This window comes from Citrobacter sp. Igbk 14, assembly GCF_028069825.1.
In the GTDB taxonomy this organism is placed as follows: domain Bacteria; phylum Pseudomonadota; class Gammaproteobacteria; order Enterobacterales; family Enterobacteriaceae; genus Citrobacter.
In genome coordinates this window covers 1-57,671 of the sequence record NZ_JANEWM010000018.1, presented here as the reverse complement: position 1 = coordinate 57,671, position 57,671 = coordinate 1, and the positions used below count along the sequence as shown (strand labels likewise).

At 51.9% G+C, this 57,671-nt stretch carries 51 protein-coding genes, 1 tRNA gene and 4 pseudogenes (1 of these 56 running past the window's edge); 23 read left to right on the top strand and 33 right to left on the bottom strand.

The features are described from left to right. Positions 1–1,170 carry the 3' portion of an acetyl-CoA hydrolase/transferase family protein gene (locus NNN64_RS09440; protein ID WP_271441210.1) on the top strand. 297 nt of this gene lie to the left of the window's left edge, so 1,170 of the gene's 1,467 nt are visible here — the last part of the coding sequence; the start codon falls outside the window, past its left edge; the stop codon is at positions 1,168–1,170. Here the strand turns inward: NNN64_RS09440 and srsR are convergent. The 9 genes from srsR to tkt all read right to left on the bottom strand — a co-directional run bounded on the left by srsR (position 1,167) and on the right by tkt (position 15,116). Beyond that, positions 1,167–2,063 carry a LysR family transcriptional regulator SrsR gene (gene srsR / locus NNN64_RS09435; RefSeq protein ID WP_271441209.1) on the bottom strand — a complete coding sequence of 299 codons (897 nt, stop codon included), beginning with the start codon at positions 2,061–2,063 and terminating at the stop codon, positions 1,167–1,169. The genes NNN64_RS09440 and srsR overlap by 4 nt on opposite strands. 121 nt (positions 2,064–2,184) lie before the next feature. Beyond that, the gene (locus NNN64_RS09430; protein ID WP_271441208.1) at positions 2,185–2,931 is read right to left on the bottom strand and encodes an oxidative stress defense protein; all 747 of its coding nucleotides are present in this window, start codon (positions 2,929–2,931) and stop codon (positions 2,185–2,187) included. Positions 2,932–3,021: 90 nt separating this feature from the next. Beyond that, positions 3,022–3,657, bottom strand: coding sequence for an arginine exporter ArgO (gene argO, locus NNN64_RS09425; protein WP_032940461.1), 636 nt, complete (start codon positions 3,655–3,657; stop codon positions 3,022–3,024). Positions 3,658–3,866: 209 nt separating this feature from the next. After that, positions 3,867–4,727 (bottom strand): small-conductance mechanosensitive channel MscS, encoded by an 861-nt coding sequence (locus tag NNN64_RS09420; RefSeq protein WP_137382635.1) that lies wholly within the window; start codon positions 4,725–4,727, stop codon positions 3,867–3,869. A 191-nt stretch (positions 4,728–4,918) separates the two neighbouring features. Further along, entirely contained in the window at positions 4,919–5,998 is a 1,080-nt protein-coding gene (gene fbaA / locus NNN64_RS09415) for a class II fructose-bisphosphate aldolase (protein ID WP_003027029.1), read from the bottom strand. Between the two features lie 97 nt (positions 5,999–6,095). Beyond that, entirely contained in the window at positions 6,096–7,259 is a 1,164-nt protein-coding gene (gene pgk / locus NNN64_RS09410; protein ID WP_003027032.1) for a phosphoglycerate kinase, read from the bottom strand. A 48-nt stretch (positions 7,260–7,307) separates the two neighbouring features. Continuing rightward, complete coding sequence (gene epd, locus NNN64_RS09405) at positions 7,308–8,327, bottom strand: erythrose-4-phosphate dehydrogenase (RefSeq protein WP_271441207.1); 1,020 nt, start codon at positions 8,325–8,327, stop codon at positions 7,308–7,310. A gap of 301 nt (positions 8,328–8,628) precedes the next feature. Further along, positions 8,629–12,822 carry an Ig-like domain-containing protein gene (locus NNN64_RS09400; RefSeq protein WP_271441206.1) on the bottom strand — a complete coding sequence of 1,398 codons (4,194 nt, stop codon included), beginning with the start codon at positions 12,820–12,822 and terminating at the stop codon, positions 8,629–8,631. Between the two features lie 302 nt (positions 12,823–13,124). Next, the gene (gene tkt, locus NNN64_RS09395) at positions 13,125–15,116 is read right to left on the bottom strand and encodes a transketolase (RefSeq protein ID WP_271441205.1); all 1,992 of its coding nucleotides are present in this window, start codon (positions 15,114–15,116) and stop codon (positions 13,125–13,127) included. Between the two features lie 279 nt (positions 15,117–15,395). On the opposite strand from tkt, the gene NNN64_RS09390 reads away from it, so the two are divergent. Continuing rightward, complete coding sequence (locus NNN64_RS09390; RefSeq protein ID WP_271441204.1) at positions 15,396–16,154, top strand: M48 family metallopeptidase; 759 nt, start codon at positions 15,396–15,398, stop codon at positions 16,152–16,154. Positions 16,155–16,340: 186 nt separating this feature from the next. Here the strand turns inward: NNN64_RS09390 and speB are convergent, their stop codons facing one another. From speB to NNN64_RS09370, 4 genes are all read right to left on the bottom strand, one after another. Next, entirely contained in the window at positions 16,341–17,261 is a 921-nt protein-coding gene (gene speB / locus NNN64_RS09385) for an agmatinase (RefSeq protein WP_271441203.1), read from the bottom strand. 237 nt (positions 17,262–17,498) lie between these two features. After that, positions 17,499–19,475, bottom strand: coding sequence for a biosynthetic arginine decarboxylase (gene speA / locus NNN64_RS09380; RefSeq protein ID WP_137382625.1), 1,977 nt, complete (start codon positions 19,473–19,475; stop codon positions 17,499–17,501). A gap of 8 nt (positions 19,476–19,483) precedes the next feature. Then, positions 19,484–19,615, bottom strand: a complete 132-nt coding sequence (gene yqgB, locus NNN64_RS09375; protein ID WP_137382624.1) for an acid stress response protein YqgB — start codon at positions 19,613–19,615, stop codon at positions 19,484–19,486. Positions 19,616–19,706: 91 nt separating this feature from the next. Continuing rightward, the gene (locus tag NNN64_RS09370; RefSeq protein WP_271441202.1) at positions 19,707–19,844 is read right to left on the bottom strand and encodes a hypothetical protein; all 138 of its coding nucleotides are present in this window, start codon (positions 19,842–19,844) and stop codon (positions 19,707–19,709) included. 541 nt (positions 19,845–20,385) lie between these two features. On the opposite strand from NNN64_RS09370, the gene metK reads away from it, so the two are divergent. The 8 genes from metK (at position 20,386) to ruvX (ending at position 27,643) form a co-directional block, all read left to right on the top strand. After that, positions 20,386–21,540: a methionine adenosyltransferase gene (gene metK, locus NNN64_RS09365; protein WP_005123306.1), complete on the top strand. Its 1,155-nt coding sequence runs from the start codon at positions 20,386–20,388 to the stop codon at positions 21,538–21,540. Between the two features lie 402 nt (positions 21,541–21,942). After that, positions 21,943–23,337 carry a galactose/proton symporter gene (gene galP, locus NNN64_RS09360; protein ID WP_137382622.1) on the top strand — a complete coding sequence of 465 codons (1,395 nt, stop codon included), beginning with the start codon at positions 21,943–21,945 and terminating at the stop codon, positions 23,335–23,337. Between the two features lie 77 nt (positions 23,338–23,414). Then, positions 23,415–23,912: a SprT family zinc-dependent metalloprotease gene (locus NNN64_RS09355; RefSeq protein WP_271441201.1), complete on the top strand. Its 498-nt coding sequence runs from the start codon at positions 23,415–23,417 to the stop codon at positions 23,910–23,912. A 94-nt stretch (positions 23,913–24,006) separates the two neighbouring features. Continuing rightward, positions 24,007–24,714: a deoxyribonuclease I gene (endA, locus tag NNN64_RS09350; protein ID WP_271441200.1), complete on the top strand. Its 708-nt coding sequence runs from the start codon at positions 24,007–24,009 to the stop codon at positions 24,712–24,714. A 74-nt stretch (positions 24,715–24,788) separates the two neighbouring features. Continuing rightward, a complete protein-coding gene (rsmE, locus tag NNN64_RS09345; RefSeq protein ID WP_271441199.1) occupies positions 24,789–25,520 on the top strand; it encodes a 16S rRNA (uracil(1498)-N(3))-methyltransferase in 732 nt (243 codons plus the stop codon). A 19-nt stretch (positions 25,521–25,539) separates the two neighbouring features. Beyond that, a complete protein-coding gene (gene gshB, locus NNN64_RS09340; protein WP_271441198.1) occupies positions 25,540–26,487 on the top strand; it encodes a glutathione synthase in 948 nt (315 codons plus the stop codon). 176 nt (positions 26,488–26,663) lie between these two features. Then, positions 26,664–27,227, top strand: coding sequence for a YqgE/AlgH family protein (locus NNN64_RS09335; RefSeq protein WP_170974365.1), 564 nt, complete (start codon positions 26,664–26,666; stop codon positions 27,225–27,227). Then, positions 27,227–27,643, top strand: coding sequence for a Holliday junction resolvase RuvX (gene ruvX, locus NNN64_RS09330; protein ID WP_137382616.1), 417 nt, complete (start codon positions 27,227–27,229; stop codon positions 27,641–27,643). Before NNN64_RS09335 ends, ruvX begins: the two co-directional genes overlap by 1 nt. Here ruvX and NNN64_RS09325 read toward each other — a convergent pair. After that, a complete protein-coding gene (locus NNN64_RS09325) occupies positions 27,640–28,620 on the bottom strand; it encodes a type IV pilus twitching motility protein PilT (RefSeq protein WP_271441197.1) in 981 nt (326 codons plus the stop codon). The two genes, ruvX and NNN64_RS09325, sit on opposite strands and share 4 nt — an antisense overlap. A 17-nt stretch (positions 28,621–28,637) precedes the next feature. On the opposite strand from NNN64_RS09325, the gene NNN64_RS09320 reads away from it, so the two are divergent. The 5 genes from NNN64_RS09320 to hemW are packed head-to-tail and all read left to right on the top strand — an operon-like array spanning position 28,638 to position 31,944. Next, positions 28,638–29,342: a YggS family pyridoxal phosphate-dependent enzyme gene (locus NNN64_RS09320; protein ID WP_271441196.1), complete on the top strand. Its 705-nt coding sequence runs from the start codon at positions 28,638–28,640 to the stop codon at positions 29,340–29,342. An 18-nt stretch (positions 29,343–29,360) separates the two neighbouring features. Beyond that, positions 29,361–29,927, top strand: a complete 567-nt coding sequence (locus NNN64_RS09315) for a YggT family protein (protein WP_003825417.1) — start codon at positions 29,361–29,363, stop codon at positions 29,925–29,927. After that, a complete protein-coding gene (gene yggU, locus NNN64_RS09310; protein ID WP_271441195.1) occupies positions 29,924–30,214 on the top strand; it encodes a DUF167 family protein YggU in 291 nt (96 codons plus the stop codon). The genes NNN64_RS09315 and yggU overlap by 4 nt, the downstream gene beginning before the upstream one ends. 7 nt (positions 30,215–30,221) lie before the next feature. Further along, positions 30,222–30,815 (top strand): XTP/dITP diphosphatase, encoded by a 594-nt coding sequence (locus NNN64_RS09305; RefSeq protein WP_271441194.1) that lies wholly within the window; start codon positions 30,222–30,224, stop codon positions 30,813–30,815. After that, on the top strand, positions 30,808–31,944 hold the full coding sequence (gene hemW / locus NNN64_RS09300; RefSeq protein WP_271441193.1) for a radical SAM family heme chaperone HemW: 1,137 nt from the start codon (positions 30,808–30,810) through the stop codon (positions 31,942–31,944). The genes NNN64_RS09305 and hemW overlap by 8 nt, the downstream gene beginning before the upstream one ends. Before the next feature lie 118 nt (positions 31,945–32,062). On the opposite strand, the gene ansB is transcribed toward hemW, so the two are convergent. The 4 genes from ansB to trmB form a co-directional block, all read right to left on the bottom strand. Continuing rightward, complete coding sequence (ansB, locus tag NNN64_RS09295) at positions 32,063–33,109, bottom strand: L-asparaginase 2 (RefSeq protein WP_040232083.1); 1,047 nt, start codon at positions 33,107–33,109, stop codon at positions 32,063–32,065. A 189-nt stretch (positions 33,110–33,298) separates the two neighbouring features. Beyond that, a complete protein-coding gene (locus NNN64_RS09290) occupies positions 33,299–34,018 on the bottom strand; it encodes a DUF2884 domain-containing protein (protein WP_271441192.1) in 720 nt (239 codons plus the stop codon). A 49-nt stretch (positions 34,019–34,067) separates the two neighbouring features. Next, on the bottom strand, positions 34,068–34,394 hold the full coding sequence (locus NNN64_RS09285) for a YggL family protein (protein WP_198905818.1): 327 nt from the start codon (positions 34,392–34,394) through the stop codon (positions 34,068–34,070). Next, the gene (gene trmB / locus NNN64_RS09280) at positions 34,394–35,113 is read right to left on the bottom strand and encodes a tRNA (guanosine(46)-N7)-methyltransferase TrmB (RefSeq protein ID WP_271441191.1); all 720 of its coding nucleotides are present in this window, start codon (positions 35,111–35,113) and stop codon (positions 34,394–34,396) included. Before trmB ends, NNN64_RS09285 begins: the two co-directional genes overlap by 1 nt. 160 nt (positions 35,114–35,273) lie before the next feature. Between trmB and mutY the strand changes: the two genes are divergently transcribed. The 4 genes from mutY (at position 35,274) to NNN64_RS09260 (ending at position 39,263) form a co-directional block, all read left to right on the top strand. Then, positions 35,274–36,326: an A/G-specific adenine glycosylase gene (mutY, locus tag NNN64_RS09275; RefSeq protein WP_271441190.1), complete on the top strand. Its 1,053-nt coding sequence runs from the start codon at positions 35,274–35,276 to the stop codon at positions 36,324–36,326. Between the two features lie 28 nt (positions 36,327–36,354). Beyond that, positions 36,355–36,624 (top strand): oxidative damage protection protein, encoded by a 270-nt coding sequence (locus NNN64_RS09270; RefSeq protein WP_003027126.1) that lies wholly within the window; start codon positions 36,355–36,357, stop codon positions 36,622–36,624. Between the two features lie 86 nt (positions 36,625–36,710). Further along, the gene (gene mltC / locus NNN64_RS09265) at positions 36,711–37,796 is read left to right on the top strand and encodes a membrane-bound lytic murein transglycosylase MltC (RefSeq protein WP_137382608.1); all 1,086 of its coding nucleotides are present in this window, start codon (positions 36,711–36,713) and stop codon (positions 37,794–37,796) included. Between the two features lie 210 nt (positions 37,797–38,006). Next, positions 38,007–39,263, top strand: coding sequence for a nucleoside permease (locus NNN64_RS09260; protein WP_137382607.1), 1,257 nt, complete (start codon positions 38,007–38,009; stop codon positions 39,261–39,263). Between the two features lie 57 nt (positions 39,264–39,320). Here the strand turns inward: NNN64_RS09260 and NNN64_RS09255 are convergent, their stop codons facing one another. Beyond that, positions 39,321–41,456 (bottom strand): ornithine decarboxylase, encoded by a 2,136-nt coding sequence (locus NNN64_RS09255; RefSeq protein WP_271441189.1) that lies wholly within the window; start codon positions 41,454–41,456, stop codon positions 39,321–39,323. Positions 41,457–41,914: 458 nt separating this feature from the next. Here NNN64_RS09255 and NNN64_RS09250 point away from each other — a divergent pair, with 458 nt between their 5' ends. Beyond that, the gene (locus tag NNN64_RS09250; RefSeq protein WP_271441188.1) at positions 41,915–42,622 is read left to right on the top strand and encodes a DUF554 domain-containing protein; all 708 of its coding nucleotides are present in this window, start codon (positions 41,915–41,917) and stop codon (positions 42,620–42,622) included. 105 nt (positions 42,623–42,727) lie between these two features. Next, positions 42,728–42,803, top strand: a tRNA-Phe gene (locus NNN64_RS09245). An 81-nt stretch (positions 42,804–42,884) separates the two neighbouring features. Here the strand turns inward: NNN64_RS09245 and NNN64_RS09240 are convergent. The 3 genes and pseudogenes from NNN64_RS09240 to NNN64_RS09230 form a co-directional block, all read right to left on the bottom strand. Then, entirely contained in the window at positions 42,885–43,091 is a 207-nt protein-coding gene (locus NNN64_RS09240) for a helix-turn-helix domain-containing protein (RefSeq protein WP_038633780.1), read from the bottom strand. Then, positions 43,088–43,363, bottom strand: a pseudogene (locus NNN64_RS09235) (hypothetical protein); the annotation flags it as partial. The pseudogene NNN64_RS09235 and the gene NNN64_RS09240, both read right to left, overlap by 4 nt. Continuing rightward, the gene (locus NNN64_RS09230) at positions 43,357–43,530 is read right to left on the bottom strand and encodes a hypothetical protein (protein ID WP_271441187.1); all 174 of its coding nucleotides are present in this window, start codon (positions 43,528–43,530) and stop codon (positions 43,357–43,359) included. The pseudogene NNN64_RS09235 and the gene NNN64_RS09230, both read right to left, overlap by 7 nt. A 263-nt stretch (positions 43,531–43,793) precedes the next feature. Here NNN64_RS09230 and NNN64_RS09225 point away from each other — a divergent pair, with 263 nt between their 5' ends. Together NNN64_RS09225 and NNN64_RS09220 are read left to right on the top strand one after the other, a co-directional pair. Beyond that, positions 43,794–44,576, top strand: coding sequence for a type IV toxin-antitoxin system AbiEi family antitoxin domain-containing protein (locus NNN64_RS09225; RefSeq protein ID WP_271441186.1), 783 nt, complete (start codon positions 43,794–43,796; stop codon positions 44,574–44,576). Next, positions 44,563–45,492: a nucleotidyl transferase AbiEii/AbiGii toxin family protein gene (locus tag NNN64_RS09220; protein WP_204526220.1), complete on the top strand. Its 930-nt coding sequence runs from the start codon at positions 44,563–44,565 to the stop codon at positions 45,490–45,492. The genes NNN64_RS09225 and NNN64_RS09220 overlap by 14 nt, the downstream gene beginning before the upstream one ends. A 224-nt stretch (positions 45,493–45,716) precedes the next feature. On the opposite strand, the gene NNN64_RS09215 is transcribed toward NNN64_RS09220, so the two are convergent. The 11 genes and pseudogenes from NNN64_RS09215 to tssB all read right to left on the bottom strand — a co-directional run bounded on the left by NNN64_RS09215 (position 45,717) and on the right by tssB (position 57,565). Next, a complete protein-coding gene (locus NNN64_RS09215; protein WP_271441185.1) occupies positions 45,717–46,874 on the bottom strand; it encodes a DUF3322 domain-containing protein in 1,158 nt (385 codons plus the stop codon). A gap of 1 nt (position 46,875) precedes the next feature. Further along, positions 46,876–48,222, bottom strand: coding sequence for an SbcC/MukB-like Walker B domain-containing protein (locus NNN64_RS23220; RefSeq protein WP_333908961.1), 1,347 nt, complete (start codon positions 48,220–48,222; stop codon positions 46,876–46,878). Positions 48,223–49,959: 1,737 nt separating this feature from the next. Next, a pseudogene (locus NNN64_RS23215) lies at positions 49,960–50,163 on the bottom strand (ATP-binding protein); the annotation flags it as partial. Beyond that, the gene (locus tag NNN64_RS09205) at positions 50,160–50,909 is read right to left on the bottom strand and encodes a DUF4194 domain-containing protein (RefSeq protein ID WP_271441183.1); all 750 of its coding nucleotides are present in this window, start codon (positions 50,907–50,909) and stop codon (positions 50,160–50,162) included. The pseudogene NNN64_RS23215 and the gene NNN64_RS09205, both read right to left, overlap by 4 nt. Positions 50,910–50,914: 5 nt before the next feature. Continuing rightward, positions 50,915–52,411 carry a DUF3375 domain-containing protein gene (locus NNN64_RS09200; protein WP_271441182.1) on the bottom strand — a complete coding sequence of 499 codons (1,497 nt, stop codon included), beginning with the start codon at positions 52,409–52,411 and terminating at the stop codon, positions 50,915–50,917. Positions 52,412–52,987: 576 nt separating this feature from the next. Beyond that, entirely contained in the window at positions 52,988–54,349 is a 1,362-nt protein-coding gene (locus NNN64_RS09195; protein ID WP_271441181.1) for a VasL domain-containing protein, read from the bottom strand. A gap of 130 nt (positions 54,350–54,479) precedes the next feature. After that, positions 54,480–54,968: a hypothetical protein gene (locus NNN64_RS09190; RefSeq protein ID WP_271441180.1), complete on the bottom strand. Its 489-nt coding sequence runs from the start codon at positions 54,966–54,968 to the stop codon at positions 54,480–54,482. A gap of 41 nt (positions 54,969–55,009) precedes the next feature. Then, positions 55,010–55,462 (bottom strand): type VI secretion system baseplate subunit TssE, encoded by a 453-nt coding sequence (tssE, locus tag NNN64_RS09185; RefSeq protein WP_271441179.1) that lies wholly within the window; start codon positions 55,460–55,462, stop codon positions 55,010–55,012. Continuing rightward, a pseudogene (locus NNN64_RS09180) lies at positions 55,455–55,598 on the bottom strand (type VI secretion system lipoprotein TssJ); the annotation flags it as partial. The pseudogene NNN64_RS09180 and the gene tssE, both read right to left, overlap by 8 nt. Continuing rightward, a pseudogene (gene tssC / locus NNN64_RS09175) lies at positions 55,594–57,036 on the bottom strand (type VI secretion system contractile sheath large subunit); the annotation flags it as partial. The pseudogenes NNN64_RS09180 and tssC, both read right to left, overlap by 5 nt. Before the next feature lie 31 nt (positions 57,037–57,067). Further along, the gene (gene tssB, locus NNN64_RS09170) at positions 57,068–57,565 is read right to left on the bottom strand and encodes a type VI secretion system contractile sheath small subunit (protein ID WP_271441178.1); all 498 of its coding nucleotides are present in this window, start codon (positions 57,563–57,565) and stop codon (positions 57,068–57,070) included. Positions 57,566–57,671 lie beyond the last annotated feature (106 nt).

Sequence of the window (57,671 nt, the reverse complement as noted above, 5' to 3'; positions counted from 1 at the left end):
GATCTCCATCTGAGTGAGGTTGCGCAGATGGTCAATTACGGCTTTTTTGGCGAGATCGATATTGCCGTTATTGAAGCTTCAGCCATCGCGCCAGATGGACGGATTTGGCTCACAAGCGGGATAGGCAATGCGCCAACCTGGCTGCTGCGGGCAAAAAAAGTGGTAATCGAACTGAACCACTACCATAACCCGCGCGTAGCAGAGCTTGCCGACATTGTTATTCCAGGCGCACCACCACGGCGGAACAGCGTGCCCATTTTTCATACCATGGATCGTGTCGGGACACAGTGCGTGCAGATAGACCCGAAAAAGGTCGTTGCGATAGTGGATACCGAACTGCCAGATGCCGGTAATGCGTCAGATAAAACCAACCCGGTCAGCCAACAAATAGCCGATAATGTGGTCACCTTTCTGCTGGCAGAAATGGCGCACAAGCGAATTCCACCTGAGTTTTTGCCCCTTCAGAGTGGCGTTGGCAATATCAATAACGCAGTGATGGCGCGACTGGGTGAGAACCCGGATATCCCGCCCTTTATGATGTATTCAGAGGTGTTGCAGGAATCGGTGGTGCATCTGCTGGAAACAGGGAAAGTAACCGGCGCCAGCGCCTCAAGCCTGACGATTTCCGCCCCATCGCTGCAGAAAATCTACGACAACATGGATTTCTTCACCAGCAGGATAGTGTTACGCCCGCAGGAGATCTCCAACAATCCGGAGATCATCCGTCGTCTGGGGGTTATTGCGCTTAATGTCGGCCTGGAGTTTGATATTTATGGTCATGCTAACTCCACGCATGTCGCGGGGGTCAATCTGATGAACGGTATTGGCGGCAGCGGCGATTTCGAACGTAACGCCTATCTGTCGATCTTTATGGCTCCGTCGATCGCCAAAGGCGGGAAAATATCCACTATTGTGCCGATGTGCAGCCATGTCGATCACAGCGAGCATAGTGTGAAAGTGATCATCACTGAACAGGGTATTGCCGATCTGCGCGGGTTATCTCCTCTGCAACGGGCACATACCATCATCGACAACTGTGCTCATCCCCTGTACCGGGACTACCTGCACCACTATCTGGAAAAAGCGCCCGGCGGGCATATTCATCACGATCTCAGTCATGCCTTTGATCTGCATCGCAATCTTATCGAGACCGGTTCCATGCTGGGTTAAGTTGCCGTACCGTCACGATCCTCAGCAATATGCTGCAGCATTGTGGCGGTGTAGCGATGGTTTTTCAGCGAATACAGAAACTCCTGCATATACATGGGACTGCCGGGCGCATCGAAATATTTCAGCGTCGACGGGTTCACCAGCCGCCAGGCGAAGTGAGGGATCACCGTCAAAAACTGCCCCCGCTCCACGGCGCTAATCTTGGCCATAAAGCTGTACGGGCGATAGATAATCGTCGGGTTGATCCCACAGGGATGCATGTAAGCATCCAGCATCGCCTCAAAGTTGGCGCGATTCTGGAAGCGCATCTGCAACCAGGGCAGCTCACGCAGCAAATCCTGTGGTTGTTTTTCTTCGTAACGCCGGGATACCAGAAACCCCAGGCGTAACGGCGGTAATTCACTTACTGCCAGATTATCCAGCTCTTGCACCCGGGGAGACACATGTTGCGGCGAGATAATAAAATCAAGTTGTCGGTCGAACAGATTATCAATCACCCCATTTTCACTAAACTCGACAGCCTGGGCGCTGATACCATCGTACTTATCGCCAAGGCTAATCAGCTGGTCAAAAATAATGGTTGGGTAGGTGTTGTCGATGCCGATGACGATTTCCCGCGAGCGACGAGAGGCATTATGGATTTCGTTATCAATAGCAGATAGCCGCTGATAGACGGGAAATAATTTCTGATACAGCTCCTGACCGGCTTTGTTCAGACTGATGTTGTTATCTTTACGGGTAAACAGCGTATAGCCGATTTGATCTTCCAGTGCAGCAATGCTTTTGCCAAACGGCGATGCGGTCATGTGTATTTTTTCTGCCGCTCTGGCGATGTTATTCGTTTGCGCCAGCAGAATAAAATTGCGCATCTTTTTCGAGATAAAAATATCCATAGTCACCTCATAAAATCACTACGGCATATCCTCATCAAGACAAAAAAAAGACTCGCGACGCGGTCGCATTTTTACAGTTGTTCACAGAAAAAACCCGGCGGATAAGCCGGGTCTGAAAAGATTACTGCGTTTTGGCAGGCGCTGCTGCTGGCTGACCCGCTGCGGGTTCGATTTGGAAGACCACATCAACCTGATCGTCAAACTGAATGACCGGCTGTTCGTAGGTTTCCTGAGCCGATGCAGCAGGTGCCGCGTCTGCCTTCATCATCCGTACCATTGGGCTCGGCTGATAATTGGAAACGTGGTAGCGCACACTGTACACCGGGCCAAGTTTGCTATTGAAGCCCGCAGCCAGCTGTTCAGCCTGATGAATGGCATCATCAATTGCGGCTTTACGCGCCTTGTCTTTGTAGGTATCTGGCTGAGCCACACCCAGCGATACCGAGCGGATCTCATTCAGACCCGCTTTCAGCGCGCCATCCAACAGGGCGTTCAGCTTATCCAACTGACGCAGCGTAACCTCAACAGTACGTACCGCACGGTAGCCTTTCAGTACGCTTTTACCATTCTGGTAGTCGTAGTCCGGCTGTGTACGCAGATTGGCGGCGCTAATATCTTTCTTCGCTATCTGGTTTTGCTCAAGGAAGGAAAGATACTGCGCCACACGCTCGTCGGCTTGCTTTTTCGCAGATGCTGCATCCTTCGCCGCTACGTTCACTTCAATTGCCAGAGTGGCAATATCAGGTGTCGCATCGACGCTTGCCGTTCCGGAAGTCACGATGTGCGGCCCATTGGGCAATTCGTTTGCCTGTACCGATAGTGCGCTGAATCCGACTAATGCCGCCAGGGCGATGACTTTGAACTTCACTGTCGTTCCTCCATGTTACATATACCCCTAAACTCAGGGCGCATGCAGGCAAGCTTAGCCGATCTCGCCACGTTGTCCATCAGACAACACTTAGTTGAACAGCGCATGAACGTGCGCAACACCTTCTTTTGCCAGCTGAAAAGCAATAAACCACATCACTAATCCTACCAGCGTGTTGATAATGCGCTGGGCTTTAGCAGTACGCAGACGCGGGGCCAGCCAGGCTGCCAGCAGTGCCAGACCAAAGAACCACAGGAACGACGCGCTGACGGTTCCCAGTGCAAACCAGCGCTTAGGTTCCACATCCAGTTGGCCGCCGAGGCTGCCCAGTACCACAAAAGTATCCAAATAGACATGTGGGTTTAGCCAGGTTACCGCTAGCATGGTGGCGATGATTTTCCAGCGGCCCTGCTTCATCACCTCGGCACTGGCCAGCTCCAGGTTGCTGCTCATCGCCGTTTTTAACGCACCAAAGCCATACCAGAGTAAAAACGCCACCCCGCCCCAGGTCACCAGCGCCATCAACCACGGCGACTGCATCAACAAGGCACTCCCCCCAAAGATACCGGCACAGATCAGCACTAAGTCGCTGATGGCGCAGAGTAAGGCAATCATAATGTGATACTGGCGACGAATCCCCTGATTCATCACAAAAGCGTTCTGCGGTCCAAGTGGAAGGATCATGGCTGCGCCAAGCGCAAGACCTTGAAAATAATAAGATATCACGTTTTTTATCCCGAGCTATTTCTCTTAAGCGCAGACTATAGCGCGGGAAAATCATTAGCGGAAATTGATAATATTAATCAGGGATAAGAGGAATTAATACCTAGGGAGAAAATGCCGGATGGCGGCTTGTGCCTGATCCGGCCTACAGTATAGAAATCTGAGTAGGCCGGATAAGCGAAGCGCCATCCGGCACCGTAGTACGGAAAAGATTACTCGGCCGCGCGCTCTTTCACGCGCTTAAAATTCACATCCATCTGCGGATATGGGAAGCTGATACCGTTGGCATCGAACTCACGTTTAATACGCTCCAGCACATCCCAGTAGACACTTTGCAGGTCGCCGCTGTTACTCCAGACGCGTACAACGAAATTAATCGAAGAAGCGCCCAGCTCATTCAGGCGCACCGTCATTTCTCGATCTTTCAGGATACGCTCGTCAGACTGGATAATATCGGTAAGGATTTTCTTCACCTGATCGATATCGGAATCGTAGGCTACACCGATAATAAATTCGTTACGGCGAACCGGTTCACGAGAGAAGTTAATGATGTTCCCGGCGATGATTTTGCCGTTTGGGATCACAACAATCTTGCCATCCACGGTACGCATGGTAGTGGAGAATATCTGCACGTTAAGCACGGTTCCGGCTACGCCGCCGAGGTCAACATACTCACTCGCACGGAACGGGCGGAACATCACCAGTAGTACGCCAGCGGCAAGGTTCGACAACGAACCTTGTAATGCCAGACCAACGGCTAAACCTGCCGCACCGAGAACGGCAATCACCGAAGCCGTCTGCACCCCAACGCGACCCAGAGCGGCAATCAGCGTGAACGCAATGATCCCATAGCGCACCAGCGCAGAGAGGAAGTCGGCTACGGTCGCATCAATCTTACGCGCCACCATCAGGCGGTTAACCGTGTTCGATACGATACGCGCCACAATCATACCGATAATAACAATGGCGATGGCCGCAACGATGTTGACGGCATAGCTCAACAGCAGTTCCTGGTTGCGGACCAGCCAGGTGCCCGCACCGTTTATGCTGTCGACAACATTCAAATCTTCCATTTACTATTCCTTTTTTGCTTACCCAAACGGGAGAAATAAAGCCACCCCACCGGGGCGGGCAACCTGACAAGGGTAAACAATAAACCCGAATTTTGCCAAACAGATCACAGAATTCTCTGTCAGCAGCACATTGAAATGGCAATAAAAAAGGCCCGCATTTGCGGGCCTCATGTCACGTAGAACGGCGTAAATTACAGAACGTCAACCGCGTTCAGTTCTTTGAAAGCCTGTTCCAGACGGGTGATCATGGTTGCCTGACCAGCACGCAGCCATACGCGCGGATCGTAGTATTTCTTGTTCGGCTGATCTTCGCCTTTCGGGTTGCCCAGCTGACCCTGCAGGTAAGCTTCGTTGGCTTTGTAGTAGTTCAGAACGCCTTCCCAGGTAGCCCATTGGGTATCGGTATCGATGTTCATTTTCACTACACCGTAGCTTACGGAGTCTTTGATTTCCTGAGCAGTAGAACCGGAACCGCCGTGGAACACGAAGTTCAGGCTGTTGTGCGGCAGGTTATGTTTCTTAGAAACATAGTCCTGAGAATCGCGCAGGATGGTCGGAGTCAGAACCACGTTGCCTGGCTTGTACACACCGTGTACGTTACCGAAGGAAGCAGCGATGGTGAAACGCGGGCTGATTTTGCTCAGCTCGGTGTACGCATAATCAACGTCTTCCGGCTGGGTGTACAGGGCAGAAGCGTCCATGTGGCTGTTGTCCACGCCGTCTTCTTCACCACCGGTGCAACCCAGTTCGATTTCCAGAGTCATGCCCATTTTGGACATACGCGCCAGATATTTGGAGCAGATTTCGATGTTCTCTTCCAGAGACTCTTCAGACAGGTCGATCATGTGAGAAGAGAACAGCGGTTTGCCCGTTGCAGCAAAGTGTTTTTCACCCGCGTCCAGCAGACCGTCGATCCACGGCAGCAGTTTCTTCGCGCAGTGGTCAGTGTGCAGGATAACCGGAACACCGTAGTGTTCAGCCATCTGGTGAACGTGATGTGCGCCAGAGATAGCACCCAGGATTGCAGCGCCCTGAGGAACGTCGGACTTCACGCCTTTACCCGCGATGAAAGAAGCACCACCGTTGGAGAACTGTACGATTACCGGCGCTTTAACTTTTGCAGCGGTTTCCAGAACGGCGTTAATGGAGTCGGTACCAACGCAGTTAACAGCTGGCAGAGCAAAGTTGTTTTCTTTAGCTACCTGGAAAACTTTCTGAACGTCGTCGCCAGTGATGACGCCCGGTTTTACGAAATCAAAAATTTTAGACATGTTACGTAGTCCTGTATCTGTATCTTCGACCGTTGAAGAAGGTTCGCGAGCGTTTAAGCGCGCTGAAAAACAGGCGGGTCACCCCGCCTGAACTGAATTACTTCTTAGCGCGCTCTTCGAGCATCGCTACTGCTGGCAGGACTTTGCCTTCCACGAATTCGAGGAATGCGCCGCCGCCAGTAGAGATGTAGGAGATTTTGTCAGCAATGCCGAACAGGTCGATTGCTGCCAGGGTGTCACCGCCGCCTGCGATAGAGAACGCTTCGCTGTCTGCAATGGCGTTAGCAACAATTTCAGTACCTTTGCGGAAGTTCGGGAATTCAAACACACCAACCGGGCCGTTCCACAGAATGGTTTTCGCATTTTTCAGGATGTCAGCCAGTTGCTGTGCAGAAGCATCGCCGATATCCAGAATCTGCTCGTCTTCTTTCACATCGCTAACGGATTTCAGCGTAGCCGGTGCAGTTTCAGAGAATTCAGTCGCTACGCGAACGTCAGTCGGAACCGGGATGTCACAAGTGGTCAGCAGACGCTTAGCTTCATCAACCAGGTCAGCTTCGTACAGAGATTTACCCACGTTGTGGCCTTGAGCGGCAACGAAGGTGTTCGCGATACCACCGCCTACGATCAGCTGGTCGGCGATTTTAGACAGGGAGTCCAGAACAGTCAGTTTGGTAGAAACTTTAGAGCCACCAACAATAGCCACCATCGGACGAGCCGGTTCTTTCAGTGCTTTACCCAGTGCATCCAGCTCAGCAGCCAGCAGCGGACCCGCACACGCTACATCAGCGAATTTACCGATACCGTGAGTGGAAGCCTGTGCACGGTGAGCCGTGCCGAAAGCGTCCATGACGAATACGTCGCACAGTGCAGCATATTTTTTGGACAGCGCTTCGTCGTCTTTCTTCTCGCCTTTGTTGAAGCGAACGTTTTCCAGAACAACCAGTTCACCGGCAGCGACTTCAACGCCGTCCAGGTAATCTTTTACCAGGCGAACCGGAGCAGACAGTTTGTCTTTCAGGTAGTTAACAACCGGCAGCAGAGAGAATTCTTCGTTGTACTCGCCTTCGGTAGGACGACCCAGGTGGGAAGTTACCATCACTTTTGCACCCTGCTTCAGTGCCAGCTCGATGGTTGGCAGAGAGGCACGAATACGCGCATCGCTGGTTACTTTCCCTTCTTTAACTGGTACGTTCAGATCCGCACGGATAAAAACACGTTTACCAGCAAGATCCAGATCGGTCATCTTAATTACAGACATGGTGAATCCTCTCGTTGATTCTTAAAGTTTTGCAAGCGCTCACGCGCCTTACCTGAAACCAATAGCAGCCATCGCTAACGTTGTGTCGAGCATACGGTTAGCAAAGCCCCATTCATTATCGCACCAGACCAGGGTCTTGATCAGGTGAGCGCCACTCACGCGCGTTTGCGTACCATCAACGATGGCACTGTGCGGGTCGTGGTTAAAATCTACAGAGACCAACGGTAATTCCGTATAGTCAACTATACCATGAAATGCACCTTGTGCTGCTTTTTGCAGCAACTGGTTGACTTCACTGGCTTTTACCGGTTTTTTCACCGTCACGCTTAAGTCGATCGCCGTCACATTAATGGTCGGTACACGTACCGCAATCGCTTCAAAACGATCGTTAAATTGCGGAAAAATTCGTGTGATACCTGCCGCCAGTTTGGTATCAACCGGGATGATCGACTGACTAGCCGCTCGCGTGCGGCGCAGGTCAGGATGATAAGCATCAATAACCTGCTGATCGTGCATAGCGGAGTGGATCGTCGTGACGGTACCAGACTCGATGCCGTAAGCATCATCCAGCAATTTAATGACGGGAATTATACAATTCGTGGTGCAGGAGGCGTTGGAGACGATCCGGTGCTCAGCGCGCAGTTGATCCTGGTTAACGCCAAACACAACGGTTGCGTCGATGTCGTGACTGCCAGGATGTGAAAAGAGCACTTTTTTAGCACCAGCGGCAATGTGCGCCTCGCCGTGTTCGCGGTTGCCGAAAACACCTGTGCAGTCCAGCACAACGTCGACGCCCAATTCACGCCACGGAAGCGCATCAAGGGTTCGTTCATGCAGAATGCGAATCGCGTCATCGCCAACGATGAGCTGGTCACGTTCCTGACGAACATCCCAGGCAAAACGCCCATGGCTGGTGTCATATTTCAACAAATGCGCCATGCCTGCGGCATCCGCCAGTTCGTTGATAGCCACCACGGTGATTTCCGCCCGACGCCCGGATTCATACAAAGCACGAACCACGTTACGTCCGATGCGACCGAAACCATTAATCGCTACGCGTACGGTCATAGGTCTCCTGCAAGGATTTCTCAGAAACGATGTGGCTGACAGAGTAATGCAGCAAACCGCTCAGGGAAACCTTACCTGTCGCAAACTGCGACTAATTGATTAATTGTCGAACATTTAATCGACTGAAACGCTTCAGCTAGAATAAGCGAAACAAGGAATAAAAGGAATGATTGTCCAGCAACAGAACACAATTATCTGACTTGCGTCACATTTTATCTGGAATATCTACGACGAATTTTTCAGTTAACAAGAATAGCGATGAAACACGGTATCCCCGCAGCATCGCTGCGGGGAAAAGAGATTAGAGAATCGTCAGAGTGGTCGTCACCGTATAACTGAGCGCCCACGAAGAGTGCCAGTCCTTCCCATCGAAGGTGATGACGCCATGATACTTCCCGGCAGGCAAGGCGGCATTATTACCATAGGACGGATCATAGGTTATCTTCGGGGCATTACCTGGATACTGACATCCCGATGCGCTGTTAAACTCAAACGCGGTACACTGATTCGTGACCTGCCCGCGGAAGGCGACCGTTTGAGAAACGCCGTTTTCATCCGTTAACTGCGCCGTCAGCTCCGAATATCCCCCATAATTCATCGACCATATCAACTCGGTCGGCCCTGTCGTGTTACCCGTGACAATGAATCCGAGATTTTTCAAATTGGCGATGGTTTCCCCTTTATAAGAACTGGGTTGCGCGCCATTAGCAATATTCCAGGACTCATCGATCGTCCCCATAAACATCACCGAGTTATCCGACAAGCTACTCCCGTTGGTGCTGGCAATAACCGTGGGTTTACCGAACTCGGACCCGGACAGCTTCACCGTCGCTTCGCCATCGTGGTTTGTCACGCTGGTTTGCGCCGACAGTGAGTTCATATCGGTACTCCATGCCACGACGGCCGCCTCAACCGGGTTTCCGTTCTCGTCCTGTATTGTCGCGGTATAGACCACCGGTTCAGTGTTTGCCGCCACATGATCGAGATTCGCCGCCAGTTTCACCACTTTGGCGGTTTTGGCATCGCCGATGAAATTCACGGCGTTGGCGCTATATTGCATCGCCGGTGACGCAATCGACGCGGTAACAATCGTCTCGCCGGATTTTATTGATGTTGCGCGGATCGTCGCCTCGCCGTTTTCTGCCGTCAGGCTACTCGTCGACGAGAAAGCGAGATAACTTTGATCTGCGCTCCAGTCTACCGTAAGGCCATTCAAAGCGTTGTCATTGGCATCAGAGACCACCGCGGTCCACGTCACCGCGCTAACGCCGTCGGCTACGGCTTCATTTTTATCCGCGGCGACCGTCGTAATTTTCGCCGTAGCGGCATTACCGATAACCTGCAACACCTTCGTGTGAGTATTTCCTTCCAGGGCCGCCGTCACCGTAATGTCGCCGGCTTTCAGACTCGAGAAGGTCGTCGTTGCCTGCCCATTTTCATCGGTTACCGCAGATGACGCCGTGAACGCGCTGTTAGCTTCACTGCTACTCCAATGGATGGTGACACCTGAAACCGCATGTTGATTCACGTCCACCACGGTGGCGGTCAATACCACGCTATCTTTATCAGCCACGATCGCCGTCTCTTTATCCGCTTCCAGCTGGGTTATCTCCGCGGTTGTTTTGTCCGCGGTAAAACTCAGATCCGATAGCGATTGTGAGCTCTCGTTGATGCTTGCCGTTACACGATAAGTATTGACCTCCGCCGAGGTAAGACGCGCCTGCGCCACCCCTTCGCTGTTTGTTTTGCTGCTTTGCGCTGAGAGCGTTCCGCTGACAGGCGTAACGGACCATGTGACGTCGGCATCAGGTAGCACATTGTCGTGCGCATCCATCACCGTGGCGCTTAATTGAATGGCGTCGGTATTATTCGCCAGCGCCGTCTGATTATTGCCAGATAACGCAACGATCTTCGCGGTCGCCGCATCGGCAATAAAGTTGACGCTTTCCGCCTGTTTTGCCGTACTTTCACTCGTCTGCGCGGTAATAACAACCGCTCCGGCCTTCAAAGAAGCGACGCTAATGGTCGATTTGCCATCTTCGCCAGCCAGGGTTTGACTCTCGCTTAAGGTGGCATCCTGACTATCGGCGGACCAATTAATCACGGCCCCCTGAACTGGGTTGCCCTGGAGATCGGTAATCGTCGCCTCGTAGATAATGGCGTCGCGACCATTGGCCGTCGCCTGTTGTTTATCGGATTGCAACACGCTCACCTTCTGCGTACTGGTGTCGGCGACAAAGGTGATCGCTTCGCTTTCTATTGCATTCCCGCCAGTAACCCCAGCCGATACCGTGACGGCCCCGATTTTCATCGATTTAAGCTGGAACGTCGCCTCTCCCTGATTGTTGGTGACGGAAGTTGCCGTTCCGGCAGTACTGCCGTTACTTTTGAACACCGTCCAGTTTACGGTTATGCCATCCAATGGATGGTTGTAGTTATCGAACACTTTCGCCGTTAGGGTGCTGGTATCCTCATTATTAGCGATGACCTGTGTTTTTTCTGGCTCAACGGAAACCACGCGGGCCGACGCGCTATCCGCAGTAAAGTTAAGCGTTTCAGACTGTAGGGATTCCGCTTGAGCGCGTTGAGCGGTAATAACGGTACTAATAACATCGACGCTGGTCACCGCGACCTGCGCCTGCCCCTGGTCGTTTGTCGTCGATTGTGCGACGGAAAGCTGCGCTTTACGGTTATCCGCGCTCCAGTTTATCGGCTCGTTTTGTACCGGCGCCCCTGACGAATCCAGTACGGTTGCCGTGAGCATCACCGCGGTACTACCATCCGCCAGTGCGCTCCCCGTAGATGCCTCAAGCGTGGAGAGTCGCGCCAATGTTTCTGTCTTTTCTTCAACAAGTTTCGCGCTCGCCAGCTTCACGGCACCGTCAATTAACGGTTGAATGGTGAGCGTATCAGGTATCGTCCCCGAGGTAAGCGAAGCGCTATACACGCCAGGAGAGATCTCGTCGAAATCAGCTAGCGTTGGTTTTTTCGCGTCAGGACGGGTTGTCGTGTCCGCTGCCGTTGAAATGAGCGTGGCACTCAAACGGGATGCCAGACCTGTGGCGTTTTCAGCGGTTTGCGTCTTAAGCGATATCGTGACCGTTGCGGTACTGGCCCCATCGGCCGGAATTGTCGTCGGCGATACGCTTGTGGATGACTGCAGCGTATTGATATCAATACCTTTGACGTTCACCGTCATTTCACTGGTATTAGAGGCGTTGCCATTTTTATCCCACGCCTGCCCTGTCAGCGTATAACTGTTAGATCCGCTGCTTTGCCAGGCGGGGAGTGTCAGAACGACCTGATCCGTAGCGGCGCCATGAGTAATTTTTCCGCCGCTATTGAGGAACGATGCAGCCTGCCAGTCAATATGATCCAGGGCATACTTGGTTTTCACCTTTGCCGTGACCGTTTGTTTAGATTGTTCTTCGCCTTCCAATTGCGGCGGCAGAGAAAGGGTGATCAAATCCTGTTTGCGGTATTCCAGAACAATATTATTGTTACGATCAACCAGATCTTTACGTCCCCCTACCAACGAGCGGCGTTGCGCAACCATCGCCGGGTCCAATTGCGCACGTAGCGGCACGCCTGGCGTCCAGCTCAGCGCGAAATTAATCTGAGTATCGTTTTCTCCGCTTTTGCCAAATTTTTGATTGACGCCCACCGTCACCAGAGGGACTGGGGTATAGTTCAAACCAAACGTCATGGCATGAGGGTTTTTCTGGCGGTCATTTTCATCATCGCCAAACAGGCCGACGCTGTCGCCATAATACTGTTCATAAATAATATTAGCCCCGAGCTGTGGGTACGCGGGGAGATATCCGGTCGCACGAATATCAAAACCATTAGCTACCCGCTCGTCATAATCCGTATAGCGGCGTGAAGACATCCAATCACTCAGGCGAAAATAGCCATTGGCGGAAAGTTTAATATAATCCCAGCCTAATTCCGCGCCAATGCCCAATCGCTGATGCTGATTACCGGAAAGTTGTCTATCATAAAAAACGTTCGAACCTACCATCCATGTTTCCGTAAAATAACGGTAGCCTAAGCCGGTATTCATAATGTTACGGTCATCATGGCGTCTCCCGCCTAATTGAGTAAACAGGAGATTATTTTTTTGGTCATATAACGGGAGTAATAGTTCCAGCTCCGAGTCATTTAATGTGAAATGCTCATCGGTGCTCACGCTCACTCTGGCCGTACCAAACTGATTTAACCACTGCTGCGCTTCGGCAGATGCCATACCTGTCGCCGTGGAGGTCAGCGAATTAACGACTGAATCCGCTGCATTTTCAGAGGCAAGCACCGTTCCGGCCTGAACAACCGTCTGCGCGATACGATCGTCCGCCTGCTCTGCGCTTTTAACTCGCGAGCTATTTTCCGCTTTTGCATTCGCGAAAGATATCGGTGATAGATATAAAAGAAATGAGGGAGGGAAGAGCTGCAATATTATCTGCAGCACAGCCAGAGCTTTACGCATTTTAACGTGCATATCTACATTCCATATAGAAAGGCCTAAAATGCGGAAGAATAGTTCTGAAAATTTACCCTGACAATCCACCACGCGGATGCCAGCAATATTGTTTTCTGCCTTAACGTGAAAACAATAAACGGAATAAATACATAATATAAAAAATGCCGGGAGCGGCGCTTACCCTGCGCCATTTCAATATAAATTATGAATAATTCTTAAGAAAAGCCTAAAATATTATTTTTTCTAAATCATCTTTTAGAAAAATTGATATGAATATAAAAAAAGGTCGCCGAAGCGACCCTTTTACGCTGTGTTTGCGATTACAGCAGTTCTTTTGCTTTCGCGACGACGTTGTCGACGGTAAAGCCGAACTCTTCAAACAGCAGCTCTGCCGGAGCAGATTCACCGAAGGTGGTCATCCCGACGATTGCGCCATTCAGGCCCACGTATTTAAACCAGTAGTCAGCGATACCGGCTTCAATTGCCACACGCGCAGAGACCGCTTTCGGCAGTACGGATTCGCGGTAAGCGGCATCCTGCTTGTCGAACGCGTCGGTAGACGGCATGGAGACCACGCGCGCTTTCACGCCTTCAGCGGTCAGTTTGTCCCATGCCGCCACCGCCAGCTCAACTTCAGAACCGGTCGCGATGAAGATCAGTTCCGGCTGACCAGCGCAATCTTTCAGCACATAGCCGCCGCGGGCGATGTTAGCCAACTGTTCTGCAGTACGTTCCTGCTGCGCCAGGTTCTGACGGGAGAGGATCAGCGCGGTCGGGCCGTCCTGACGCTCAACACCGTATTTCCACGCCACAGCGGATTCAACCTGGTCACACGGACGCCATGTGCTCATGTTCGGGGTCACGCGCAGAGAAGCGACCTGCTCTACCGGCTGGTGAGTCGGGCCATCTTCGCCCAGACCGATGGAGTCGTGGGTGTAGACCATGACCTGACGCTGTTTCATCAGCGCAGCCATACGCACCGCGTTACGGGCATATTCCACGAACATCAGGAAGGTGGAGGTGTACGGCAGGAAACCACCGTGCAAAGAGATACCGTTGGCGATAGCGGTCATACCGAATTCACGTACACCGTAATGGATGTAGTTACCGGCAGCATCTTCGTTAATCGCTTTAGAGCCAGACCAGATAGTCAGGTTTGATGGCGCCAGGTCGGCAGAGCCACCAAGGAATTCAGGCAGCAACGGACCAAACGCTTCAATCGCGTTCTGGGATGCTTTACGGCTGGCGATTTTGGACGGGTTCGCCTGCAGTTTAGCAATGAATTCGTTCGCTTTTGCGTCGAAATCAGACGGCATTTCGCCTTTCATACGACGGGTGAATTCAGCGGCTTCCTGCGGGAAGGCTTTTGCATAAGCAGCGAACTTCTCGTTCCATGCTGCTTCTTTCGCCTGACCGGCTTCTTTCGCATCCCACTGCGCGTAAATATCAGACGGGATTTCAAACGGCGCGTATTTCCAGCCAAGCTGTTCGCGGGTCAGCGCGATCTCAGCATCGCCCAGCGGCGCACCGTGAGAGTCATGGGTGCCAGCTTTGTTCGGGGAACCGAAACCGATGATGGTTTTGCACATCAGCAGGGACGGTTTATCGGTGACCGCACGGGCTTCTTCAACGGCGCGCTTAATCGCGTCAGCATCGTGACCATCAACGCCACGAACCACATGCCAGCCGTAAGCTTCAAAACGCTTCGCGGTGTCATCGGTGAACCAGCCTTCAACGTGACCATCGATGGAGATACCGTTGTCATCGTAGAACGCCACCAGTTTGCCCAGCTTCAGCGTACCAGCCAGGGAGCATACCTCGTGAGAGATACCTTCCATCATGCAGCCGTCACCCATGAAAGCGTAGGTGAAGTGGTCAACGATGTCGTGACCTGGACGGTTAAACTGCGCCGCCAGTGTTTTTTCAGCAATAGCCATACCCACTGCATTCGCAATACCCTGACCCAAAGGACCTGTCGTGGTTTCCACACCTGCGGTGTAACCCACTTCCGGGTGACCCGGAGTTTTGGAGTGCAGCTGACGGAAGTTCTGCAGCTCGGACATCGGCAGGTCATAGCCGGTGAGGTGCAGCAGGCTATAAATCAGCATGGAGCCGTGGCCGTTTGACAGCACAAAGCGGTCACGGTCAGCCCAGGACGGGTTAGTCGGGTTGTGGTTCAGGAAATCACGCCACAGGACTTCGGCAATGTCAGCCATACCCATCGGGGCACCCGGGTGACCGGATTTGGCTTTCTGTACTGCGTCCATGCTCAGCGCACGAATAGCATTGGCAAGCTCTTTACGTGAGGACATTTTGACTCCAGATCGGATAATGAAGGCCGTGCCCTTAACGACTTGACGACAGAGCGTTTTGGGCTACGCCGGAAAAAAGTGCCAACAATGTAACCCAAGCCGCGTGTCATGTACATGGAGCATCCTTTTACTGTTTCAGAAATCTCTGGATCATGCGCGCATGTTGCGCAATCTACTCGCCCGCTTATTGTTCTTTTCTTTATACTTAGACTGAGCGTCGGTTTACCTGCAAACGACGCAATTTTTAGAATAATCCTGACTTTGTGCGGAAGAGAAAACATGAAAATTCGCGCTTTACTGCTTGCTATGAGCATGGCGACGGCATTGACCGGTTGCCAGAATATGGACTCCAATGGACTGCTTTCTTCTGGCGCAGAGGCGTTTCAGGCCTACAGCCTGAGCGATGCTCAGGTAAAAGCGCTCAGCGATCAGGCCTGTAAGGATATGGACAGCAAAGCTACCATAGCCCCAACTGGCAGCGAATATGCGACGCGTCTTAGCAAAATCGCCACTGCACTTGGCGACAGCATTAACGGTCAGCCAGTGAACTACAAAGTCTATATGGCGAAAGATGTGAATGCCTTTGCCATGGCAAACGGCTGTATCCGCGTGTACAGCGGCCTGATGGATATGATGACGGATAACGAAGTTGAAGCAGTCATCGGCCACGAAATGGGCCACGTTGCGCTGGGTCACGTGAAAAAAGGTATGCAGGTTGCGCTAGGCACCAACGCCGTGCGTGCTGCAGCGGCATCTGCGGGCGGCATCGTCGGCAGCCTGTCGCAATCACAACTGGGCGATCTTGGTGAGAAACTGGTGAATTCACAGTTCTCTCAACGCCAGGAATCCGAAGCAGATGATTACTCGTATGATTTGTTGCGCAAGCGCGGCATCAACCCGGCGGGTTTAGCCACCAGCTTTGAGAAACTGGCAAAACTGGAGGCAGGACGTCAAAGCTCAATGTTTGACGATCACCCGGCATCCGCAGAACGTGCGCAGCATATTCGCGATCGCATGAGCGCGGACGGAATTAAGTAATCTTCAAACAGTGCCGGATGGCGGCGTGAATGCCTTATCCGGCCTACAGATTTCATCCCATTATCGGACGTAATTGGCGAAGTCAGTTTGGGCCCGGCCAGCGCACAGCCACCGGAGCGTACACGTAGTACGTGAGGATGGCGAGCACTGCCCGGACCCAAAATGACGAGTAAAATAGTCCGACTATTATTCGCCTTTCTTCGCCGCCTGAATATACAGCATTTCCAGCGCTAACGTTGCCGCGGCCAGCGCGGTGATCTCTGACTGATCGTAAGCAGGCGCGACTTCTACAACGTCCATGCCGACGATGTTCAGATCTTTCATACCACGTACCAGTTTGATTGCACGATCGGAGGTCAGGCCGCCGATCACTGGCGTACCGGTACCTGGTGCAAACGCAGGATCCAGGCAGTCGATATCAAAAGTCAGGTATACCGGCATATCGCCAACTACCTGCTTAACCTGCGCAATGATGTCATCCACACTGCGATCGTTCACCTGGCAGGCATCCAGTACGGTAAAGCCGTTGTCTTTATCAAATTCAGTACGAATGCCAATCTGCACAGAGTGATTTGGATCGATCAGACCTTCGTTCGGCGCAGTGTAGAACATCGTACCATGGTCAAATTCACAGCCGTTGGCGTAGGTGTCGGTATGCGCATCAAAGTGCACCAGCGCCATTTTGCCAAAGTGCTTCGCGTGAGCGCGCAGCAGCGGTAGCGTGACGAAGTGGTCACCACCAAAAGAGAGCATGCGCTTACCAGCAGAAAGCAGCTTCTCAGCATGCGCCTGCAGCTTTTCACTCATTTCACGGGCATCGCCAAACGCGTAAACCAGATCGCCGCAGTCCACGACGTTCAAACGTTCGCGCATATCGAAATTCCACGGGAAACGGTTGTGTTCCCAGGCCAGGTTAGTGGAAACCTGACGGATCGCCGCCGGACCATGACGCCCGCCCGCACGACCAGATGTTGCCATATCAAATGGTACGCCGGTGATTACCCAGTCGGCATCACTGTCGTATGGCATGAAGTTCATCGGCAGACGCAAAAAACCAAAGGCGTTAGAAACCAGGGAGTTGTCGTATTGATGACCTAAGGTGCTCATGTACTGACCTCTTATAAAATCGGTGAAAAAAAATCCCCTCCGCGTCGTTAAGCCCGACGAGGAAGGGATTGATTTACGTGACTACTTGTATGGGCGAATTATCGCCGTTAATTTGTACAGATTCAAGTGAGCGCCGTAAATGCCGCCCTCTCTGAATCTGACTGCCGGATGGCGATTTCGCCTTATCCGGCCTACTTTCGTAGCTCCGGTAAGCGCAACACCACTGAGCATTTACCGTTACTCGTCTTCGAGATAGGTATATCCGTACAGCCCTGCTTCGAACTCTTCGAGGAACTGCTGCTGCAACTCCGCATCCAGATCGGTGTTTTTCACCTGATCACGGAACTGCGTCAGCAGAGTATTCGGGTCCAACTGCACATACTGCAGCATGTCTGCCACAGTATCGCCCTCGTCAGACAACTCAACTTCGACACTGCCATCAGGGAAGACAAACACGTCAACCGCTTCGGTATCACCGAACAGGTTGTGCATGTTACCGAGGATCTCCTGATAAGCCCCCACCATAAAGAAGCCCAGCATCGGCGGGTTCTCCGGATCGTACTCCGGCATCGGCATGGTGGTGGCAATTCCGTCGCCGTCAACGTAATGGTCGATAGCACCATCGGAATCACAGGTAATGTCCAGCAGAACCGCCCGGCGCTCAGGGGCCTGGTTCAACCCTTCCAGCGGCATCACCGGGAACAACTGATCGATACCCCACGCATCCGGCATCGACTGGAACAGAGAGAAGTTGACGTAAATCTTATCCGCCATACGCTCCTGCAGCTCGTCGATAATCGGACGATGCGCGCGGTTGCTCGGGTCGAGTTGTTTCTGTACTTCGTGACACATATTCAGATAGAGCTGTTCAGCCCATGCGCGTTCCTGCAGGCTAAAAGTGCCTGAAGAGTAGCCGACGTGAATATCGTGCAAGTCCATCTGGCTATCGTGCAACCATTCACGTAACGAGCGACGGGTACCCGGCTCGTGCATCTCCTGCCACGTTTCCCACATACTTTGCAGGGCGCGCGGAGCATCTTCAGCCGGCGGTGTGGCTTCGGTGTGTTCGCTACGTTCAACGCCGATAATGTTCGACACCAGTACGGTATGGTGTGCAGTAACAGCACGTCCAGATTCGGTGATCACCGTCGGGTGCGGCAAGCCATGTTCTTCACAGGCATCGCCAATCGCCCAGATAATGTTGTTGGCGTATTCGTTCAGCCCGTAGTTCACAGAGCAGTCGGACTGCGAGCGGGTCCCTTCATAGTCCACGCCCAGACCACCACCCACATCGAAGCACTGGATATTTACGCCCAGTTTATGCAGTTCAACGTAGAAACGGGCTGATTCACGTACGCCGGTAGCGATATCGCGAATGTTCGCCATCTGCGAACCAAGGTGGAAATGCAGCAGTTGAATGCTATCCAGACGACCGCGCTCACGCAGAATTTCCACCAGTTGCAGCACCTGGTTTGCCGCCAGGCCAAACTTGGATTTCTCGCCGCCGGAAGACTGCCATTTACCGGACCCCTGGGAGGCCAGACGTGCACGAACACCGAGGCGTGGCACGACGTTCAGGCGCTCGGCTTCTTCCAGCACGATGGCGATTTCAGACATCTTCTCGATAACCAGATAGACCTTGTGGCCCATCTTCTCACCGACCAGCGCCAGGCGAATGTATTCGCGGTCTTTATAGCCGTTACAGACAATCACGCTACGGGTCATACCCGCGTGCGCCAGTACCGCCATCAGTTCCGCTTTCGAACCCGCTTCCAGACCTAACGGTTCGCCAGAGTGGATCAGCGATTCAATAACACGGCGATGCTGGTTAACTTTGATCGGGTAAACCAGGAAGTAGTCGCCGTTGTAGCCGTATGATTCACGTGCACGTTTGAACGCCGCGTTAATCGAGCGCAGACGATGCTGCAGGATCTGCGGGAAGCAAAACAGCGCAGGCAGACGTTGCCCCTGTGCTTCACGGGCTTTTACCAGTTCGGCGAGATCGACACGCGCTTCTGGGACGTCAGGGTCCGGGCACACGCTAATGTGGCCTAATTCATTGACGTCGTAATAATTATTACCCCACCAGGCAATATTGTATGTACGCAGCATCTTGCTGGCTTCCTGGGAACTCATTGCAACCTCCTGCATGGAGCGTAGTACACCCTGTCCGCCCGCTGACGAAGGCGAACCCATGAAAATGTCGTCAGACATAGCGAACCTCAGATTTTATTAACAAGTGTAAAACAGTTGACTACTATCGCAATCCGAAGAGGCGATAACAACCCATAAACAGGCAGATTTTCCAGCAGATAGTGCTGACGCTCCGACTGTGCGACCGGTTTCTTTTTCATATCATTGTAAACACGTAACCGAACTTAATGCTGACGGTTCGGCGAAACCACGAGAAAACTCTTGTTTACCAAGAGCGCCCTTGTTCAGTCCTTAGTGACCGTAGCCGGCCCTGGAGTCCTGAGAAGCGCCGAGATGGGTATAACATCGGCAGGTATGCAAGATGCAGATTGCGGGGGACATATGTACACCAGAACGGTGTGACAGATTCAGCAGAATACAACGGTTCATTATCTCGTATCACCTCCACGGCTGCTCCTGACGGAACGAACCCACAAGCCAAAGCTAAAGTTTTAGCCCGGCTGGAAGTGGCAACACGATGAAAACGTCGTGTGCTTTTGTCTATCCTAAATAATTCGAGTTGCTGGAAGGCGGCAACGCAGGGAGTCCCCGGGAGCTTACATGAGTAAGTGACTGGGGCGAGCGAGTACTGCCAACGCACATGCAACTTGAAGTATGACGGATATGAGCCGCGCGCCGCGTTTTATACCGATAAGAAGGTCAAAATGCAAAAGATAAATATGCACATTGCCAGCACCGTCAGGAAAAATTTCCAGTTACATTTTCAGTACAATGCGACCTTAATCAAAAAAAGCTGGAAATCAGGCGAAGAAGTATCCTAAAATAGCCGTCCAGATGTTAATCCATCTATACCGATTAACACTCAGACTGCCAGTGTCCGTCATCTGCAGACTCATGGTAGAATCTTCTACACATGGCTATTCCACTCGACAGTTTGAGCTAACCAAATATTCCTTAGGTGAAATTAAATATGGCAAAACACCTTTTTACGTCCGAGTCCGTATCAGAAGGGCATCCTGACAAAATCGCTGACCAAATCTCTGATGCCGTGCTGGATGCAATCCTCGAGCAGGATCCGAAAGCACGCGTAGCCTGTGAAACCTACGTCAAAACCGGTATGGTTTTAGTTGGCGGCGAGATCACTACCAGCGCTTGGGTAGATATCGAAGAGATCACGCGTAACACGGTTCGCGAAATTGGCTATGTGCATTCCGACATGGGCTTTGACGCCAACTCTTGCGCAGTTCTGAGCGCCATCGGTAAGCAGTCTCCGGATATCAACCAGGGTGTTGACCGCGCGGATCCGCTGGAACAAGGCGCTGGCGACCAGGGTCTGATGTTTGGTTATGCAACCAATGAAACCGACGTGCTGATGCCTGCGCCAATCACCTACGCGCATCGTCTGGTACAGCGTCAGGCTGAAGTACGCAAAAACGGTACTCTGCCGTGGCTGCGTCCGGATGCAAAAAGCCAGGTCACTTTCCAGTATGACGACGGTAAAATTGTCGGTATTGATGCCGTGGTTCTGTCGACTCAGCACGCTGAAGATATCGACCAGAAATCTCTGCAAGAAGCCGTCATGGAAGAGATCATCAAACCGGTACTGCCGACCGAATGGCTGACCGCTGCGACCAAATTCTTCATCAACCCGACGGGTCGTTTTGTGATCGGCGGCCCAATGGGTGACTGCGGTCTGACTGGTCGTAAAATCATCGTTGATACCTACGGCGGCATGGCCCGTCACGGTGGCGGTGCATTCTCCGGTAAAGATCCGTCTAAAGTTGACCGTTCTGCGGCCTACGCTGCACGTTATGTGGCAAAAAATATCGTCGCTGCAGGTCTGGCAGACCGTTGTGAGATTCAGGTTTCCTACGCTATCGGTGTAGCTGAACCGACCTCTATCATGGTTGAAACCTTTGGTACCGAAAAAGTACCTTCAGAGCAGTTGACCCTGCTGGTGCGCGAGTTCTTCGATCTGCGTCCATACGGTCTGATTCAGATGCTGGATCTGCTGCACCCGATCTACAAAGAAACCGCAGCTTACGGTCACTTTGGTCGTGAACATTTCCCATGGGAAAAAACCGACAAAGCGCAACTGCTGCGTGACGCTGCCGGTCTGAAGTAATTTACTGAAGACTGTCCGCTTATTAAGACCAGCCTCGTGCTGGTCTTTTTTTTATTCCCCTATTCTCCTCCAACACCTCGTCACCTGAACAATACAGTGAATCATCTCTTTCAATAAAAATGAAAGCGATTACACATCACCGCTTTTCTATCCACAACGAGTTAACATCTCTTTTCCGTCGCGCCTGCATCACTGTTACATTACTTTTCAGGATTGTCTTAATTCCAGGCAATCAGCTATATTTAATCGCATTATAAAATGTTAACTTTCAAATAGTTAACCAATAATCGTGATGAATGCCAGTGTAACCGATTACACTAATGTGATGTGATTCGCATTTTTTTACCCCGTACTCACCTACCCTTAACATCAACAAAACTAGTTACCCAACCGGAGGGCATCATGCCTGACTATAAAAAAGCGGGGCGTTCCAACAAAGCCATGACATTCTTTGTCTGCTTCCTTGCAGCCCTGGCAGGATTACTTTTTGGCCTGGATATCGGTGTTATTGCTGGTGCTTTACCTTTCATCACCGATGAGTTCCAAATTACTGCACACACTCAGGAATGGGTGGTGAGTTCCATGATGTTTGGTGCAGCAGTCGGTGCTGTCGGTAGCGGCTGGCTCTCTTTCAAACTGGGTCGTAAAAAAAGCCTGATGATCGGTGCCATCCTGTTTGTTGCCGGCTCACTGTTCTCCGCAGCGGCGCCTAACGTGGAAGTACTGTTGGTTTCTCGCGTACTGTTGGGTCTGGCTGTCGGCGTTGCGTCTTACACCGCGCCGCTTTATCTGTCCGAAATCGCGCCGGAAAAAATTCGCGGCAGCATGATCTCCATGTATCAGTTGATGATCACCATTGGGATCCTTGGTGCCTATCTGTCCGATACCGCGTTTAGCTACAGTGGCGCATGGCGCTGGATGCTGGGCGTGATCATCATCCCGGCCTTGTTACTGCTGGTTGGCGTTATCTTCTTGCCAGACAGCCCACGCTGGTTCGCGGCTAAACGTCGCTTTGTCGATGCCGAGCGCGTTCTGTTGCGTCTGCGTGATACCAGTGCAGAAGCTAAGCGCGAGCTGGATGAGATTCGTGAAAGCCTGCAGGTAAAACAGAGTGGCTGGGCGCTGTTTAAAGAAAACAGCAACTTCCGTCGCGCGGTGTTCCTGGGCGTACTGTTACAGGTGATGCAGCAGTTCACCGGGATGAACGTCATCATGTACTACGCGCCAAAAATCTTTGAACTGGCGGGTTATACCAATACCACTGAACAGATGTGGGGGACCGTTATTGTCGGTCTGACTAACGTGCTGGCAACCTTTATCGCCATTGGCCTGGTTGACCGTTGGGGACGTAAACCTACGCTGATCCTCGGCTTTATCGTGATGGCCGTCGGTATGGGCGTACTGGGCACGATGATGCACGTAGGCATTCACTCGGCAGCCGCTCAATACTTCGCGGTGCTGATGCTGCTAATGTTTATTGTTGGCTTCGCCATGAGCGCCGGTCCGCTGATTTGGGTGCTGTGCTCTGAAATTCAGCCGCTGAAAGGCCGCGATTTCGGTATCACCTGCTCTACCGCAACCAACTGGATTGCCAACATGATTGTCGGCGCAACCTTCCTGACGATGCTGAATTCGCTGGGCAGCGCCAACACCTTCTGGGTCTACGGTGGCCTGAACGTACTGTTCATCTTCCTGACCCTGTGGCTGATTCCGGAAACCAAAAACGTCTCTTTGGAACACATCGAACGTAACCTAATGAAAGGTCGTAAACTGCGCGAAATTGGCGCGCACGATTAATCATCTCATTGCTTCCTCCCGCCGGGAGGAAGCCTTCTTCTTGCAGTCCCTTCCCTGTCGCACTATCCTCTGGCGTTATGAAAACCACCCGTCTTCCCATCGCTATCCAGCAAGCCGTTATGCGCAGCCTGCGGGAAAAACTCGCACAGGCCAATCTCAAGCTCGAGCGTAATTATCCGGAACCTAAGCTGGTGTACCAACAGCGCGGCACCGCTGCAGGCACCGCGTGGTTACAAACCTACGAAATCCGCCTCAATCCGGTACTGTTGATGGAGAATATCGACGCGTTCGTGAATGAGGTAGTACCCCATGAACTGGCACATTTGCTGGTGTGGAAGCACTTTGGCCGCGTACCGCCACACGGCAAAGAATGGAAATGGATGATGGAGAGCGTGCTGGGCGTTCCAGCCCGACGCACGCATCAGTTTGAACTGCAATCCATACAACGCAAGACCTTTACCTACCGCTGTAAGTGCCAGGAACACCAACTGACGGTCCGCCGCCATAACCGCGTTGTACGCGGTGAAGCCACCTACCGCTGCGTCCACTGCGGTGAGCCGCTGATTGCAGAATAATCATCAGAATTATCAGGAACTTTTCTGATCTAACTGATTGCATACAGGAATAACTTTCGCTACGTTGCGGGCTCGTTTTGACACGGAGTTCGTGATGTACCGTAATCTTTCTTTTGCAGCGGCCCTGTTAGCCGCTGCGTTTTCAGGCCCGGTTTTAGCCGAAGGCATCAACAGTTTTTCTCAGGCAAAAGCAGCGGGCGTCAAGGTTAACGCCGATGCGCCGGGCGACTTCTACTGTGGTTGTAAGATTAACTGGCAAGGCAAAAAAGGGGTCGTGGACCTCGAATCTTGCGGTTACAAAGTGCGAAAAAATGAAAACCGAGCCAGCCGAATTGAGTGGGAGCACGTGGTTCCTGCATGGCAATTTGGCCATCAGCGCCAGTGCTGGCAGGAGGGTGGGCGTAAAAACTGCGCCAAAGATCCGGTCTATCGCAAGATGGAAAGCGATATGCATAACCTGCAGCCGGCAGTAGGTGAAGTCAATGGCGATCGCGCAAACTTCATGTACAGCCAGTGGAACGGCGGCGAAGGCCAATATGGACAGTGCGCCATGAAAGTCGACTTCAAAGAGAAAGTTGCCGAGCCGCCAGCGCGCGCCCGTGGCGCCATTGCTCGTACCTATTTTTACATGCGCGACCAGTACGATCTCACACTCTCCCGCCAACAAACCCAGCTTTTTAACGCCTGGAATAAGCAGTATCCGGTAACCGACTGGGAGTGTGAACGTGATGAGCGTATTGCAAAGGTACAGGGTAACCATAATCCATATGTGCAACGCGCTTGCCAGGCACAAAAGAGCTAACCTACACTAGCGTCAATATTTTTAACCATGCCCTGGCCTTAAATAGCTCAGGGCCATGACGCGGATGTTTAACTATGCGCATTCCCCGCATTTATCACCCTGAGCCAATCACTTCCGGTAGCCAAATTTCACTGTGTGAGGATGCCGCCAATCATATTGGTCGCGTACTACGCATGGGCCCCGGCCAGGCCCTGCAGCTATTTGACGGCAGTAATCAGGTATTTGACGCCGAAATCACCCATGCCAGTAAGAAAAGCGTGGACGTGAAGGTTATTAACGCCGAACTCGACGATCGTGAATCACCGTTGCATATCCATCTTGGACAAGTCATGTCACGTGGCGAAAAAATGGAATTCACTATCCAGAAATCGATCGAACTGGGTGTAAGCCTCATTACGCCACTTTTTTCTGAGCGCTGCGGCGTTAAACTGGACAGTGAACGCCTGAACAAGAAACTCCAGCAGTGGCAGAAAATTGCCATTGCCGCCTGCGAACAATGCGGTCGTAACCGGGTACCTGAAATTCGCCCGGCAATGGATCTGGAAGCATGGTGCGCCGAACAAGACGAAGGGTTGAAGTTGAACCTGCATCCACGCGCCAGCGCCAGCATTAACACACTGCCGCTACCCGTAGAGCGTATCCGCTTGCTGATTGGCCCGGAGGGTGGGCTGTCGGCAGATGAAATTGCCATGACCGCACGTTATCAGTTTACTGATATCCTGTTAGGACCTCGCGTTCTGCGTACAGAGACAACTGCGCTCACCGCCATTACCGCGCTTCAGGTGCGTTTTGGCGATCTGGGCTAAGGCATAAACGGAGAAGAACATGATTAAGCTCGGCATCGTGATGGACCCCATCACAAGCATCAACATCAAGAAAGATTCCAGTTTTGCTATGCTACTGGAAGCACAACGTCGTGGTTATGAACTTCACTATATGGAGATGGCCGATCTTTATCTGATCAACGGGGAAGCCCGCGCCCGTACGCGTACTCTGAGCGTCGAGCAGAACTACGACAAATGGTATGAGTTCAACAACGAACAGGATCTCCCGCTGGCAGATCTGGACGTCATCCTGATGCGTAAGGATCCCCCGTTTGATACTGAGTTCATCTACGCAACCTACATTCTGGAACGTGCAGAAGAACAAGGGACGCTGATCGTTAACAAGCCGCAGAGTCTGCGTGATTGCAACGAAAAGCTGTTCACCGCCTGGTTCGCCGACCTGACACCGGAAACGCTGGTCACGCGTAACAAGGCACAGCTGAAAGCCTTCTGGCAAAAGCACAACGACATTATTCTCAAACCGCTGGACGGCATGGGTGGCGCATCTATCTTCCGTGTGAAGGAAGGCGATCCGAACCTCGGCGTGATTGCCGAAACGCTGACCGAGCACGGTACCCGCTACTGCATGGCGCAGAACTATCTGCCAGCAATTAAAGACGGCGACAAACGTGTCCTGGTAGTCGATGGCGAACCTGTACCGTATTGCCTGGCGCGCATTCCGCAGGGTGGAGAAACCCGAGGCAACCTGGCTGCCGGTGGTCGTGGCGAACCGCGCCCATTAACCAACAGTGACTGGGAAATTGCCCGTCGCATTGGACCAACCCTGAAAGCCAAAGGTCTGATCTTTGTCGGCCTGGATATCATTGGCGATCGCCTGACTGAAATAAACGTCACCAGCCCAACCTGTATTCGTGAAATCGAAGCAGAGTTCCCGGTCTCTATTACCGGAATGCTGATGGATGCCATTGAGGCTCGTCTACAGAAGTAAATACGTTTCCGGATGGAGACGCCTTCGCGTCTTATCCGGACTGGAATTGCACCCCGTAGGCCGGATAAGGCGCGCCCTTCATCCGGCAACGCTATTTTCAGAGGGTGACATCTTCTCGCTTTGCCCACATACTGGGCACTGTTGCTTTTTTGAACCAGGAAACAGAACCTCTGACAATGAATTTACAGCATCACTTTCTTATTGCCATGCCTGCTCTCCAGGATCCTATTTTCCGCCGCGCTGTGGTGTACATCTGTGAACATAATGAGAACGGTGCTATGGGGATTATCGTCAATAAGCCCCTGGAAAACTTACAGATTGAAGGGATTCTGGAAAAGCTGAAGATCACGCCTGAAGGACGCGATCCGTCCATCCGTCTGGATAAAGCAGTGATGCTCGGCGGCCCTTTGGCGGAAGACCGCGGATTTATTCTGCATACCCCACCCGCCCGTTTTGCATCCAGTATCTTAATTTCCGATAACACCATCATCACGACATCCCGCGATGTTTTAGAAACCTTAGGTACCCAGGAACAACCGTCCGAAGTGCTGGTCGCATTAGGTTATTCATCCTGGGAAAAGGGCCAGCTTGAACAAGAACTGTTGGATAACGCCTGGCTCACCGCCCCCGCCGATCTCAACATCTTGTTTAAAACACCGATCGCCGATCGCTGGCGCGATGCTGCAAAACTTATCGGCATAGATATTTTGACCATGCCTGGCGTGGCGGGACATGCATAATGAGTGAAACATTACTCTCGTTTGATTTTGGAACCAAAAGCATTGGCGTGGCGATTGGTCAACGTATTACCGGCACAGCCAGACCCCTGCCTGCAATCAAAGCTCAGGACGGTACGCCGGACTGGAATTTGATTGAACGCCTGCTAAAAGAGTGGCAACCAGATGAAATCATCGTCGGCCTGCCGCTCAATATGGATGGTACTGAGCAACCCCTGACCGCACGCGCGCGCAAATTCGCCAACCGCATTCATGGTCGTTTCGGTGTCACCGTTACATTGCATGACGAACGGCTGAGTACCGTCGAAGCCCGCTCCGGCCTGTTTGAGCAGGGTGGATACCGTGCGCTGAATAAAGGCAAAGTAGACTCCGCGTCTGCCGTTGTGATCCTCGAAAGCTATTTCGAACAGGGCGACTAAAGCCGCCCCTGCGCCTGTCGCAGCTGCAGACTTTGTGCAAATGTCTGCATACCTGATTGTTGCCCGGTTTGTATCACGCCGGGTAGCTGATGGTTCTTCCCTTCGCGGATCAGGTTGCCAACGGCGGGTGTATTAACGAGCAGTTCAAATAACGCCACCCGTCCGCCCTGCTTATCTTCCTCCAGTTTCTGTGAAAGCACTGCCCGCAGGCTATCCGCCAGTTGATTACGCACGGGATCTTTCTCTGATGCCGCAAAAGTGTCTACCAGCCGCGCAATGGCTTGTGCAGCCCCACGCGTGTGTAGCGTTGCCAGCACCAGATGCCCCGTTTCCGCCGCTGTTAAGGCCAGCCGGATGGTTTCAACATCGCGCAGTTCGCCCAGCAAAATGACGTCGGGATCTTCACGCAGCGCGCCGCGCAAGCCGGCGGCAAAAGAAGCACAGTGTGCGCCCACCTCCCGTTGTTGAATAAGACAGCGCTGGCTGGTGTAGCGATATTCAATCGGGTCTTCCAGCGTCAGAATATGCCCCGCAACATGGTGATTAAGGTGCTCCACCATCGCAGCCAGTGTGGTCGATTTGCCGCTACCGGTAGCTCCTGTAACCAGAATTAACCCATTTTCACTGTGCAGCAGGTCAGGTATAGCCTCGGGAGCCTGGAGATCGTCTAAACGAGGACAATCAAGCGGTAGCAATCTTAGCGCCAGCGACGTTCCCTGTTGATGAACAAAAGCGCTGGCGCGTAAACGCCGGGAATCTGCCAGCGCAATAGCAAAATCAATTTGCCCCTGCTCACGCCACTGTACCTGCTGTTGGTCGTTGAGCCAGTACATCAGCAGCGTCTCTACGTCCGGCGTAGTAAATGGCGCGATTTCCACCTTTCCCCGTATGCGCCAACGCGCAGGCCATGCATTGCACAGGTGTAGATCCGACACGTTATGCTTTACACTAAGGGCCACTATTTCTTCCATATTCACATGAACATCCTCGGAAAATGAACGATATCGCGCATAACCTGGCACATGTCCGGGACAAAATCTCAGCCGCCGCGACGCGTTGCGGGCGGTCTTCAGAAGAAGTTACGTTGCTTGCAGTCAGTAAAACCAAACCTGCGAGCGCCATCGAAGAAGCCATCGTCGCCGGGCAGCACGCCTTTGGCGAAAACTATGTTCAGGAAGGCGTGGATAAGATCCGCTACTTCAAAGAAAACGGTATTGAAGGTCTGCAGTGGCACTTTATCGGCCCGCTGCAGTCCAACAAAAGCCGTCTGGTGGCTGAACATTTTGACTGGTGTCATACAATCGACCGCCTGCGTATCGCGGCTCGCCTGAGCGAACAACGCCCGGCCGATCTGCCACCGCTGAATGTACTGATTCAGATAAATATCAGCGATGAGAATAGCAAGTCAGGTATTCCGCTGGCTGAGCTTGATGCGCTGGCCGCCGACGTCGCCGCGCTACCACGTATAACCCTACGTGGGCTGATGGCGATCCCGGCGCCAGAGTCAGATTATGTAAGGCAGTTTGAAGTTGCACAGCAAATGGCTGTAGCATTTGCCGGGTTGAAAACGCGCTACCCAGATATCGACACCCTCTCACTGGGGATGTCTGATGATATGGATGCCGCCATCGCGGCGGGTAGCACGATGGTGCGCATTGGCACTGCCATTTTTGGTGCTCGTGATTACACAAAAAATTAAGGAAAACTAAGGAACACCATGAATACGTTGACCTTCCTGCTCTCAACGGTAATTGAGCTGTATACCATGGCGCTGCTATTGCGCGTGTGGATGCAGTGGTCTCGCTGCGATTTTTACAACCCGTTCTCACAGTTTATTGTGAAAATCACCCAGCCCATTATTGGGCCATTACGCCGCATTATTCCACCGATGGGGCCGATTGACAGCGCATCAGCATTAGTTGCGCTCGTTCTCAGCTTTATCAAAGCCATCGTGCTGTTTAAGGTGGTCACGTTCCAGCCAATCATCTGGATCGCCGCGGTGTTGATCGTCCTGAAAACCATTGGATTGCTGATTTTCTGGGTTCTTTTAGTGATGGCCATCATGAGCTGGGTCAGCCAGGGTCGCAGCCCTGTGGAATACGTACTGATTCAACTGGCGGACCCGTTGCTGCGCCCTATCCGTCGCATACTTCCAGGCATGGGTGGAATCGACTTCTCCCCAATGATCCTGGTGCTGCTGCTCTATGTCATTAACATGGGGATCGCAGAGGTATTACAGGCGACTGGCAATATGTTGCTGCCGGGGCTGTGGATGGCGCTATGAGTGCCGTGACACCCTGCGATGACGGTCTGGTTTTACGGCTCTACATTCAGCCAAAAGCCAGCCGTGACAGTATTGTGGGCTTACATGGCGACGAAATAAAAGTCGCCATTACAGCCCCGCCAGTCGACGGGCAAGCGAACAGCCATCTGGTGAAGTTTCTCGGCAAACAGTTCCGCGTAGCGAAAAGCCAGATCGTCATTGAGAAGGGCGAGCTTGGCCGTCATAAACAGGTTAAAATCATTCATCCGCAACAGATCCCGCCAGAAATTGCGGCGCTAACTGATTAGGTATCCCATGCAAAAAGTTGTCCTCGCGACCGGCAATGCCGGTAAAGTGCGTGAACTCGCCTCTCTTCTGAGCGATTTCGGCCTTGATGTCGTTGCCCAAACGGATCTGGGCGTTGATTCCGCTGAAGAAACCGGCCTGACGTTTATTGAAAATGCCATTCTGAAAGCGCGCCATGCAGCGCAAATCACCGGGTTTCCTGCTATTGCCGATGATTCCGGTCTGGCGGTAGACGTGCTGGGCGGCGCGCCAGGTATCTATTCAGCACGCTATTCTGGTGAAGATGCGACTGACAGACAGAACCTGGAAAAGTTGCTGCATACTTTGCAGGATGTGCCCGACGAGAAGCGCCAGGCGCAATTCCACTGCGTACTGGTTTATATGCGCCACGCAGATGATCCGACCCCTATTGTTTGCCACGGAAGCTGGCCTGGCGTAATCACCCGCGAACCTGCCGGTACCGGTGGTTTTGGCTACGATCCTATCTTCTTTGTGCCGTCTGAAGGGAAAACCGCGGCAGAGCTGACCCGTGAGGAGAAAAGTGCGATCTCCCACCGCGGACAGGCGCTGAAGCTGCTGTTGGATGCCCTGCGTAATGGTTAAGCTTCCACCGCTAAGTCTGTATATTCACATCCCGTGGTGCGTACAGAAATGCCCCTACTGTGATTTCAACTCGCATGCGTTGAAGGGCGAAGTCCCACATGACGACTACGTGCAACATCTGCTGAGCGATCTGGATACCGAGGTTACACACGCTCAGGGACGTGAAATAAAGACGATCTTTATTGGTGGCGGTACGCCGAGCCTGCTCTCTGGTCCGGCGATGCAAACGCTGCTGGACGGCGTGCGTGCACGCCTGAATCTGGCGACAGATGCAGAAATCACGATGGAAGCGAACCCCGGAACTGTTGAAGCCGATCGCTTTGTCGATTATCAACGCGCCGGGGTCAACCGGATATCTATTGGTGTGCAGAGCTTTAGCTCCGCCAAGCTCGAACGTCTGGGACGTATCCACGGACCGGAAGAAGCCAAACGTGCCGCGCACCTGGCGAGTGGTCTGGGGCTACGTAGCTTTAACCTCGATCTGATGCACGGTCTGCCGGATCAAACGCTGGAAGAGGCGCTGGGCGATTTGCAGCAAGCTATCGCGCTGAATCCACCGCATCTCTCCTGGTATCAACTGACTATTGAACCCAACACGCTGTTCGGCTCTCGTCCACCCGTATTACCAGACGATGACGCGCTGTGGGATATTTTTGAACAAGGCCACCAGTTGCTGACCGCTGCCGGATATCAGCAGTATGAGACCTCAGCTTATGCAAAGCCGGGCTATCAATGTCAGCACAACCTGAACTACTGGCGCTTTGGTGACTATCTTGGCATTGGCTGCGGCGCACACGGTAAAGTCACATTCCCGGACGGGCGGATCCTGCGCACCACCAAAACGCGGCATCCACGCGGTTATATGCAAGGACGCTACTTAGAAAGTCAGCGTGATGTCGCTGAGGCCGATAAGCCGTTCGAGTTCTTTATGAATCGTTTCCGGTTACTGGAAGCCGCACCACGCGCTGAATTCACGCAATACACCGGGCTTAGCGAAGAAGTTATTCGTCAACAGATTGAAGAGGCTATCGCGCAGGGCTATTTGAGCGAGTGCGATGAGTACTGGCAGATTACCCAGCACGGTAAGCTGTTTTTGAATTCGCTGCTGGAGCTGTTTCTGGCGGAGTAATACGGTAATGATATAGTGAACGTAGGCCTGATAAGCGTAGCGCCATCAGGCAATTTTCCGGATGGCGGCTGCGCCTTATCCGGCCTACGAAAGGCCAGGGCACAGCCACCTTCAGCTATTAATACTGATTAAACATTTCCTGAATCTGCTTAGGATCTTTGGTTTCAGTCAATGCCAGCTGCAGCAGAACACGCGCTTTTTGCGGGTTCAGCGAGCCTGAAGCCACAAATCCGTATTTCGCATCATCCACTTCTGCATCCTGGGTAGTTGCACCCGTCGGTACACGGGATGAACGTACGACTACCGTACCTTTATGCGCGGCAGTTGCCAGCGTATCAAAAATGGTTTTATACAGGTTGCCGTTACCTACACCCGCACTGACGATCCCGGCGTAACCGGCATCAACCAGCGCTTTTGCCGGCAGATCGGAAGCATTCGCGTAGTTGTAAACAATCCCCACTTTCGGCAGCTCGGTCAGCTTAGAAACATCAAACGGAGTCGATGTGGTGTGCTTACGCGCAGGCGTACGCTGGTAGTCGATTTTTCCGTTATGGATATAACCCAGCGGGCCATAGTTAACGGATTTGAAGGTAGCGACATCGGTGGTATTGGTTTTGGTCACGTCGCGACCATCCATAACGGTGTCGTTCATCACCACCAGCACACCGCGGTTAGCTGAGGCTTTATCTGCGGCAGTTACCACTGCGTTATACAGGTTGAACGGGCCATCGGCGCTCATACCCGTAGACGGACGCATTGCGCCGACCAGTACCACCGGCTTGTTGCACTTCACGGTCAGGTCGAGGAAATAGGCGGTTTCTTCCATGGTATCCGTACCATGAGTAACCACAAATCCGTCAGTCTTATCGCACTCAGTGTTGATCTTCTTCGCCAGTGTTAACCAGACTTCGTCATTCATATCCTGGGAGCCGATATTCACTACCTGCTCACCTTTCACGACCGCAATGTCTTTCAGCTGGGGCACTGCATCTACCAGGTTTTCTACACCAACTTTACCCGCCGTGTAGTTAGATTTTGTCGCGGAATCACCGCCACCAGCAATCGTCCCGCCAGTCGCTAAAATGGTGATATTGGGTAATGCCAGCGCTGCACCGCTGAAACCCATAACCAATGCTGCCAGTGCCGTTTTTCTGAAAAACTCCATGTTATTTCTCCAGTTACTTGAATTTGCTGCATTATGTCCATCCCACAGATGAATAATGTGACGCAATCCAATTAACCAGATTTATATTTCCATGAAATTGTTATTCTTAGAGATGGATATCAAAAAAGAAGATAAACATAAAATAAAACGGCACAGAAATGTTTCTATGCCGTTAAAAAGAGGTGAATATTATTTCAGAGTGCTAACCAGGGATTTACGGTTATCTTCCAGCATCACGACGCGTGCGCAAACATCTTTGCCAAACTGCTGGAAGTCTTGTTCCTGATTCTTCCACTCATTCTGAATTGACGTTTGCAAACCGCCCAGACTACCGAGCACGCCCTGCAGTGGATTACCACCGCCTTTGAGCACGGCTTTCGCTCCCATCTCGTTGATGCTGTCCTGCAAAATACCGCCCATCGCCTGATTGACCAGCTGTTGTCCGTCCGCGCGGACCTGATCAATCGCCTTATAATGGAAGGTCAGACCGTCTGTACGGTGCTCGATGATGCGGTTCATCTGCTCTTTCAATTGCGCATCCAGCTTGGTTAAGCGGCCACGCATGTTGCTGCTTTCACCCACTTCTTTGGCGATGATTTTATCCAGTGCCACACGACCTTTCTCTACGCGCGCTCTGGCACCTTCGTCAATCCACGGCAGGCTGCTACGCAACGCCGCCTGATAATCTTTGGCCTGCTCACGCTGTGCGGCGTTCAGGTTGTACTGTTTACCGTTAAAGGTGACATCGCCGGCCTGGGTAATAATCAGGTCGCCGTTCTCGCCCTTCACCTGCACCGCTTGTGGGCTCAAAATCACATCGTCACGCGGGGTGACGCTGCACTGGTAATCTGCATGTGCGGCCATCGCCGTGAACGTTAGGACTGCCGCCAGCAGCGTTTTGCGCATCATATCTTTCCCTCAATACAAATCGGGCCGGCATTTGCCGACCCTTTGCTACTTAGTCCCACCAAATATCGAAAAGTTCGCTGGTGCGCACTTCTTCGAGTTTGTGCTCTTCCAGCCACTTACGCACGATTGCCTGATGCTCTTCAGTGCATTTGCCGATTTCCTGCAGGCAGATCAGACCTTCCCAGGCCAGATAGCCGCTGCCGTCAAAAGCCAGCTTGTTCGGCTCAATCACTTCATCAATAAAGTCATCAACGATTTTATCGACCTGCTCGCCCGATGTACCTTCCGGGAAACGCCATGCAACCGAAAATCCGACTTCCTGGAATTCGTCGATGTGCATTTTTTTACGCAGACGACGGCTACGGTTCTTTGCCATTATTTCACCCTCTCGAACATTAAGTCCCATACGCCGTGGCCAAGACGATGACCACGTTGTTCAAATTTGGTTACCGGGCGCGATTCCGGGCGCGGTACATAATCGTTACTCTCTGACTGATTTTTATATCCGTCAATGGAGGACATCACTTCAAGCATGTGTTCCGCATAAGCTTCCCAGTCGGTTGCCATGTGGAAAACGCCGCCAGGCTTCAGTTTGCTCAAAATGTGTTCAGCAAACGGCACCTGAACGATACGGCGTTTATTATGACGTGCTTTATGCCATGGGTCAGGGAAAAACAGCTGAACCATAGATAAAGAATTGTCAGGAATCATTTTATGCAGGACTTCAACGGCATCATGGCACATTACGCGCAGGTTCTCGACGCCCTCTTCATGGGCTGATGCCAGACACGCGCCAACGCCCGGAGAATGAACTTCAATACCAAGGAAATTTTGTTCCGGACGCGCTTTCGCCATCGCTACCAGCGAAGCGCCCATACCAAAACCAATTTCCAGCGTCACTGGCGCATCGCGACCGAACAGCGTTGTGAAATCCACGGGCTCTTCGCTGAACTCAACGCCCATCACCGGCCAGTAGTTTTCCAGCGCGTGTTCCTGCCCTTTCGTCAGTCGCCCCTGGCGACGAACAAAACTACGAATCCGGCGCAAAGGGCGGCCGTTTTCATCAAATTCCGGTGAAATGACGTCGTTCTTCATAAAAGTTTAGTCTGCTGTGTTTGAGTTCCGAAAACGGGCATTATCCAAAGTTAGTTGCCGGATGCAAGTAAAGGAAGAAAGTGAGCAGCGGAAAGTTCCGGTTTACACCCTGTTGCCTCTGTGCTGCAATCTTGCCCCCGGCAATAATGAAACGGTAATCATGCAAGCGTCTCAATTTTCAGCTCAGGTGTTGAGCTGGTACGACAAATACGGGCGGAAAACGTTGCCCTGGCAAATTGACAAGACGCCTTACAAAGTATGGCTCTCAGAAGTCATGCTGCAACAAACCCAGGTTGCGACCGTTATCCCTTATTATGAGCGTTTTATGGCGCGCTTCCCAACGGTTACGGATTTAGCCCATGCACCGCTGGATGAAGTGTTGCATTTATGGACCGGCCTTGGCTATTACGCCCGTGCCCGAAATCTGCATAAGGCCGCGCAGCAGGTGGTCACCCTGCATGGTGGAATATTTCCACAGACCTTTGATGAAGTGGCTGCGTTGCCAGGCGTTGGACGTTCAACGGCAGGCGCGATCCTTTCGCTTTCTCTGGGTCAGCATTTTCCGATTCTCGACGGCAACGTTAAACGCGTGCTGGCTCGCTGTTATGCTGTCAGCGGCTGGCCTGGTAAGAAAGAGGTCGAGAAGAAACTGTGGGAACTGAGCGAGCAAGTCACACCTGCCCGCGGCGTTGAGCGTTTCAACCAGGCAATGATGGACTTAGGGGCAATGGTCTGCACGCGCTCAAAACCTAAGTGCTCCCTGTGCCCGTTAGAAAATGGCTGTGTGGCGACCGCCAATGCAAGCTGGGCACAATACCCCGGTAAAAAGCCCAAACAGACGTTACCCGAACGGACGGGCTATTTTTTACTGATGCAACATGATGATGAGGTGCTGCTCGCGCAGCGCCCACCCAGCGGCTTATGGGGGGGATTATACTGTTTTCCGCAGTTTGACGATGAAGATGGGCTTCGTCAGTGGCTGGCGCAACGACAAATTAACGCAGATAATCTGACCCAACTTAATGCGTTTCGCCATACCTTTAGCCATTTCCATTTAGATATTGTGCCTATGTGGCTTCGCGTGTCCTCATTCACCGCATGCATGGATGAAGGCAACGCGCTCTGGTATAACTTAGCGCAACCGCCGTCAGTCGGCCTGGCGGCTCCCGTGGAGCGTTTGTTACAGCAATTACGCGCCGGTACGCAGATTTAACGTATCGGTCGATAGAGAGGATTTTTTAATGAGCAGAACAATTTTTTGCACTTTCCTGCAACGCGAAGCCGAAGGCCAGGATTTTCAGCTGTACCCGGGCGACCTGGGAAAACGCATTTATAACGAGATTTCTAAAGAAGCGTGGGCGCAGTGGCAGCATAAACAAACCATGCTGATTAACGAGAAAAAGCTCAATATGATGAACGTCGAGCACCGCAAACTGCTGGAGCAGGAAATGATCAACTTCCTGTTTGAAGGCAAAGATGTGCATATTGAAGGCTATACGCCAGAATCATAAGAACCGTTGCCGGATGGCGCTGCGCTTATCCGGCCTACGATTTAATCTGGTCCTTGCCAATAACAAACACAACATGCACTCCCGGAATGATGAAAAAATTTCTCGCGCTTGCCGTTATTGCGCCGTTGCTCATCTCCTGTTCCAGTTCGACCAAAAAAGGCGATTCCTATAATGAAGCCTGGGTCAAGGATACCAACGGTTTTGATATTCTGATGGGGCAGTTTGCCCATAACATTGAGAATCTGTGGGGGTTTAAGGAAGTGCTGATTGCGGGTCCGAAGGACTACGTGAAGTATACCGATCAGTATCAAACCCGCAGCCATATCAACTTCGATGACGGTACAATCACCGTCGAGACCATTGCCGGGACAGATCCCGCCGGACACCTGCGTCGGGCGATCATCAAAACATTGCTGATGGGCGATGATCCGGGATCTATCGATCTCTATTCCGATGTCGATGACATCAAAATTTCCAAAGAACCGTTCCTCTACGGGCAGGTGGTGGATAATACCGGCCAACCGATTCGCTGGGAGGGACGTGCCACTAACTTTGCCAACTATCTGCTACAAACGCGCCTGAAGAGCCGCAGCAACGGGCTGCGTATCATCTATAGCGTGACCATTAATCTGGTGCCAAACCACCTTGATAAGCGTGCGCATAAGTACGTTGGTATGGTGCGTCAGGCATCACGGAAGTATGGCGTTGATGAGTCACTGATTCTGGCTATCATGCAGACCGAATCCTCTTTTAACCCCTATGCGGTCAGCCATGCCGATGCGTTGGGACTCATGCAGGTAGTCCAACATAGCGCCGGGAAAGATGTGTTCCGTTCCCAGGGGCGCTCAGGTACGCCAAGCCGCAGCTTCCTGTTCGACCCAGCCAGTAACATTGATACGGGTACGGCCTATCTGGCAATGCTCAACAACGTCTATCTGGGCGGTATTGATAATCCAACCTCGCGTCGCTATGCGGTCATCACCGCCTATAACGGCGGCGCGGGAAGCGTGCTGCGCGTTTTCTCTAACGATAAAATTCAGGCCGCGAATATTATCAATAGCATGTCACCTGGTGACGTTTACCAAACTCTGACCACGCGACATCCCTCTGCAGAATCACGTCGCTATCTTTACAAGGTCAATTCCGCACAGAAAACCTATCGACGTCGATAATCCCCTCCTCCTCTGCCCGCTCATTCCCGCGGCAGAGGAGGAAAAAGTGTTAACTCCGTCACTATTTTGCTTTGCAATTAGAAATTGTTTGCAAATATTTGTCACAGCTAACAAAAAAAGAGTGTCTCTCATTGATAGAATCACATCATATTGCAACGGCAAATGTGCCTTTTAAAACATCCATCCGCATTACGGTGTGAGGAAATTAACATGAATCTTAAGCTGCAGCTGAAAGTTCTCTCGTTTCTGCAGTTCTGCCTGTGGGGTAGTTGGCTGACAACCCTCGGCTCCTATATGTTTGTCACCCTTAAATTTGACGGTGCTTCCATCGGCGCAGTGTATAGCTCGCTGGGGATTGCCGCCGTGTTTATGCCGACCCTGTTAGGGATCGTGGCTGACAAATGGATCAGTGCAAAATGGGTTTATGCGCTTTGCCACCTGGTCGGTGCAGGAACGCTGTTCGCCGCAGCCGAAGTGACCACGCCTGGGGCAATGTTCTTTGTGATTTTGCTTAACTCGCTGGCCTATATGCCAACATTGGGGTTAATCAACACCATCTCTTACTATCGCTTGCAGTCTGCCGGGATGGATATTGTCACCGACTTCCCACCAATCCGTATCTGGGGCACCATCGGCTTTATTCTGGCCATGTGGGCAGTCAGCTTCTCTGGCTTTGAACTGAGCCATATGCAGCTTTATATTGGCGCAACATTATCCGTCGTATTGGTCCTGTTCACCCTGACGCTGCCACACATTCCGGTTGCCAATCAGCAGAAAAATCAGAGCTGGACATCAATGCTTGGCCTGGATGCCTTTGCGCTGTTTAAAAACAAGCGTATGGCCATTTTCTTCATCTTCTCAATGATGCTGGGCGCAGAATTGCAGATTACCAATATGTTCGGTAATACCTTCCTGCACAGCTTCGATAACAACCCGCTGTTCTCTGGTAGCTTTATCGTTGAGCACGCGTCGGTGATGATGTCGATTTCCCAGATCTCTGAAACCCTGTTTATCCTGACCATCCCGTTCTTCTTAAGCCGTTACGGTATCAAGAACGTTATGCTTATCAGTATTGTGGCGTGGATGTTGCGCTTCGGTCTGTTTGCTTACGGCGATCCGACTCCGTTCGGTACCGTGCTGCTGGTTCTGTCGATGATTGTTTACGGCTGTGCCTTCGACTTCTTCAACATCTCGGGCTCCGTGTTTGTAGAGAAAGAGGTACGTCCTGAAATCCGCGCCAGTGCACAGGGTATGTTCCTGATGATGACCAATGGCTTCGGTTGTATTCTGGGTGGGCTGGTGAGCGGTAAAGTGGTTGAGTACTACACGCTGAATGGTATCACTGACTGGCAGACGGTGTGGCTGATCTTCGCTGGCTACTCACTGGTTCTGGCCTTCGCTTTCGTGGCACTGTTTAAATACAAACACGTACGCGTTCCGACTGGCACGCAGACTATCGCACATTAATCTTTATTGATGAAAAAAGGTCACCTAATGGTGACCTTTTTTTTGGCCAGATGGCGCTTACTTCACGACATAGCCATACAGACGCTTAATACCGTCCGCATCAGTCTCACTGTAAACGCCCTGCAACTCCGGCGAAAAGCCCGGCAGCAGGTTCACACCCTCTTCCAGCGCCAGAAAATAACGCTGTACCGCCCCGCCCCATACTTCACCTGGCACCACGCACAACACACCAGGAGGATAAGGCAATGCTCCCTCAGCAGCTATACGGCCTTCCGCATCGCAAATGCGAACCAGTTCAACATCACCACGAATAAAAGCGCTATTGGCATCTTGCGGGTTCATCGCCACGGCAGGCAGGCTCGCCTGACGGAACATGGCCTTTTGCAGATCCTTCACATCAAAGCTGACGTACAGTGAATGCATCTCCTGACACAGTTCACGCAACGTGTAGTCCCGGTAGCGTACCGGGTACTTATTGAAGATTGTCGGCAACACGTCAGCCAGCGGCGTGTCATCTTCAATATGCTGTTCAAACTGCGCCAACATCGCCACCAGTTGTGCCATTTTTTCTGCGCTTTCTGCCGGAGTGAGCAGGAACAGAATCGAGTTCAGATCGCATTTCTCCGGCACGATGCCATTTTCACGCAGGTAGTGCGCCAGAATCGTTGCCGGGATGCCGAACGCCGTGTATTTCCCGGTTTGTGCATCAATGCCGGGGGTGGTTAGCAGCAACTTGCAGGGATCGACAAAATACTGGTCACGCGCATAACCGGAAAAGCCATGCCATTTTTCGCCAGGTTCAAAGCTAAAGAAGCGACGCTCACTGGCAATCACCGCCGTCGGATAGGTTTCCCACGGTTTACCATCAACCACTGGGGGAATAAACGGCTGAATCATCTTACAGCGGGTAAGTATCGCTTTACGGGCCTCAATTCCCAACGCTACGCACTCCGCCCATAACCGACGTCCACTTTCGCCTTCATGGATTTTGGCATTCACATCTAACGCCGCAAACAGCGGATAAAACGGGCTGGTGGAAGCATGCAGCATAAACGCGTTATTCAGGCGCTTATGCGGGCAGAAACGCGCCTGACCACGAATATGGTTATCCTTTTTGTGGATCTGCGAAGTTTGCGAGAATCCGGCCTGCTGTTTATGCACCGACTGGGTAACGAAGATCCCCGGATCGTTAGCATTCAGCTCCAACAGCAGCGGTGATCCATCAGCCATCATAGGGATAAATTGCTCGTAGCCAACCCATGCGGAATCAAACAGGATGTAATCACACAGGCTACCGATCTTATCGATCACCTGGCGGGCGTTGTAGATTGTCCCGTCATAGGTTCCAAGCTGGATAATCGCCAGGCGGAACGGACGCGGCTGGTCAGCCTTTTGCGGTGCGACTTCACGGATTTGCTGGCGCAGATACGCCTCATCAAAGCAGTGTTCATCAATGCCGCCAATAAAGCCAAACGGATTACGCGCCGCCTCCAGATAAACCGGTGTCGCCCCCGCCTGGATCAGAGCGCCGTGGTGGTTCGACTTATGGTTGTTACGGTCAAAAAGCACCAGATCGCCACGCGTCAGCAGCGCATTGGTCACCACTTTATTTGCTGCAGAGGTCCCGTTCAGCACAAAATAGGTTTTATCGGCGTGGAAGACTTTAGCCGCAAACTTTTGTGCATGCTTCGCGGACCCCTCATGAATCAGCAGATCGCCGAGCTTAACGTCAGCATTGCACATATCCGCGCGAAACAGGTTCTCGCCAAAGAATTCATAGAAATGACGACCCGCAGGGTGCTTCTTAAAAAACTCGCCATGCTGGTGCCCAGGGCAGGCAAAGGTGCTGTTCCCCATTTCAACATACTGCGTCAGCGTGTCATAGAAAGGTGGCAGCAGATCTTCCTCATACCGACAGGCGGCAGACTCCAGTTCCAGCCAGTCCTGCGCATTGCCGCAGATAACCGCCTCAACGTCGGCGGGTACATCCACGTTGGTCTCTGAAAATATAAACACCGGTAAGTGAAACCCGGTGCGTTTTAGCAAAGCCAGGATCCCGCTGCGGCTGTCCGCAACGGTAATGACGACTGCCGCGACGTCAGTAAAATCGGTACTGTCCAGCGTCACCACCTTGCGATGAGTAGACAGACGAGAAACCAGTTCACCACTGGCGGCAATATTCATTGATTTCATAAGCGCAAAAACCCGTATCGGGAGAATCAAAAGTCCCGGGCAAAGCCGCATTGCTAAGCCCCACGAAATGACAGGTCAAACTGGTCACCAGCCCCGACCGCCAGACATCAGTAAAAGCAGATAGCCTCTGATTTTACTGTTATCCTGCAGTGAGCGTGCGCTGCCGTCACCGCATGGTGAGAGAATAAAGAGATGTCGCAGGAAGGGGCAAACGTCGCGCAGAAAGGTGATGTAAGGGTAATAATAACATCCCAGGCAGCCCCATTAAGACAGGAGAAAATTCGCGCAATCATGGCAGCTTTCACTATCAGGCGCAAGATAAAATCCAGTGCATAGACCTCACAGATAAACAAGCATTCTATCGAATATTAGCGTCATAATAATGCATTCTGAAAACATAATTATACCCAACTCATTTCATTTAATATCAAGATGATAATGGATATGCAGGAGCGAATGTGGTAATCGGACCCTTTATCAATGCCAGCGCCATTTTACTCGGTGGCGTTCTTGGTGCGCTGCTCAGTCAGCATTTACCAGAACGAATTCGGGTCTCTATGACCTCTATTTTCGGGCTGGCCTCGTTAGGCATCGGTATCTTACTGGTCATCAAGTGCGCCAATTTGCCGGTGATGGTGCTGGCAACGCTGGTCGGCGCGCTGATCGGCGAGTTCTGTCATCTGGAAAAAGGCATTAATACCGCGGTCGCCAAAGCACAGCAGCTTTTCACCAAATCGGATGTCAATGCAACACACGAATCTTTCATCCAAAGCTACGTGGCTATCATCGTGCTGTTTTGCGCCAGCGGAACCGGGATCTTCGGGGCGATACATGAAGGGATGACCGGCGATCCTAATATTTTAATCGCGAAGTCATTTCTCGATTTCTTCACCGCTATTATCTTCGCCTGCTCGCTAGGAATCGCCGTGTCTGCCATTTTCATACCGATGCTGGCAATCCAGCTGACGCTCGCCACCTGCGCGGCTCTGATTTTACCGCTGACAACCCCAGCCATGATGGCTGATTTCAGCGCGGTAGGCGGACTGCTGTTGCTGGCGACGGGTCTACGTATTTGTGGAATCAAAATGTTTGCGGTGGTGAATATGCTTCCCGCCCTGCTACTGGCAATGCCGCTTTCCGCAGCATGGACTGCCTTTTTTGCCTGAGAATGCGTGCAATACCAGCAATGTGGTGATAGATTGTGCAGTCTGCATTGATTTGAAGAAATTTCGTTGACGAAACGAGGTGAATCGGGTTTAATGCGCCTCGTTGCCCGGATAGCTCAGTCGGTAGAGCAGGGGATTGAAAATCCCCGTGTCCTTGGTTCGATTCCGAGTCCGGGCACCACTATTTAGAAGAACCAGCCTACGGGCTGGTTTTTTGCTTTCTGGGGACAGAAATTCTGAGTCCCATCCCTGCCCTGACTATCTATCTATATCGCGAAGGCCAGATATGCTCTGGCGCCACACCCAACGCTTCAGCGATCAGCCTTTCCCCCTTGGGCCAGTGCTTTATCAACGCATTTGCCAGCGTGGAGGACGCCAGCCCTGATTTGCGGGAAACGGCGGACAGCGACGTCCCCTGTTTTTTCAGCGCCGCGATGATGTCAGCAGAATGCCAGTCCGGTTGCATCATGCCGCCACCCCGTCAATAAACTTCACGCCGTCGGCGGTTCGCAGCCAGCGCGGGGCTTTCATTTCTGCCGCAAAATAGTTGATCAGGTCATACAGCAACCAGCTAAGGAATTTCTCCGTTTCTGAAGAAGACCCCTGCCCCGCCAGCGTTTGCGTCAGGGCAAGGCAATAATTACAAAGCTCTGTGCATTCGGGCCCAAACTGAGGGGAATTCGCCGGAAGAGTATCAACGGTCAGGCTTTCAACAAGATGGGGCGGAACGGGCTCTAACAGCGGGCGGAGGTGAAGATCTCAGGGAAGATATTGGTTTCTTTGTCCCACGCTTGCGTTTTGAGCGACAGGTAGCTGTAACCCAGTCTTATCAAATGCAGAATGACGGGAATTTTTACGCGGGTATCTTCGGTGAATTTCATCAGATTCTCTTCTAATCGTTTTGCCACGTCCCGAGCCCTATACAACAATTACCACAGGGGACAATACACTACGCTTGCTGTTTCACTTTGAAGCTATGTTACACGCCCCACGTTAGCTGACGAATACATTTAGCCCTACTTTTCTGTAATGATTTATAGTTTATATTTTATAAAAAATGTCGATTTATAATCGACAAATACGAAAATAACCAAACCGAATGTTGCGATAAAATCACTTCCGGTCTAAATTAGTTTAATAATTTACGTATTTGTCCATCCAGAGGCGACATTTGCCAAACTATCTAAACTGGCTGATGCAGAACACCCTCCCCGGTCAGGTGTTGCTCCAGTCATGGCTTACCCACAACGGCATAGACCGTAAGCTTTCTTACCTCTATGTCCAGAATGGCTGGCTCAGGCGGATCGCACACGGCGTATACTGCCGGACGGGCCGCGAGCCCGACTGGGTGGACGCGGTTTACTGCCTGCAAACACAGTGGGAAAAGCCAGTTCGCGTGGCCGGGTTGACCAGCCTTGCGCTACAGGGCCATGCCCACTATACCGAACCGGGTAAACCACAGGTCTGGCTCACACTTCCGGCTTATACCAAACTGCCGGGATGGTTCTCCGCTTTCGAACGATCCGCGACGTTTGTCACGCTGTATACCTCTGGCCTCACCGTTGATGTAGCACCATTTACGACAACACTGAATATCGGCGACCGACAGTTAACAGGCAGTGTCTCGGAACTGGCCGCTTATGAGATCGCCGGCGGTGTTCCCTCGTTGATCTCATTCGAACATGCCGATGCACTGTTTCAGGGGATGAACCTTCTCAGCCCGCGTAAATTACAGACACTGCTCTGCGCCAGCCATTCGGTTAAAATCAACCGGGTAATGCTCTATCTTGCCCGGCGCAATGAGCATCCTTATTTTCGGTATCTCGATCAAAGCGGTATAGAAACAGGTACGGGAAAGCGGCAAATCGTTCCCGGCGGCTGGCTGGAGCCGGATTATCAAATCACCGTTCCCCGCGCATTTAAACCGGAAGGAGTCGAAGATGGATCTGCGTGATAGTTATGCCCGACAGGTTAGGCTATTAATGGCTGCGCTGCCGCATGTGGCAAAGGAGTCTTGCTTCGCCCTGAAAGGCGGCACGGCAATCAATTTGTTTGTACAGGATTTCCCTCGCCTGTCGGTAGATATCGATCTGGCGTATAAGGCCTATGCGGATCGCGATACCGATCTGGCTTCCATCAATGACGCCTTGATGCGTATTACTGAATCACTGAACGGCAGACCGGGGATCACCGCTATCCGGCAGGAGAACAAAGCGGATGAAAAGCGCATCATTGTTAACACCGCCGACGCGCAGATAAAGATTGAAGTTAGCCCAGTCTGGCGTGGGCTGCTGTTGCCCCCAACAGAAATGGCAGTATGTGAACAGGTGGAAATGGAGTATGGCTTCACCACAATAAATGTTGTCTCGCAGGCGGATCTTTATGGCGGTAAAATCTGTGCCGCACTCGACCGCCAGCATCCACGCGATCTGTTTGACGTACTGAATATGCTGGAGAAACCAGGCCTGACGCGCGAGATCTTTGACGGTTTTCTTTGCTATCTGGCAGGACATCCCCGCCCCATTGCCGAGTTGCTGGCGCCGAACTGGGATACATCGCGGATCGCAACTCTGTACGCACAGGAATTTTCAGGAATGACGCAGCGGGAAACATCGCTGGAGTCACTTTTATCAGTAACGACTTTGCTGCCACAAACGCTGAAATCGCATCTTACAGACAGAGATCGCCAGTTCTTGCTCAGCTATAAGCAAATTACCCCTGACTGGTCGCTGTATCGCTATCCTGAAATTCAACACCTACCAGCTATTCGCTGGAAGCTGCGTAATCTGGCGGTACTGAAGGAAAAGAACCCGGCCAAGTATGCGGCGACGGTGAACAAGTTAGAAGGCGTTCTGGAGCAGTACTTTTAGCTCTGATTCTGAGAGATTAAATTGAGCCATGATGTTTGGTTATCTCAACTGCTTCATGGCCATATCTCAAAAACTGATTAAAATATTTATGTAACTCAATAAATAATAATCAATATCGTAACATATTAACTCAAAAGTGCCTCATTCGACATCTCAACTAAAAGCTCAATGCAGGGGTGACTGATCAACCACCTACAAGCGAGGTGGGTATGTTTTTCACACCGTTATATGTGAACCTCAGATTTTGCCCATCTGAGCAATGCCTCTTCAACTATCCCCGCAGGCAAAAATTCCTGCTCCAGGCGACCACGCGGCGAGCGGGTCAAGTAACGATAAAAATCGGCCTCTTCATTAAGCAAGCCATCAGGCATTGCTTGCTGCGCTTTTACCGGTTCAGGAACGGCGCTATGGCTGGCATATTGCTCAAACAACTCACGGTTCATAAGCAGAACATCAAGCGTCGGGCGACAGCGCCTGGCTCTCGCCAGCATCAGTAGCCCCCAGCTATCCATGTCCCCCCAATAGGCAACGCGTTTTTCATCCAGAACAGAGCTGGATAACCATTGCACGTCAAGGCCACACCCTAAGATCGCGATAGTGTCAGATAACGCTGGAAGTTGATGCAGACACTGTTCATTTTCAATCACCAGCACACGCGACGCGGGCAATGTCGTTTCCGCCAGTTCCGCTGTCGTCACCCGGCATTTTTTAAAAGGGAGCAATCCGGGCGATAATGGCACAACCAAAACCCAGTGGCTGGACTCATCAAAAGCATCAAGAAAGGTAGTTAACCCCTGCTCGCTGGCTTCGCCGGAAAAACGCACGTCCAGCAGTCGGGTTAATAATGAAATATTATTCTCGATAAATTTGGTATCCACCCCTTGCCCGGAAAGCAGCCTTAACGGCAGCCCTTTTGCGCAACCTGGCTCTAATCGGCAGGCCAGCCTGGCGGCGCTGATGATGTCCTGTGGGCTTTTGTGCCGCCAGAGTGAACGATGACTGACCAACAGCGGATGAAAAATAGGGTCAACCTGTTCAATAATTCCCTCCAGCAAGCGAAACTCCCGGCTCACAGCCTGATCCGCCGCGGCGCTGATCCAGTCAGAAGGGCCATTCAGGATCCAGCGCAGCGGCATTGATACCGGTCCGTCGCTCGCCCGATAACTGACCTCTCCCCAGTCCACACGCCCAACCGCGACTTGTCGCCATAACTGCACGTGTTGTAAAACGCGCTGAGGCTGCTCTGCGAATATTTTCGCGGAAGGTTTGCCAATGGTCAGACAGAGCGGCCAGTTACCGGGTGGAAGTAAACGCTCGGCCCGGAGTTTTGCGTTATCCCACTGCCGGGCAAGCTTTTCACGCAGTTCATCAGGAAAATACATTCTACGCGTTCTCCCGTCGTCGGGAGTGTTGTTCAAGCTCTTCCCAGCTCAGCGAAGCCATATTTGAATCCTGACCGCGCCGATGGACGACAATCGCCGAGCGGGTATGGTCACGCAGCAGGCGCATTTCCTTATTGGGGGTGATAAATACGGCATGTAAGCCGAATTCTCTAAGCGCGGCAATAATCCTGCCCGCCACGGCATGAGAGCTGCGGGAGAAGGCTTCATCAAGGACAATGGTGCCGAAAAGCGGATAACGACTCCCTGCAGGACATAGCGCGTAGCTAAGTGATGCGGTCAACACGTACGACGCGATAATCTCTTTTTCTCCGCCGCTACCACCCTGCGAGCCGGTACGTGACTCAATCACATTTCCGCTCTGACGATCCATCACCGATACGGCGAACTCCAGACGAAAGCGGGGATCCAGCAGCGCCTTCGCCCCCAGGGTACGGTTTCGTTCACAGGCATCCCGTAGTTGCGCCACCAGCACCTGCAAAGCCTTATAATGGCTCTCGCCGTTATCATCAACAAACCGGGCGGTATTTAGCTGACGCTGCGCTTTTTCAAGCGTGCGCAGGCTTTCATGGACAACTTTTTTGGTATCCAGACGCAGGTAGCGATCCGGCTGAAAATCGACCCTGAACATGGTTTCATTGAGTTCGCTGAGTCGCGCTTCAATCACTAACACCTCATGATCGATATGGCTGAGCAGTTGCGTTACCCCGTCGTCAGATGAACGATTCAGATAGTCAAGGAAGCGGTTAAGCTTTTCCGGCAGGGCTTCTTCGGTCAGTTCCTGCAAACGCTGTAAATAGACAGGAACATCATCCAAATCAGCCCCAGCCTCAACGAGCGCCCCAGTATCCACACGTTTGGCTTCAGACATACGTTTGGTCAACTCAATGTTCAGTCGATGCAATTCACCTTTAACACCCTCAATTTCTTGCTGAATTCCCCGCTCATGCTGACGTTCCAGATCGCGAATGTCAGGCAGTTGCTCCAGAGCCACCACTGGAAAATGTGACGCGCACAACTCTCGCTCTTCATCCTGCATACCTTGTTGCGCGGTTTGCTGGGCCTTACGTTCTGCGGCCCTGGCGGAGGTGAGTTCTGTATCCAACCCATTAGTGACTTTATTGGCGGCTCTGAGCTGCTTATCAAATTCAGACTCAACCGTTTGAGCCTCATCAAGTTTTGCTTTCGCTACGCTGGCATCGGAATCAGGATGGATCAGATTCTCCAGCCGCTCCTTGAGCGCTTCCAGTTGGTTCTTTGCGCCGGGAACATCAATGCTATCGTAATCAATCTGTTGTATTTTCTGGAATGAAATGGCCTGATTTTGCAAAAGCGCCACCTCGCCTTTCGCAACCTCAAATGCCGCGTTTGCGGTTTTAGTCTGCTCCTGAAGCGCGGCAACTTCTCTGGCAAGAAAGTTCAGGCGATCGCGGTTATCGAATCCCGTCAGCCAGTCTTCATCAAGGCGTTTCTGATCCTGTTTGTCATAAAAACGCTGTTTACCAGACATTAACCCCTGAACCGTCATGGCATGAGGTGTGTCACGCAACTGTTCAGGGCTGTCAACACAATGCCTGTCGCTTTCTGCCAGTAATACTTTGACGGCCTCTCGCCACGGATGATCTTTCCACAGCAGTTTGCGGGTAAAACCATCATCAAAGAAGCGAACGGGCGAGTGCGGTAATTTGACTTCCAGTAGCCGAACATGCAGACGATTGTTACGCTGATTTACCCAGCGCAGCGCTTCCTGTGCAGATTCAGGCGCAACAAGAATACGCAGCCTGTTACTCCCGACAGCGCGTTCAATCGCTCCGCGCCATTGCGCCTCTTCCGGTTTAACCTGTATCAGTTCAGCAACAAAAGGCAGTTCAGACTCATCAATGTTCAGCGCTTTCGCCAGTTCGCTGCGAAACGCCTGATAATGGGCGGGCAGGTTAGAATCCGGACGACGTGCGATCTCGGCGCGTTCAGTTTCCCGTTCGCGCAGTTCTACAGTAATGTTATGGCTTAGCGCGCCTTTTTGATAAGCCTCTTCCTGCTTCAGCTTTATATCATCGGCAAGCTGCTCACATCGGGCCTCGGCTTCATGCTGATTCGCCTCTAGCTGTTGCTGACTCAGGTCAGGCGGCAACCCCAGATTATGGATCAGCTGTTGATACTGGCGCGCCAGAGCCTCCCGACTGCCGAGTGTTTTTTGCCAGTCCTTGATGCGCTCATTCAGATCATCGATATTGGCACCACCGGCTTGGTAATAGCGCTGTATGCAGTCAGCTACCCGTTTTTTCTGCTGCTCAAGCTGCGATAGGATCTGTTCTTCGCGAATCTGTGCCTCACCAAACTCGATTTCAAGATGGCTGACCTTTTCCCTCCAGAGCTGGCTTGCCTGTTGTGCAAACCAGATGGGCAATAGTGATTCCAGTACTTTCCTTTCAGCAAGTTGTCGCTCTTGCTTCTGGTACTTATCCCAACTCAGGGCAACAGGTTGCAATGACTGCTGCTGTTTACGCGCCGTTTCCAGTTCCTGATGGATTTCTGTCAGACCATCAAAACTATTGGCTACTTCCGTCGCGCGATCAAAGGCGGAGTGATCGTCCAGCACCAGCTCGCGGAAAATCTCATCAATACTGTTGAGTTGTTTTAACCCTGCCGCCCGATTTAACAGCGTGAAGGCGTTTTCCCCCACTTCGAAGAAATCCCGCAGGCGCGCCAGGTACTGCTTTTTATTCGGATATGTCCAGATCCCGGTCACTTCTTTTTCCATTTGCCGCAGCAATCGTGTGCCGCCGTCATGGTAAACGTTCAACCAGTGCTCCAGCGTCTGCTCGGGGTTTTCGCTGAAAAGCCAAAGCCTTTTCATATCCGTCACGCTGGAGCTTGTGGAATCAAACCACAGCAGCGCTCCCAGACGTACCTGCTGCCCTTCACGCTCCAGCGTCGCGGCAATGCCGGTCACGGTTTTACCCGGTCTGGCAATATGCGATTGCCCCTCCCCGCCATCGCCGGGGCCGGATACGCCACGGACGTAAGAGATCAAATCCCTGTCGCTTTCATGTCCCCCGGTTGAGGCCAGATTGTAGCGGGGATTGGCACAAAGTAGCGTCATTAAGGCATCGACCAGCGTCGTTTTCCCGCTCCCGGTTGGACCAATAACGGCGGTACCTTCCTGATGGATTGCTGCCTGATGCAATCCATGAAAACCGCCCCAGTTGAACAACTCGATACGGGTGAGAATAAAAGATTCCTTTCCAGCCAGACTCGCTATTTGATTCATACCTCCTCCCCACTACTCTCCTTTTCTGACGAATCAGCAGGGGTGGTTTGTTGAGCAATTTGTTCCTGTAGCCATGCCAGTAATGCCTGAAGATTCATCGGATCGGCAAGATGAGCAATAATCGGGCGAATCACGATCCGCTCATGCGCATCCGGCGACATGACCAGCCCATGGCCCTTTAATTGATCCAATAGGGTAAGCAACCGGGTGCGTTCTTTTGATTCACTCCCCGGATCGCCAAGGTAAATCTGGAGCTGAGGGAGGAGATCGTCGATAGCGATCTGCGCCTGGCTGGCACCTGTTCCACTTTCCTGCTCCCAGGCAACAAAATGCTGGCGCAGTATGGCAACTAATAATGATTGTTCCAAGTTAAGCCGTTGCCGTCTCACCAGAGGGTGGGACCATTCATCCTGCTCTGGCGTTTCCTCAAGCCTGACTTTGACATACAGCAAACCGCGGATCTCATCAATGCCGATATCCAGATCGAGAGGTTCCAGAATGCGAGTAACCTCTTCTGGATGGGTCAGTACAACGCGGTATAGATTGGGTTTACTGGCCTCTTCCAGCAGGCCGTATTTGAGCAATTCCTGAGTCGCTTCGCGTATTTTTTTCAGCGTTCGCATTTCGCTATTGGTTGCAATTTCCTCAACCGACTCATCAGCAACCGCTTCGTCCGATGGTTCTAGTTCACTGTCTGCATTTGCAGCAACGCTCCGGTTAATCTGTCTGTCAAAAAAGCCCGCCATTCCTGTTACTCCCAATCGATATCCATTAATGCCTGGCTTTCCAGACCGGTAGTGGGCAGATTAAATCGCCAGCGGCGACCTTCCCCATCACTAAGCTCAGCAAATTCGCGCTGTGAATCAATAACCGCAATGCCCGCTTCTCTCGCCATGCCAATCCATATGGCGAAGGTTTCGAGATCGTGGGCCGGGGGCAACAGCGCCGCCAGTTCAGCCAGGCCAACGGGGCGATTTTCTTTTGCCAGAAGCTGCAACGTCTGCTGAATCAACACCTCACGATCGAGGCCATTGAAAGAATCCCAGAAATCATCGCCAATCTGCGTTAAATCCGCCGCATGATTACTGAGATCCAACGTTTGTTCCGCTTCATCATCCACCTCTTTAAAACGTAAACGTTCAATAGCGGGGATGCCTGTTACCGCCACACCAACGGCAGGAAGCGGAACCTCTTGTTTACGAATTATCTGGCGCTGCCAGTCGAGTTTTAACGCCAGATTCAGAAACTCGTTAAGCAAATGACCAACACGGTGATGTTCAGCAGCAAGACCAGTTTTCATGAAACCACGGACATCACGCTCGCTACGGGCGCGAGCCTGGAGTACAGTTTGCGATTCATCGACCAGACGCTTAACCAGCCAGCGCAGATCGTGCCGCTGTAGACGGTTAAGCGCATCGGAAGCAGAAGGATGGCTAAGGATCACACGTAATCGTTCACTCATCGCTTTAAGTTCAGAAGATTGACGGAGCTGTTGCTGAAAGCTGTCGAAAACTCTTCCTTCCGGCGTATTAAGCAGCGCGTCCTGATCGTTGAGCAGGCGTTCTACGATATCGCCGCGATGATATTGCTCACCAATAATGGATTGCCGAAGCGCACGGTCGGCCTCGCGCCAGGAGTCTTCAACACGACGAAAGTCAGCCCGCAGGCTGGAAGCTAAATTGAAGACCTCTCGAATATGTTCAATCGCCTGATGCGTTTCCAGCACCTCAATATGCCCGGCTTCTGCCTCCTGTAATTCATGTTCCAGTTCGGCAATACGACGACGTAAGGTTGCAACCCGGTTTGCCGGATTAGGATTAAGCCGGGTTTCCAGGTTTTCAATTTCTCTCTGTACGGTGGACAAACGGGAAGCCGTAGAGGTCATGAAACGATTATCCAGCGACTCAACAAACGTAATCGCGACCTCAAGCGCATCGGTAGCAAAGACACGGCCATCCCGTTCGACAATTAAACGGCGTTTAATCCATTCCCGCAGTTCACGGCTGGCCTGAAGAGAGGGATTGTCCTGATTAATGTCATACTGTTCCTGACTCACGTGCTCGACAAGAATGCCGGTAAGAGACTGAATCGCTTCCTCAAGGGTGATACCATCATGTGATTTTTCAAACAGCGTTTTCAGGCAGCTCAATACCAGCGGGGCGCGGCGGGTAGCAAGAAGTATCCAGGCTGGATGCTGGTTTTTTGCTGAGATATATTTTTCCGTACGCTGCCTTGTGTTTTCTTCCATCTAGCAGAGCCTTCAAAATTCGGGTTGAGGTTCACAGACTACGATAATTCGCCGTTGCGGACTTTTTCTCCGGTAACCTGCCTTGCTTTGTGATTTTTGTCACAATTATCCTCCAGCGACTTTTCTCTATTATCAAGAAAAATACCGGAATCTGTGTGCTACAAGTTCGGGCTAACGTATGAACTGATAACGTCCAGAATAACTTTACAAGACAGGATACTGAAAGGCGTAGTGGAAAAATGCGGAAATTGTGTTAACGCCCTACGATAAAAAAATAACAACTCAGCTTCATAACAATAGTGAGTTTTATGGTATGGAACTAATCGCGTTTCGTAAGAGTGGGTAGAGAGTCAATTACACACCAATTTTTCGTGATAACCCTCAAAAAAATAAAGCGACTTTATATGGGGGCCTTCGTGGGGGCTCTGTTCGCGAGAAATATCAACAAAACCAATAACAAACAGCATGTTAATCGTGGATATGATTCCGAGTCCGGGCACCACATTTAAAGAAACCAGCCTACAGGCTGGTTTTTTGCTTTTGGAGAAACGTGATTTACTAGCGGACTTTGCTCGATTATTTGCCGCCAGAGACTCCTCCTCCGTTGTTAATTTCATTATGATCATTTTCCCTGTCCATCAACAAACTGTATCTCGCCAACAACTGGCGCAAATGACTGTCTATCGCCACAGCTAAGGCCTGATTACGTGATGACTGTTGCGCGAATTGCCGTAAGCGCTCTTCTACAGGCGGTGTCTGGCTAAACAACTGTGTGATGGTAAAAACCTGCGATTTCAGTTCACTGACGGTCATATATTTACCGCGTTTTTCGTCCAGCGCATTCAACTGGTTTGCCAATTGCTGTAGTTTCATCATTCCCTGATACCAGCCATTAAGACTTTGCGGGGCAAGTGCTGTTGCTTCCTGTTGATGTTGCCACTGACTGGCAAGCTGTCTTACTTCAGCATTGTCCGGGAACAGGGCTCGCAGTTGTTGTATCAGCTGTGTTTCCTGGCGAAAAGTTGAGTCTGGCGGTAATAGAGACAAGCGTTCCAGCTGCTGTCGGGTACGGAGAGTAATCACTTCTGGTTGCAGTTTTTGCTGTCTTAATACCTGCAACTGCACCATCGTCAACGGCTCAGGAGCCACGGCCAATGAAGTATTCAGCTGTGCAACCAAAGGTTCAGCCCGATGACATGCCTGCCAGCCCCACAGCGATGCGCCCCCCGCCACCAGCATCAGCGCCATTCCCGCCACAAACGCTTTCCAACGTACTGGAGGGGCAATATTTACCGTAGATTCTGACGGTGCGACAAAAACCCATTGATGGTAACCGTCAGGTTCGGCAATCGTATCCGCATGACGGGTAGTGGAGGCAGTCAGTGTTTCGCTTGTAGATGCTGATGGCAGACCTGGTGGCACGCTGTTTTCCAGCCTTACCACCGTATTGTGTAACTGTACGCGCAGCGCTTCTGTCTGACCGAAGTCTGTCAGCTCCCGCTTTTGTAACACCTCCCCAAAATAGGAGATATGTTGCAAAGCCTGATGTAATTGCGGGAGATCGGCATAAGATAAGGTCAGCGTACGCATCATCTGCTGAAGCCGTTTACTCAGCGCACTGAGGATTTCCATTCGCGCACGGGGCGACTGCGGCCACAGCGATCCCCACTGACGGGAGATCAGTACCGCCAGTATTGCCAACCCTTCGTTCAATCCCCCCACCCCAGCCAACTGCAGCCGCGTCAGAGTGTACCAGGCAGCCGTCTGCAACTCCGCGCCATTTTGCTCAAACAGAGAAAGACAGAGCTTTTCGGCATATAACCAGTCCACATCCGGGCGCGCCGGATGCGTCAGTTTACTTAGTTCATCGCGCAATGGGGTAAAATCGGGAAGGCCGCGTGGATCGCCGCCAGTCTTTAACATTCTTTGACTATTCACTCAGTGGTTCCTGAAAATCCATGCAGGTTAATTTCGTCAGATGGCAGCTAATACCGCTTCCCGGAGCAGTGCCCCTTCGCACTCAATACGCCGTATGAATAAACTCGATGAATACTGCCAAAAATAAGAGTTAATACTCACAAGCCTGCTGGGGCAAAAGAGCGGTAATCAAGCGAAAAAAGGTATCTTCGTCAAACATCTGCTGTGGCAGGGAGATGTCACTTTTCGGCGCGTACATCCAGACGTTAACGTTACCTGCCCGCATGTATAAGCGTCCTAATACAGCAAGGTGTTCTCCGGTCTGGAGGGTTATCTCCACGCACCCCGTCACGCCCTGACCGTACAAAAATACCGGCAGAAATTTTACAGCCTGGTTTTCGTAACGCAGAACGAGGCCGGAGACATCAAAAGTCCCGCCCTCCACCAGCAGATCGGTGACAGAAACAGGTATTGTTTGCACCTCTATCCCCGTATCCACCAGCCACCCGGCCATCTGTTCCTGAAGTTGCGTCATGCGCGAGCGAAATGTGGCGATATCAGCCTGATGCTTAGTGACGGGCAAGCCGGGGAGCGTCTGTCTGGCCTGCAGTTTTTTCAGAAAGTGTGATTTTGCTGACATGATGTTATTTTGCCTTTCACGCTGGAGAGAAAAAAGAAGAGTCATATCCTGGAGGTATTCCCGAGATACTGCTGTTGCTTAAGATGTCGGAGCAAAACACGCCCTTCAGGCATAAACTCCGTACCATAACGCACCAGGCCAATACCGTTGAGTTCAGCATCAATAGCATAGAGAAGCTCTCCCGGAACAATCTGTTCGAGCAGTACCACCTTAATGCTTTTCAGGCGCGGTTCATATTTGAGCAGCACCGCCGACAGCACGCCCATCAGTTCATGGGCGGTACCGGGCATCCCCTGCAGGGTTTTGGTCATATCCGGCAAGCCATAGTCCGGCAGATGCGCCAGCGTGCCGGCGCGACAGTTGAGGATGCGCTGCATGTTATCCAGTACCGAGAGAATGGCCTGGTTTTGTTCACTGACCTGATGGAGATCGAGGCCACCAGTGAAGTTGCCGTAGAGCGTTTCATAGAGTGAAGGACGGGAGGATTCACTCATCTTTTAGCGCCTGCAGGGTCAGTCGGTTGTTCCCCGCCTCAATAACGCGGGCTTTATCCGGATCAAGATCATCGCGGCTCAGTACCACCCGCCAGGTGTTGTTCACCTGGTCCGGTGACATAAACATGCCAGCTATCCTCGATATCCTCCACAACGACCTTCGCGTCACGCAGTGGATGAGAGGCCTGCAGCTCATCGCCCGGATCGGTCATTTCAGTGACCAGGCTTTTCACCCAGGTATTCAGCTCAAGCTCCAGCAGACGTCGGTCCTTGGTGGTCCCGATGTTTTCGCGCTGAATAATCTTCAGATAGTGCGCAATACGCGACAGCAGGAAGATATAGGGCAGACGGGCGTTGATGCGGCTGTTAGCCGTTGCATCAGCGGTATCGTACTGTGCCGGCTTCTGGGTGGAGTTCGCGCTGAAGAAACACGCATAATCGCGGTTCTTGTAGTAGCTAAGCGGGATAAACCCAAGGTTCGCAAACTCAAACTCGCGGGTTTCGGGGATCATCACTTCAGACGGGATTTTTACCTGGTTGCCGGTGCCGAGATCGTACAGATGGATCGGCAGGTCCTGGACCGCGCCGCCGGCCTGTGGGCCGCGGATCTGTACACACCAGCCATTACTGATAAAACTGCGCACCATGTTGGCCGCAAAAGCAAAGGAGGCATTGGTCCACAGGTATTTGTTGTGATCCGGACCTTTAACTTCTTCCACATAGTTGAAACTACGAACAGGTACGGTGTCCGGACCATACGGCAGACGGCCCAGTACACGCGGCATCACCAGACCGATATAGCGGGCATCATCCGTCTCACGAAAGGATTTCCACTTGATGTATTCAGCACGATCAAAGTAGTTGCCGATGTCTTTAATCGCCGCCACGTCCTCCATCGAGTCCTTGAGGAAGAACGCCGGTCCCGCAGAACCGATAAACGGCATATGTGCCGCAGCGGATACTTTCGAAATATTACGCAGTAATGCGACATCCTGCGCTGAGGCATCGAACTCATACGAAGAAATCAGTGCGGCAACAGGCTCTCCGCCAGGGGTATCGTATTCATCAATATAGGTTTGTTTATACAGTCCGCTCTGAGTCACTTCCGGGCTGTCTTCAAAATCCTGGCGCAGCTCCTCTTTGGACATATCCAGCAGTTCGATTTTCACGTTCTGGCGGAAGTCTGTTTTGTCGACCAGCGACTTCAGGCCGCACCACAGGCTTTCTACTGCCTGAAACGCTTCATGATGCATCACGGCATCCAGCTGGCGGCTAATCTGATAATCCAGTTCAGCGATATGGTGATCAATCAGGTTCCTGTCCAGTTTCTCGACTTTTGCACCGGATTTCGTCAGGCACTCGAGAAAGACCTGCATCCCGGCCGTTAAACGCTCATCAGCGGTCGCATCAGACATTGCCTGCGCATCCTGCCAGATATCCAGCGCACTCAGTTCAGATACCGGATTCAGATTGATTTTTTCAAACAGGGACGCGTAAACCCCATTCGCCGAAGCGTGTTCCAGTACAACGCTTTCTCCACCCACAGTACTTTCATTTTGAACAGACATGAGCATTCCTTGTTAATCCGTTATAACGTCGTGATGGTTAAGGTTGTTTTGGTGCCAGAGATGACAGTTCGGCTCTGAGCTCCGCGCTGAGCGCCGGGTTCAGCAGAATTTTTTCCAGCTCCTTTCGAAAAGCCTGGTTATCCAGCAGATTGGCCTTTAAATCACGCAGCAGGTTGCGCATGGAAAGCATGGCTTTCAGCTGGGGTATTTGTCTGGAAATCTGTTCCGGTGAGAAATCTTTCATGTTCCGGAATGTCAGACTGATGGCGTCCTCGCTGCCGTCATCAGCAAGCGTATTTTTAACAGTGAGGTCGACTCTGGGAGAATAATCAGAAAGAACAGCATCGAAATTGTTTTTAGTTATATTGGTTTTTTCACGTCCGGATAAGGGTGAGAAATCCTGACCATTACTGAAATCACCTGCAACCAGTAATTTCAACGGCAATTCTGTTTTCTTGCTCGCCCCGCCGGTATGCAGGTCAAGTTTTAGGTTAACGCGTGCCTTTGGCACCTCATTCTGGAAACTGTCAGCCATCTCATCATCCCTCTGTTTATCGCTGTACACACTCGTCACACTACAGTTCTTTACAGACGATAATAGAATAATGATCTGCATAAGATCAAATAATCAGATCTTTAAC

What these genes read in the sequence shown, in the direction of transcription:
- srsR (WP_271441209.1), bottom strand. Translation starts at nt 2,063, where the DNA reads ATGGATATTTTTATCTCGAAAAAGATGCGCAATTTTATTCTGCTGGCG.
- NNN64_RS09420 (WP_137382635.1), bottom strand. Translation starts at nt 4,727, where the DNA reads ATGGAAGATTTGAATGTTGTCGACAGCATAAACGGTGCGGGCACCTGG.
- fbaA (WP_003027029.1), bottom strand. Translation starts at nt 5,998, where the DNA reads ATGTCTAAAATTTTTGATTTCGTAAAACCGGGCGTCATCACTGGCGAC.
- pgk (WP_003027032.1), bottom strand. Translation starts at nt 7,259, where the DNA reads ATGTCTGTAATTAAGATGACCGATCTGGATCTTGCTGGTAAACGTGTT.
- epd (WP_271441207.1), bottom strand. Translation starts at nt 8,327, where the DNA reads ATGACCGTACGCGTAGCGATTAATGGTTTCGGTCGCATCGGACGTAAC.
- NNN64_RS09400 (WP_271441206.1), bottom strand. Translation starts at nt 12,822, where the DNA reads ATGCACGTTAAAATGCGTAAAGCTCTGGCTGTGCTGCAGATAATATTG.
- tkt (WP_271441205.1), bottom strand. Translation starts at nt 15,116, where the DNA reads ATGTCCTCACGTAAAGAGCTTGCCAATGCTATTCGTGCGCTGAGCATG.
- NNN64_RS09390 (WP_271441204.1), top strand. Translation starts at nt 15,396, where the DNA reads ATGAAAATTCGCGCTTTACTGCTTGCTATGAGCATGGCGACGGCATTG.
- speB (WP_271441203.1), bottom strand. Translation starts at nt 17,261, where the DNA reads ATGAGCACCTTAGGTCATCAATACGACAACTCCCTGGTTTCTAACGCC.
- speA (WP_137382625.1), bottom strand. Translation starts at nt 19,475, where the DNA reads ATGTCTGACGACATTTTCATGGGTTCGCCTTCGTCAGCGGGCGGACAG.
- yqgB (WP_137382624.1), bottom strand. Translation starts at nt 19,615, where the DNA reads ATGAAAAAGAAACCGGTCGCACAGTCGGAGCGTCAGCACTATCTGCTG.
- NNN64_RS09370 (WP_271441202.1), bottom strand. Translation starts at nt 19,844, where the DNA reads ATGAACCGTTGTATTCTGCTGAATCTGTCACACCGTTCTGGTGTACAT.
- metK (WP_005123306.1), top strand. Translation starts at nt 20,386, where the DNA reads ATGGCAAAACACCTTTTTACGTCCGAGTCCGTATCAGAAGGGCATCCT.
- galP (WP_137382622.1), top strand. Translation starts at nt 21,943, where the DNA reads ATGCCTGACTATAAAAAAGCGGGGCGTTCCAACAAAGCCATGACATTC.
- NNN64_RS09355 (WP_271441201.1), top strand. Translation starts at nt 23,415, where the DNA reads ATGAAAACCACCCGTCTTCCCATCGCTATCCAGCAAGCCGTTATGCGC.
- endA (WP_271441200.1), top strand. Translation starts at nt 24,007, where the DNA reads ATGTACCGTAATCTTTCTTTTGCAGCGGCCCTGTTAGCCGCTGCGTTT.
- rsmE (WP_271441199.1), top strand. Translation starts at nt 24,789, where the DNA reads ATGCGCATTCCCCGCATTTATCACCCTGAGCCAATCACTTCCGGTAGC.
- gshB (WP_271441198.1), top strand. Translation starts at nt 25,540, where the DNA reads ATGATTAAGCTCGGCATCGTGATGGACCCCATCACAAGCATCAACATC.
- NNN64_RS09335 (WP_170974365.1), top strand. Translation starts at nt 26,664, where the DNA reads ATGAATTTACAGCATCACTTTCTTATTGCCATGCCTGCTCTCCAGGAT.
- ruvX (WP_137382616.1), top strand. Translation starts at nt 27,227, where the DNA reads ATGAGTGAAACATTACTCTCGTTTGATTTTGGAACCAAAAGCATTGGC.
- NNN64_RS09320 (WP_271441196.1), top strand. Translation starts at nt 28,638, where the DNA reads ATGAACGATATCGCGCATAACCTGGCACATGTCCGGGACAAAATCTCA.
- NNN64_RS09315 (WP_003825417.1), top strand. Translation starts at nt 29,361, where the DNA reads ATGAATACGTTGACCTTCCTGCTCTCAACGGTAATTGAGCTGTATACC.
- yggU (WP_271441195.1), top strand. Translation starts at nt 29,924, where the DNA reads ATGAGTGCCGTGACACCCTGCGATGACGGTCTGGTTTTACGGCTCTAC.
- NNN64_RS09305 (WP_271441194.1), top strand. Translation starts at nt 30,222, where the DNA reads ATGCAAAAAGTTGTCCTCGCGACCGGCAATGCCGGTAAAGTGCGTGAA.
- hemW (WP_271441193.1), top strand. Translation starts at nt 30,808, where the DNA reads ATGGTTAAGCTTCCACCGCTAAGTCTGTATATTCACATCCCGTGGTGC.
- ansB (WP_040232083.1), bottom strand. Translation starts at nt 33,109, where the DNA reads ATGGAGTTTTTCAGAAAAACGGCACTGGCAGCATTGGTTATGGGTTTC.
- NNN64_RS09290 (WP_271441192.1), bottom strand. Translation starts at nt 34,018, where the DNA reads ATGATGCGCAAAACGCTGCTGGCGGCAGTCCTAACGTTCACGGCGATG.
- NNN64_RS09285 (WP_198905818.1), bottom strand. Translation starts at nt 34,394, where the DNA reads ATGGCAAAGAACCGTAGCCGTCGTCTGCGTAAAAAAATGCACATCGAC.
- trmB (WP_271441191.1), bottom strand. Translation starts at nt 35,113, where the DNA reads ATGAAGAACGACGTCATTTCACCGGAATTTGATGAAAACGGCCGCCCT.
- mutY (WP_271441190.1), top strand. Translation starts at nt 35,274, where the DNA reads ATGCAAGCGTCTCAATTTTCAGCTCAGGTGTTGAGCTGGTACGACAAA.
- NNN64_RS09270 (WP_003027126.1), top strand. Translation starts at nt 36,355, where the DNA reads ATGAGCAGAACAATTTTTTGCACTTTCCTGCAACGCGAAGCCGAAGGC.
- mltC (WP_137382608.1), top strand. Translation starts at nt 36,711, where the DNA reads ATGATGAAAAAATTTCTCGCGCTTGCCGTTATTGCGCCGTTGCTCATC.
- NNN64_RS09260 (WP_137382607.1), top strand. Translation starts at nt 38,007, where the DNA reads ATGAATCTTAAGCTGCAGCTGAAAGTTCTCTCGTTTCTGCAGTTCTGC.
- NNN64_RS09255 (WP_271441189.1), bottom strand. Translation starts at nt 41,456, where the DNA reads ATGAAATCAATGAATATTGCCGCCAGTGGTGAACTGGTTTCTCGTCTG.
- NNN64_RS09240 (WP_038633780.1), bottom strand. Translation starts at nt 43,091, where the DNA reads ATGATGCAACCGGACTGGCATTCTGCTGACATCATCGCGGCGCTGAAA.
- NNN64_RS09220 (WP_204526220.1), top strand. Translation starts at nt 44,563, where the DNA reads ATGGATCTGCGTGATAGTTATGCCCGACAGGTTAGGCTATTAATGGCT.
- NNN64_RS09215 (WP_271441185.1), bottom strand. Translation starts at nt 46,874, where the DNA reads ATGTATTTTCCTGATGAACTGCGTGAAAAGCTTGCCCGGCAGTGGGAT.
- NNN64_RS09205 (WP_271441183.1), bottom strand. Translation starts at nt 50,909, where the DNA reads ATGGCGGGCTTTTTTGACAGACAGATTAACCGGAGCGTTGCTGCAAAT.
- NNN64_RS09200 (WP_271441182.1), bottom strand. Translation starts at nt 52,411, where the DNA reads ATGGAAGAAAACACAAGGCAGCGTACGGAAAAATATATCTCAGCAAAA.
- NNN64_RS09190 (WP_271441180.1), bottom strand. Translation starts at nt 54,968, where the DNA reads ATGTCAGCAAAATCACACTTTCTGAAAAAACTGCAGGCCAGACAGACG.
- tssE (WP_271441179.1), bottom strand. Translation starts at nt 55,462, where the DNA reads ATGAGTGAATCCTCCCGTCCTTCACTCTATGAAACGCTCTACGGCAAC.
- tssB (WP_271441178.1), bottom strand. Translation starts at nt 57,565, where the DNA reads ATGGCTGACAGTTTCCAGAATGAGGTGCCAAAGGCACGCGTTAACCTA.